We start from the raw sequence: 57671 nt of genomic DNA, 5'->3' as shown, positions 1-57671 counted from the left end.
AGCCAAACCGAAACCGACCTGTCGGCGACAGACGAGTACAGACTGACCCCGACCGAGTTGGCGCGATCACGTGCCTGGGACCTGTCGCCGCAGGAGTGGCATCGTTACAAGCAGTTGATGCAGGGCATCCGCGCCAGCATCAGTCCAGCGACCATCTCACCCATCGAAGTCCTGGGGATCCATGCCCGGGATGAGACCGAGCGTCGTCGCTATGCCGAGCGCTGGGTCCATGCCATGCGCGAGGACGTGGGTCGGATACTGGCCTTCCAGCACGCCTATGATGAGGCCGGTAAACGCCTCTATCCGGATGAGCCCCTGATCGATCCCGCCCGCCTGCCCGGGCCTGGCGACAGCAAGGGTGCCCTGCAGTCGTCCGATCGGGTGTTGTTCTTCACCCGGCCGGATTGCCCGGCCTGTGACGCCTTGTGGAACAGGTTGCGCAAGCGCGTTGATGACCTGGCCGGTATCGACATCTACATCACCGGCGTGAAACCCGGTGATGACCCGGCGGTGCGCGCATGGGCCGCCGCTCACGGGATCGATCCGGCATGGGTGCGCAGCCGCCGGATCACCCTGAACCACGAGGCGGGTGCATTGCAGCGGCTCACCCAAGGAAAGGAGGAGTCCCCCTACCTGCTGCGTCTACGCGATGAGGCGCTGTCGCCACTGCGCCCCTCGGCGTTATGAGCGTATGCCTACCGTACCGCCTGTTCGTCTGCTGGGTGGCCGTCCACGGGATCCTCTGGCCGACGGCCGGGTGGGGCGGATCGTCTATCCCCAGCGGTTATCGCCTCATCGCAGCGGAATACGGTGTCCCGTATACCGTGCTCTATGCCATCGCCCTGGCGGAAAGCGGTGTGGGAAAAAGCGAGGAGGGGGTGCGCCAACCCTGGCCTTGGACCCTGAATGTCGCCGGCCGCAGCCATCTCTTCCCCTCGCGTGTAGCCGCCTGGGAGGCCCTGAGTCAGTCAATCGCCGGAGGAAAACGCTCCATCGACATCGGTCTGATGCAAGTGAACTGGCGCTTCCACCAGGACAAACTGGGGGATACCTGGCAGGCACTGGATCCCTATCACAACTTGCGGGTGGCGGCCCGGATCCTGCGGGACTGCTTCGAGCGGCGGCGTGACTGGTGGGCTGGCGTCGGCTGCTATCACTCCCCCGGTAACAAGGCTCGTGCGGAACGCTATCGGATACGGGTGGCGGGGCACTGGCAACGGCTGGCGTCAAACAGGTAGCACTGTGCGATGATGAAACGATCGCATAAATCGTTCTATAGGTGGGCGCTGACCGGCCTGGTGCTAATAGCCGTGCCGGTGTGGTCGGGCGTCACGGTGATTTACGACACTGGTGATACCCGGACTCTGGCGCCCTATCTGGAGATACTGGAGCGTACCGAGCCAGCAACCGAAGATCCGCCGATCAACACGCCCCGGCAGGGCGCGGCGGACGTCCAGGCCCTGTTGCCGATTCGCTCCCCCGGCCTGAGTCCGGGGCCGGTACGGGCGAGGTCGCAAGATCGGAGGTTTGCCCGGCCGTTCTTTCTCATCGGTTCCGATCCCGCATCCAGGCAGTGGCTCCTGCAACATCGCGATCGCCTCAAATCTATGGGCGCGGTGGGTATGCTGGTACAGGCGGAAACGCGGGCGGATCTGCAGGCCATCGCCAGCCTGTCCGGTGGCTTGCCCATCATGCCGGCCTCCGCGGTGGATATCGCAACCGCCCTGAACCTCACGCACTACCCGGTATTGATTACCGCCCAGGGCATCGAGCAGTGAGCCGGCATCCCATCGAGGCGCTGCTGCGCCAACCTGTGGAGCTGTGGTCGACGCTGGTGGCGTTCGCCACGGCGCTCATCGCGGTACTCGCCCCCTGGGCCTTGATGATGCCTCCGGGCATCGCCTATGGCGCCGGGGCGACACTGGCCCTGATCGGTATGATTCGGGCCCGCCAAGCCTGGCGGGTGATGCGTTATCAGCGCAATATGCGCCGCCTACCCACCTATCGACTAGCCGCCGCCAAGATCCCGCTCAGTCGCCACAAGCTGTTTCTCGGCAAGGGCTTTCGCTGGTCCCAGCAGCATACGCAGCGCCTGCGGGATACCCTCCGGCCCGAGGTCCAGGGCTACGTTCAACCGGGGCGTCTGTATCGATGGGCGCGTCGCAAGGAGGTGGCGTGGGAGTCGGTCGCCGTGCTGGGTCTACTGGCCCGCTTCCTGCGCACCCGTAGCGGCTGGAATCCCCTGGCGCCGTTGCCGCCGGTCGGCGGCAAGCCGGCCCTGCACGCCGTGGAGCCCGACGAGCAGGATGTCTGGATGGATATCGGTGAGCGGGTCGGTCATACCCTGGTGCTGGGCACCACCCGTGTCGGCAAGACGCGGCTCGCCGAGATACTCATTGCCCAGGATATCCGACGCGGCGATGTGGTGATCGTCTTCGACCCCAAGGGAGATGCCGATCTGTTGCGCCGGGTCTATGCCGAGGCCAGGCGGGCGGGGCGGGCCAAGGCCTTCTATATGTTCCATCTCGGTTTTCCCGAGGTCTCGGCCCGCTACAACGCCATCGGCAACTTCTCCCGCATCACCGAGGTCGCCACTCGAGTTGCCAACCAGCTCCCGAGCGAGGGCAACTCGGCGGCGTTCAAGGAGTTCGCCTGGCGCTTCGTCAACATCATCGCCCGCGCCCTGGTGGCGTTGAACCGGCGACCGGACTATCAACAGGTGCGTCGCTACATCAACGACATCGAGCCACTGTTCATGGAGTATGCACGGGCGCACCTGCGCCGCCACGGGGAGGAGGATTGGCGAGAGAAGGTGGCCGATATCGCCGCCAATACCAAGGAGCGTAACCTGCCCAACTCGCTGCGCGGCCGCAACCTGGAGGCCATCGCACTGATGCGCCATCTGCAGGAGCGGGACCTCTACGATCCGGTACTCGACGGTCTGGTGTCGGCGTTCAAGTACGACAAGACCTACTTCGACAAGATCGTCAGCTCCGTGGGGCCGCTGATGGAGAAGCTGACCACCGGCAAGATTGCCGAGCTGATCTCGCCGGATTATCTGAATGAAGCCGATCCCCGGCCCATCTTCGAGTGGATGGATGTCATCCGTCGCAAGGGTATTGTCTATGTTGGTCTCGATGCCCTGACCGATACCACCGTCGCCAGTGCGGTCGGTAACTCCATGTTCGCCGACCTGGTCTCAGTGGCCGGACATATCTACAAACACGGCGTGGAGGCCGATCCGATCAAGGCCGCCGGAGCCAGTCCGCCCCCCTTGCCGACCATCTCCATGCACGCCGATGAGTTCAACGAGCTGATCGGTGATGAGTTCATCCCGCTGTTGAACAAGGCCGGCGGCGCCGGTTTCCAGGTCACGGCCTATACCCAGACCTGGTCCGATGTCGAGGCGCGCATCGGCAGTCGAGCCAAGGCCGGGCAGGTGGCGGGCAACTTCAACACCCTGATCATGCTGCGGGTCAAGGAGCTCGCCACCGCAGAGATGCTGACCGACCAGCTGCCCAAGGTCGAGGTGTTCACCCTGATGAGTGTCTCCGGGGTGGATGACTCCTCAGAACCCGGATCAGGCGTCGATTTCAAGTCCCGCAACGAGGATCGTATCAGCGTCTCCGAAGTGCCGATGCTCACGCCGGCTGAATTGATCGCCCTGCCCAAGGGGCAGGCCTTTGCGCTTCTGGAGGGTGGGCAGCTCTGGAAGATCCGTATGCCCCTGCCGACAATCGATGCCGGCATGCCGGCCACACTCAGCGAGATCGCCAACGAAATGGAGCGGACCTACATCACCAACGATCACTGGTATCGGATCGAGGAGCCCTGGTGGGTGGCCGTGTCGGAGGTAACGAAACCCGCAACCACCACAGGGCAGGAGGTCCCGAATGGCTGAAACCGTGACCGACCCACGCCGCCGGGTGGTTCAGGAAGGGCTGATCGCGAAAAGCCTCGGCGCCCTGGCCAGGATCATCCAGTGGCTGCTGCTCTCGCTCCTGTTCTCGATCATCATCGAATGGGCCGGCATGCTGCTCTGGTGGCCGGATGAGGGCCTCGAACATAGCCGGGCCATGCTCTCCCGGGAGATCGGCTATCTGGACACCGATTTCAGGAGAAGCGTCATCACCTCCGACCCGGCACGCTTCGCCAAACGGGTTGCCGATAACACCTATCACTACCTGTTCGAGGTGACCCGGTTCGTGGACCTCATCCACTGGGTTACTCCCGCGCCACTGCAGGGCGAGACGGGACTCAGGCCCACGCTGCACAAGTACTACCGTCCCACCGCGGAGTTCGTGATCGCGATGATGCAAATCACCCAGCTGTTCTCGGTGCGTCTGGCGATCCTTATCCTGGCGATGCCGGTCTTCCTGCTGTTCAGCCTGCTGGCCCTCGTCGATGGGTTGGTGCAACGGGATCTGCGACGATGGGGCGGGGGCCGGGAGAGCTCGTTTGTCTACCACTATGCCAAGAAGGCGGCACTTCCCCTGGTGGTGTTGGCCTGGGTCACCTATCTCGCCCTGCCATTCAGCCTGCATCCTACATTTGTCGTACTGCCATTTGCCACGCTGTTTGCACTGAGCGTGGCGGTGACTGCGAGTACTTTTAAGAAATACTTATGAAATACATCTCTCCGTCCCTGTATTATTGTTCAGTGTTGGCAGCTGAGGTGCCTGCAAGTCGAGATTGATCACATGTCCTTCGATTTTAGATGAGTCGCTTTTCCTTTGTTTTAGAAATATATCAACAGTCCCTCTGAACTACTCATCATTTCCGCAGATCCTGAATTCTATACACATGATCGGTGGGTAACGAATTGGCGGCGCAGTTATTCTGGTGCAAGGGGCGGGCAGGGGAGGTTGGCCAATTCCATCGCTTGTGGCTCTTCGAGACCAGCCATGCACAGTAAGCGAATTACGGCCTGGTCGATACTGTCCTGTGTCAATTCGCCGCTGGTGATGGCGATGGCAACCCCCACTATGGCATAGGAGGTCAGTCGCCAGTTCAGATCGGTATCGGCGATCTGGAACCGGCCTGCCTTGCTGGCGTTATCCAGATCGCGAATTGCGAACGGACCAAAGCAGCTATAAATGGCTTTAGAAATGACTTCAGATCGATACAAGAGTTGCTTCCAGCGCTCATCCTGGCAAGCCGTGTTAAGCACTGTGCGGATGCCATATGCATATACTCGGGCTGGATCGTTAAAGGTATTGGTCACTTGGTCAATGCGGACAGCAAGGTTGGACATCAACGATTCGATAACGGCAATTGCTAGGTCTTCTTTGGAGCGAAAATAGCTGTAGATAGTGCCGGCACCAAGATCTGCAGCGTCTGCGATCTCTTGCATGGTGGCGGCGTCTATTCCTTTTTTTGACATTACTTCGCGGCCAGCTTCGATCAACGCAAGGCGGTTTCGTTTCTGGCGTCGTGTAACACGGTTCTCTTTTTTTGGTGTTCCCAATCGGATTATCCCCAGTCCAATTTCGTACAAAATTGGCTCACAAAATACAAGGCATTTTCGGCCTCAGATGTTTTGACTATATAAGCCAATCGAATAGTACGCAAAAAAGAATAGCAGTCAAACTTGAATTACATTCGATACTGATGTATGTTTGTGTCTGCAAGATACACCTGTGTCAGCCTGAGAATGCCGCGAGGATATAACAACCCGAACAAGGAAGAGTTGGACAGGCTGAAATGCTTCTCAATATGTATGCAAACAGCGGGTCGTGTGGAGGATGCCATGTTAGCCAAATCCAACTTGAATGCTCACTTTGAATCGGTGGATCAGGTACTCGATTTTCATGAGAAACAGCGCCAGGCATGGCTTAAATTCTTTTCTACCGGGGAGATAGATGGGAAAGTTATTCGTCATGAGGTTATCGAATCATGGAAACGCTCCGTTAGGCATGGGCTTCGTCCTGATGCCCCCAAGACGAACGTCAAGATTAGCCATCAAAGCATTAAGATAATAAAGGAAAAAAACAGCGAGTTAATCGAAGCATCTGAACCAGTGATGGAGTCGCTGCGACTGGCGGCGAAAGATACGGGTTTCATCCTGACACTTGCGGATCATAACGGGATTGTGCTGGCCGTTTTCGGAGATGAGAAAGCACTGTCCTTCGCCAAAAAGAACAATTACGTGGAAGGGTGCTGTCGGACTGAAAGAGAAGTCGGTACCAACGCGATTGGACTCTGTCTGTACAGTAAAAAACCGGTCCAGCTCAGTGGTCCCGAACACTTTAATGCAAGCCATCACGCGTGGACTTGTTCATCGGCTCCGGTAACCTCGCCCGAGGGCGAGCTAATCGGTGCTATCACCCTATCGGGGGAGTCCAATCGCGTTCATAAACATACACTCGGAATGGTAATATCGGCGGCTAATTCGATATCGGATAGCCTCAAAAGAAAGCACTCCATTAAAGAGAAACGCAAAGCGGATCAGCTGATTCAGTCAATTTTTCGGTGCATTTCCGAGGCGATTATTATGGTCGACTCCAAGGGCTTGATTCTACATGCGAACCATAAGGCGCTGCACCTGATCGGCATGGACATTAAGACCCTCCTTGGGCAGAGTGTCTCTAAGATATTTCCACGCAACCAAAGCCTTCTTAATGCCATCACTGCCGGCGAGTCGTTGAACTCCGTTGAAGTACCCATTGAGAAAAACCGCAAGCGTGCGTTCCTGATGGTTAAATCCTACGTTGTTCAGGATTTGTCAGGCCATACCGGTTCACTGCTTTTTCTAACAGAAAAGAAGGCGTATTTAAACCGCGTTCGTGAGGCCTCTGGCCTGAGGGCCGGCTATTGCTTTGAGGACATTGTGGGCGGGGCTGATTCTTTGCGTCGTCAGGTGGAGTTAGCTAAAACTGCGGCAGCTTCAGATTCACGCGTACTAATTACCGGTGAAACGGGGACTGGCAAAGAATTGTTTGCCCATTCTATCCATAACGCCAGTGACCGCAAGAACGGGCCTTTTGTTGCGATAAACTGCGCCGCTATCCCTCGTGATCTGATCGAATCGGAAATTATGGGCTACGCAAACGGAGCTTTTACCGGGGCACGACAGGGGGGGCAGACCGGCAAGCTGGAATTGGCAGATGGCGGGACCGTGTTCTTGGACGAGATAAGCCAGATGCCCCTGGATGTGCAGGTAAAGTTTCTTCGCGTATTGCAGGATGGCACCATAACCCGCCTTGGAGACACTAAGCCTATAAAATTGGATATTCGCGTAATCGCAGCCACAAACGAAGATTTGTACGAAAAGGGAGTCAACCAGGGTTTCCGGCAGGATCTATATTTTCGTCTTAGTGTGATTGAGATTCAGGTTCCGTCTCTACGTGATCGACCAGGCGATATTGAACGCCTAAGTACGGAATTCTTGAAGCGGAATTCTCAAAAGTCAGGGCGGGAATGTGTCCAAATTGCTCCAGATGCGATGACCTATTTGCTGGGCTATAACTGGCCGGGCAATATTCGCGAATTGGAGAACGTTATGGAAATGGCAGAGCTCACCAGCCATGATGGGGCTATTCATGCAGAAAATCTTCCAGAAAGAATTTTAAAGCATGGGCAAAAAATGATCAGTGAATCCCCATCGGAATGCGCTCCGGGCTTTCTTGGTGCCATTACTCGTGACCCTTTGCAGATGCCCGCAGAAGCCTCCATTCATATGCCATTTCGCGAAACGGAATCGTCGGTGGAAAACGAAATCGAGTCATTGTCGATCAAGAATGCGGAGTTCAAATGTCTCCAGAAAGCAATGGTCGAAACGAATGGCAATATCGCTGAGGTATCCAAGATTCTTGGTATCTCCCGAAGCACGGTATATCGACGCATCAAAGAGTATAATTTGAACAAAGTTATCAATTACAACTAGTTGATTCACAAAAAGTTAGGGGCGCTTCTTTGCGCAACGATACTTCGCATCATAAAAAGCGCAAAATTCCTCGCGGTGCAATAGATGCTAAAAGTGTTTGAGTTAGATATATCGTACGCGCCCTTAACAGGTCTATGCACCTCATGGTGTAAGAGAGGTATCTTGTTTTTTGGCGGTTCATAGCGATCAACTTGGTGAATTATCCAGGATAGATTAGATAGTCTACGCCCAGCGCAACAAATAACACCATACCAGCCCAGTTATTATTGAGGAAAGCATTAAAACATAGTAGCCGATCCCGCGTAAAAATGAGTTTCTGTTGATAAAGGCAAAATATGGTAAAAGCCCCCAGGCCAGTAAGATACAACGCTCCTCTATCAGCGATGACGCCAACGGCTAAAAAGCAAACCAACGTGAACAGTTGAAACAGCCCAATGAACTGCCGATCATAGTGGCCGAACAAGATCGCTGTTGATTTGATACCTACTTTTAAATCATCATCTCGATCCACCATGGCATACATGGTGTCATAAGCCACGGTCCAGCACCAATTAGCGAAAAATAGCCACCAAACCTCAGAGGGAAGGCCCCCTGTTTGAGCCGCATAGGCCATGGGAATAGACCAGCTCCAAACAATACCTAGGAGCATTTGTGGCATGTGAGTTAAACGTTTAGAAAAAGGATAAATTATAGTCAGCAAGATGCCGACTATTGAGAGCTTGATCGCTAGTGGGTTCAGCATTAAGACCAACCCAAATGCCAATAGTCCGAGTAATACAAATAGTCCCAGCGCTTCCGAAACTGAGATTTCACCACTGGCTAATGGCCGTAGTTTAGTCCGTTCAACATGAGCATCCAGATTGCGATCAGCATAGTCATTAATGATGCAACCGCAAGCCCGCATAATAAACACGCCGACCACAAAGATGATCAGCACATTATAATCCGGTACGCCACCAGCCGACAGCCAAAGTGCCATAAGACAAGGCCACAATAATAAAAAACTACCTATTGGTCGATCAATTCGTGACAAACGTGCATAGGCGCTGAATTTTGCCCTTAGTACCATGATCAAGCGTCCGCTTGTTTAATCAACAATCACCTGTATATCAGGTGATTGTTGATACACTAAAGTTTATTCAAAATTGCGTTATTTATACCAATATCTATCTATAGGTAGAGATAATGCTAATCGGATTCAGTATCCGTATGGCCTGAAGTTTTATAGGCCGCAAGTCCACGCTATATTACAGAATCGATTAATATGTCGCTGGCATTAACACAAACGAACCCTCCAACCAATGCCAGTGCATCCACCGGTATTCTCAAGTGGATTAGTCAAGGTTCAGCAACCTCGAAACATTACCACTTGCGATTTTTATACGGTCTTCTTCGCTTACAGGCATTATTTCCAGACAGTTGACGGCAGGAGCGATTGGGCTGAAAGGATAATCAACTGAAAAGATGATCCGATCGGCTCCAAATATTTCCAATGCCAATTGTAAGGGAGGAATGGTGGTGTATCCGCTGGTCGTGACGTGAATATTGCGGGGGAAGTATTCACGGACCGGGAGTTTTAGCCCCTCAGCCCTAGGCTCGAGCCAAAATTGAATACGTTCCCAGTAGAATGGAATAAGCTCACCAAGGTGTCCAATAACAATTTGGAGTTTCGGATGGCGATCAAAGACCCCGGCGACAATCATCCGTAGCACGTGCAAACCGACTTCCCAATGCCACCCTGCTGCGGTAGATCCGAGCGTGAACCCGACGAGGTCGCTGAATTCACCCTTGTAATAAACGTCGCTAACTGAGGGGACCGGGTACGCCGGATGTAGATAAAGAGGAACTCCAAGCTCTTCGGCTTTTGCGAGGAGTGGTTCAAAGCGAGGGTGATCGAGAAATTGTCCATCAATCGTGCCGTTAATCATCGCTCCCTTGAATCCATACTGAATGACCGTGCGTTCGAGCTCGTTAGCTGCATCGGTTGCACTGGCTAGCGGCAGGGCGGCAAACGCCGCAAGCCGCGTTGGGTATTTGGACGTGGCCTCTGCAGCCTGATCATTGGTAGCCTGAATATCGCCGATCGTGGCGCTGGTTGCAGGGAACATGCCATGGCCGAGAACCTGAAGGTCAATCCCAACTTTGTCCAATACGCTGATACGTTTCTCGCCGATATCGGTCAAAACCTCAATCGGGGCATCACTGCCTGGTCTTCCTGGTGCAGGGTACAAAGATTCGAATTTTTTTGAGATCCAGTGTTCTTCAATGCCAATAATTTTCATCAATTTTCTCCAATCTAAAAAATGAAGTTACAATATTCAAATAACTTAAGGCTAAAGTTATTCCATGATCTGTGGGATCGTAGCGATGTAGGCCGTTATTAATTGAAGTGGTAACAATTGAATACGTAAATAATTAGATAAGATGACCTACTGCATAGCTGGGTTAGCAGTTATGGTCTCCCTCCATGGGGACGACCAGCACCGGTCGGTCACTGCAGAACAACATCTGGTGCGCCGTTGAGCCGACCAGGATCTGGCTAAGCGTCGAATGAGTGCGGGTGCCAATAACAATCAGATCCGCATCGATTTCCTTAGCGACCCGGATAATCTGTTCCGCCGGTCTGCCTTGTTCGATGCGACATTCTGGCTGTGCATGAGAAAATTCATCATCGACTGGTAACTCTTCAGCAGAGAATTTCTGAATGCGTACTGTGATCTCCTCACGAATTATTTCTATCCCTTCAGATTCCTGTGCCTTGAACTGTGCTTCAGTCATGTAGCTGTTGATAAGCCGTTCTTCCCTCTGGCCAAGCGGTTCGATTACATGCATGAAAATCAGCCTAGCCTGATTGGTTCTGGCTAATGTCACTGCCATTCGAAATCCTTTTCGTGAATCGGACCCAAAGTCAGAGGCGTAAAGAATGCATTTGAGTTTATTAAGCATATTACTTTTCCTTCATTGGCTTTTTCATTCTTCTCATCACTATCAAGTTGACCAACCCTCTAATCAAGGCGGTTGACCTTAGAGCAACGCCAAGGCCAGTGACGGAAACAGGATCAACAATGCTAGCCGCACTACGTCGGATAGCACGAAGGGAAATACCCCTTTAAAGATCTGACCGATGGGTATCTGTGGCGCCACACTCTTGATAACAAATACATTCATCCCCACTGGCGGCGTGATTAGACCCAGCTCCACTGTGATAACCGCGACAATGCCAAACCAGATAGGATCAAAGCCAGCCTCAATAATTAGCGGAAATACCACCGGCACTGTTAGCAATAGCATCGCTAGGCTGTCCATCACACACCCCAGCAGAATAAACAGCAGCAGCACTGCTGCCAGCACGGCATAGGGCGGCAGTCCCATGCTGCCAACCATCTCGGCTAGGTAAAATGAGATCCGTGACACGGATAGGAAGTAGCCGAAGATCTCGGCTCCAAGGATCATAAAGAAAATCATCGCCGACAGTTTCAGGGTCTCGTCTACCGCTTCGCGAAAACCGGTCATCCGCATCCCTCGCAAGAACGCAATAACCATCGCTACGAATGCGCCGATCGCCGCTGCTTCGGTGGGCGTGAAAAAGCCCATATAGATGCCACCTATAATGATGGCGAACACCAACATGAAGGGACCGAACCCCGCTATACCGATAATTTTTTCTCGCCAATTCGTCGACGGTCCAGGCGTAGCCAAGTCCGGGTTCAGGTGCACCAGGATGATGATTGTGGCGCAATAAAGCCCCAGCCCTAGTAGGCCGGGAATGACGCCAGCCATAAACATTTTGCCCACTGACTGCTCGGTGATCAGAGCGTAAAGCAGCAACGCGATACTAGGGGGAATCATAATCCCCAGGGTTCCGCCTGCTGCTAGCGTTCCGGTCGCCAAAGAATCAGCATAGCCATGCTTTCTCATCTCGGGAAGCGCCACTCGGGACATGCTAGCTGCGGTAGCTACCGAGGAACCAGAGATTGCCGAAAAGGTCCCGCACGCAATCACCGATGCTAAAGCCATACCTCCGCGCCAAGATCCAAACGAAGACCGAGCCGCATTAAATAGCTCCGTCGACATCCGTGCCTTGGAAGCGAAAACTCCCATCAGAATAAACATAGGAATGGGGCTGAACCCATAGTTACTGAGGGCCTCAAAGGGGCCGGATTCAAGGATCGACATTGCCGGTTCGAAAGCGACAATCCAGGTGAATCCGATCAGCCCTGTTAACGCCATAGCTAAAGCAATAGGGCAACGCAGGGCGATAAACACCAGCATTCCGGCCATGCAGGCCAGGCCGATTAGAGGAACACTCATCTTACATTACCTTTTAGAGCTAAGGATTTATCCGCTGAAAGCGGTAAAGCATTATTTGTCGTAACCACTTCACCGATTTGTTATTAGCAACAGATCTCGAATACCCACGAGCAAACTGCGCATGCCGAGGAATAAAGTTGCGACGATAACTACTAGATAGATTCTCGACATCGGTAGTATCAGATCCTGAGAAACTTCCTGGGTCACTAGCGCGTCTTCATAAGCAATCAGGAAACGCCAGCTCATCGCCAAACCTAAGGCCGCAAACCCCAATGTGTAAATGCCACCGATTCTCTGTTGTAGAGTTGCCGAGAAGCCTTGGGTAAACAGGTCGACCACAACCTGTCCCTTATCCACACAGTGGGGCATCGATAACAATATGCAATACAATAAGCCCAAGCTCACCAGCTCGATACCACCACGAAAAGTGAGATCGAAGCCTCCCTCGCTGAGAGAAAAAATCGTACGAGTGGATACATCAACTACCACCACGGCCATCATCAGGATGAGCAATAAACCACTCACCCTGTGCATCCAGTGCGCTATGGAATCGATAGTGTTAAACAGCACTCGCATAAAACCCACCACGTCAGATCTTGCAGGTTTTAGATAACTTCTGCATCTGGAGATACACGTTACGTGCAGGACCTCCTACTTGATCCAAGTAGTTGTTGGTAGCCCGGTCTACGAATTCTTTCCACTGAGGGTTATTAATCCCATTTTCAATAGTAATAATGGTCTGATTTTGTGCCACGGCCTGTTCCCGGCCTACTGTGTCCTCGGCATCCATCACTTCGCCACTTTTGATGGCCCAAGTCAGCCCGGCATGATTATCGATCACCTGACGCAGATCGTCTGGCAGGCCGTTATAGGTTTGCTTATTCATAGTCATGACTAGGGACAACGTATTAAAATTAAACTCGGTATGATGATCTGCTAGATCGTTCAGCCGGAAAGCTTTAGCACCCTCCCAAGACAGGATGCCACCATCGATGACTCCACGAGACATGGATTGATAGGTTTGTGGAGCAGGCATGCCCACAGGCTGACTGCCTGCATCAGCCAATAGCTCAGACACCACCGCGGTGGGGCGGCGGATACGCAGTCCTCTGAGGTCGTCCGGGGTGCGCACAGCTTTACCCTTGCTATGGAGATAGTTGGGTCCAGTGGTAAACACAAATAGAGGGTGGCTTTCGTCATACTCCTGGTTGATAGCACCGTCTGCCAGCAAGGTCTGAACTAAACAGGAGCCATGGGTACTACTCTTCGTCTGGCCAGGCAACTCGACTATCTGGGTCAGGGGAAAGCGATTAGCGGTATAACCTTGAGCGGTGACACCAATATCGGCGATGCCACTGATTACGGCATCATAGATTTTTGGCGCCTTAGCTAGAGTTTGAGAAGGATAAACTTCGACTTTGATGCGATTATTGGAGACTGCTTCAACGGACTTTGCCCAAGCCTGCCAGTGCTTCCCGATAGCGGACTGAGCCGGCCAAAAGTGTACAAAGCGAAGATTGACTTCAGCGGCCTGAGCACCTTGGGCCAAGGTCAGCAAACAAGCTGTTAATAGCGTATTCTTAAGTTTATTCATTGGTTTACCTTTAAAATCAGTAAAATAGTTAAAGGTCGCGGGTGACCAATAGGCAGACATGCTTACCTGATAGACCCGCTACTTGTTTTCTACCCAATGTTGCTTACTTCCAGAGGTAGCTATGAGATTTCACATCCCAAGTAAGATTGACTATTTAGTCAGTCTTACTGACTATATAGTCAGCTAGACTGACTAAATAGTCAAGTTTCTTTGTGATATCGTAAAATTGGTCTATGGTGAGCTGTGACTCAGCAACGATAACGGCGTGTAGTGATCTTGTTGAGTACCTCAACCCCAACAATATTTTACAGTTCAACACAAGCGCATAAAATGACAAATAAACTTGAAATCACACCACCCGTACTTGGAACTCAATGGCGACGGGAAAACATCGGTAGGTTGCTAAATAATACGGTCAGTAGGTTCGAATCCCGTGTAATAAATATATTGGCGGAGTCAGGGCATACTGAAACGCGAATTACACATGTCAACCTGACCCGCAACCTAGATCTTGAAGGTACGCGTCTTACTGAACTGGCACGCCGAGCTAACATCACAAAACAGTCTATGGCGCAATTAGTCAGCCAACTGGAGACGATGGGGATGGTTGAAAAGCTTCCAGACCCGAGTGACGGGCGTGCCCGCATTATTGTATTTACGCCTAAGGGTTTAACCTGGTTAGAATCGTTTCGGGACGCAGTTTATCAAGCGGAGCAGGAGATGCGGAACCAAATTGGCATGAAGGATTACCAAGTCCTTAAGCGTTGTTTGTCCATGTATAGCAAAGATTTCGTTGTTTAGGTAAATGGCGTGTACTTGTCCTCTGACGTCATCTGTCTCACTTACTGAGTAAATCCAGACTTATGAGTGTCCCAAGGTTGAGCGAAAAGTGGTCAGTGACGTCGCTTGGAGCATTGCCATATTGCTCAAATCTATAGCCTACCGCATTTATATGCAGATCGCAGATAACTGCAAGGTGACTAAAAAATCACAAGACGATTGTGAAGTTCCCGATGCAGGAATTATTTCTTTCAGCGCAAACAAAAGACAATAGGAGTAATAGGATTATTCTGCGGATGTCCATGTTCGTCTGGAATAGCAACTCAATTTAAAACTTTACCAAACTACGCAATAGCAATCTCAATCATTGGTCGAGATACTGGAATCCGCCAGTTACCACATGGTTCCCTACGGGTTCTTTCGCATTTTTTCAACATAGATTAATGGATAATACCCGTGGCGCCTTTGTAGAGGAGGTTAAGCCCTACAACAAAAAGAAAAAAATAAAGTATTTGATAAGTTTGTCGTACGTTGACGCGATTAAGAAGGTAGAAGCCAAGTCGAACACCGATAGGAGCTAGTGGAACGAGCACTAATGATGTCATCATATTGGTACTGTCAAATTGACCAAGCGAGAAATAGGGGATCAATTTGATAAAATTAACGACGGCAAAAAACCACGCAAAGGTTCCCATTAAAATGGTTTTGTCTAGTTGTTGAGGCAGCATATAAACGCTGAGAGGCGGAAATCCAGAATGAACGCTAAAACTCGTGAAGCCGGACAGCGCGCCCCAAAATGTTCCTCGAATCCTACTAATTCCTCTTGTTTTCCTGCTTTTTTTGTTCAGCCAATAGTTCAGACTAAAGGAAACTGCAATAACGCCAATTAGTAGCCTTATCAAATCATCTGAAAGATATTGAAATGAAAGTGTAGCAACTAGAATACCCAAGACTGCACCGGGCAGTATGATCTTCAAATTGTCTTTTGAGCACTCACCACGAAAGCTCCACATTGCGACAATATCCATGACTACAAGTAGTGGAAGTAGTACCGCAGCGGCTTGGAATGGTGGAACTACCAGCGCCATCAGGGGTACCGATACGACAGACATTCCTCCGCCAAAACCTCCTTTAGACATACCAAATATAAGTACGGCTGGAATTGCACACAGATAGAAAAGTGGATCTTCGATCACTAGAATGGCCCCTTACTAAAAAATCGCCCGAGCATTTATGGCTGCTCGGGCGCTATTTCCTGGGTTAGTGTAACATGCGCGGTGTGAATTCGACTGGAAGGAAGTGTTCTAAAAGGTCACTGTGCTTTTAGGAAAACCACTAAATAGAACTTCACTACTCCTTAACCGCGCATACCATTTAAAACGGCTTGATGAAGGTCAGCCTAATAGTATCGCCAGTGGGTGCCGGGCCACTGCCAGCTTCTACATCATACTCATTATAATATGCGGCTTTGAGTATTCCACCAATCGCGGGTGAAAAGTAAGACCCCTCTACACCGATTGCATGCTTGCTGAATTTGTTAGCCGTGGAGCCAGTCCCCTTATCCTTACTTACTTGCCACTGATCGTAACCAACCAACCCGATTTCCACATTGCTATTTATTTTTTTACCTATTCCCCACTCAAAAGTAATTTGATCACCCGGCTCAAACCCTGCATCATTTTCGGAGTTCGTCTCGTATCGCATCAGGCCAGATGCTGACAGGCTTTTGTCCTCACTCAAATAAGCAGTGACGCCCCCGGTCAGCATGACAGATTTAAATCCATCACCTGCCGAAGCAAGCTCACCACTGTTTGCTGTGTCCAGCCAAATACCTGCTGCACCTACTGCATCCCAGCGATCACCATGCCAACCAAGCACGACGGGACCAACATAAATATCGCCTATAGCGGTCTTTTCATTGGCGTAGCCAGCGGCAGTGAAATTAAAGTCTTTGTTAATTATTGGAACGATTGCTTCAACTCCGTAGTCGGCCCCCAATATTTTTGTATTTGAAATATGCACAAAGCGATTTGATATCGCAGTGACTGTCCCTTTATTACTGACCGGAATGTCGGCGTCCGTTCCCGGCGCCTTTAATGCATCAATGTCATACCTTACCAGGTAGCCAAGATAATAGTTGCCTGGTGGTGGCACCGACGGCCCTTTTACGCCTTCAACTCCGGGAACATAGTGACCTCCAGCATTTGCGCTTAACGACAGACCGAAAAGCACCGTTCCAATCATTAATTTATTCATTATCCACTCCACGTAACTTAAAAACAAAACTCTCTGGTTTTGCTTGAGGCTGATAAAAATAAATATTTCCTATATTTACCTAATCACACAAACCAAAAAAACGGATATTGGTTCTCTTTTAATTTTCACCGGATTAATCCGCGAAAAATACGACACTTCCTTTTGCCGCTTAATACATCATTATGTTCTGGTACAAAAAAGCCCAAACGCGTGCATCATCTATGGAGGTGGAGCGCTCTCTCATATGCGTCCAATACCGCTTCATGCATCATTTCTGAGAGTGTCGGATGTGCAAATACGGTATTCATCAGTTCCGCCTCTGTTGTTTCCAGTGACTTCGCAATGCCAAACCCCTGAATCATTTCAGTAACTTCGGCGCCCACCATGTGTGCTCCAAGAAGTTCACCTGACCTGGCATCAAAAATGGTTTTGATTAGACCTTCACTTTCTTCCATGGCCATAGCTTTTCCATTAGCAGAGTATGGAAAACGGCCTATTTTGGTCTCTAGCCCCAGTTCCTTTGCTTTTTGTTCTGTCAGTCCGATGCTAGCTACTTGTGGATGGCAGTAGGTACAGCCAGGGATACTGTCCCTGGTGGGTTTGGTGTGATTGGTTTTTCCACTGATAACTTCGGCCGCGACAATACCTTCATGGCTGGCTTTGTGTGCTAGACAGGGTGCACCCGCAACATCACCGATGGCATATATCCCGGGTGAACTTGTGAGCCCTTGAGAATCTGTTTTAATAAATCCATTTTCATCGAGTTGGACTCCACAACGCTCGAGCCCCAGTTCTTCTGTATTTGGAACGACTCCCACAGCGCTTATGATGCGATCAAAAATATGAGTGGATTTTTCATTACCTCTTTCAATGTGTACTTCCACACCGTTGTGCAATCTTTTGACTTTGCCTAAGTTGCTATCGGTGAAGATTATCATTCCTTGCTTAACGAGTGACTTTTCCATATAAGCTGAAATTTCGTCATCCTCGTTTGGAAGGATCTTTGGTAACATTTCAACCACAGTTACCTTAGCGCCTAGTTTCAAAAAGAAACTTGCGAACTCCATGCCAATTGCACCAGATCCAACGACCAATAAGTTTTGAGGAATTTCATCAGGAACCAGCGCCTCTTTGTAGCTCCAGATGTAGTCTCGATCTATTTCAAGACCAGATACGTTTCTTGCTCTTGCACCAGTCGCGATAATGATATTATCGGCATGCAGTATCATTTCACCTTTATCCGCCCTAGTCACACTGAGCCGTTTCTCTGGTAACAATGTCGCGTGTCCATCAAATGTTGCTACCCTGTTTTTCTTTAATAGATGCCGTACCCCATCGCCCAGCTTTTGTGAAATCGCACGCGAACGGGCGACGATGGCTTTAATATCAATACTGACGTTAGTGACATTAATACCGAAGCTAGATGCGTTCTTGATTTGGGTATATCTTTCCGCAGACTGAAGCAGAGACTTTGTTGGTATGCAGCCCCAGTTCAAGCAGATACCGCCATAGTGCTCCCTTTCAATTAGGGCGACTTTGTTACCTAATTGCGCTGCCCGGATCGCTGCGACATATCCACCTGGCCCTCCACCAACAACGGCAATATCATATTTCTGATTAGTCATTTATCTTTTACCTACTACGAAATTAGAGGACTGTCATACAATCCATAAAGTGACTTAAAGCATCATTGCCATGGGGTCTTCGATATAGTCTTTGAATGCCTTTAGGAAATGTGCGCCGATAGCGCCATCCACCGAGCGATGGTCAACGGAGAGGGTACACGTCATCGCAGTAGCTACCACCAACTCACCATCCCTCACTACCGCTCGCTGCTCACCTGCACCTACTGCCAAAATGCAGGACTGTGGTGGATTTACAATGGCAGAGAAGCTTTTGATTCCAAACATCCCCAAATTGGAGATGGTAAACCCCCCTCCTTGATATTCATGGGGCTGAAGTTTTCCGTTGCGCGCTTTCTCTGCAAGGGCCTTCATCTCTTTGGAGATGGTGCCGAGCCCTTTCTGATCCGCATTACGAATAATCGGTGTGATAAGACCTGACTCCGTCGCCACTGCAATTGCGATATCTACATCGTGGTAGCGGAGGATTGCATCTTCAGACCAACTGGAATTGGCATCAGGAACGTCTCTTAATGCCAAAGCGGACGCTTTTATAATCAGATCATTTACAGAGAGTTTAATGGGATTAGTGACGCGTGAAGTTCGATCATTCAGTTCTTGCCTTAACGCAAGTAGCGCGTCCAACTCTAGATCAACGGTTAAGTAAAAGTGTGGTATATCACGCTTAGAATCACCAAGGCGCTTTGCGATTACTTTTCGCATACCACTATTGGGTATTACGTCGTAATTGGGAATATCATCCGTTTGCGCTGACGCAGTAGTAACGACTTCTCCCTTTGATAATATTGTTTGAGATTGATGAGTAATGGCGCTAACTATGTCATTCTTTACGATTCGGTTGTGTGGGCCAGTGCCGCTGATAGATAAGAGGTCGATGCCATGCTCTTGGGCGATACGCCGCGCCAGTGGGCTTGCAAAAATACGTTTGTTTCTGTTACTACTGGAGTTAGTAGCAAGCGCAGATTTCTGAGCGACAGTAGTTGGTATTGCATGAGAAACCTTTTCTATTTCTACGCTAGCCTCACATTTATTACCAACTAGAATTTGGTCTATATCCGCATTGCTCTCTCCATCTTCTAACAACACTGCAATGCATTGATCTACCTTTGCGATCTCTCCATTACCAATTAATATTTTACCCAACTTGCCAGAATACTCGGATTCTACTTCGACTACTGCCTTGTCGGTTTCGACTTCGAGCAGCACATCACCCTTGTTCACTTTGCTTCCCTCTGAAACCAGCCAATTGTCAATTCTGGTCTCTGTCATATCCGCCGTTAACGCAGGCAGCATTATCTCGATTGGCATTTCTATCTCCTAAAGTGTTCTACTCATGCCGCTATTCAAAGTGGATAAAATTAATGTTGTTATCTAGATGGATACTTTGGGTGCCATAATCTTGTGGTGGTCTCTTTTTCGTACTGTTTTCCACCGGGAAAACTCACGAGTTCAAGCTGTAATCCCCACGGTGCAAGAAAATAGACCCAGGTCTGCCCTCCGCTTGGCCCAGAATCACGCACGGTAGGCTCCCCTAGGATTTTTACATCCCGCTTTCGCAGAAAGGTCAATGCAGCATCCATGTCATCGACGTAAAATGCTAAATGGTGTCCTCCAATATCGCTGTTGGAAGGCGGTTGAGGGTTCTGGTCTGGAGTTTCGTATTCAAATAACTCCAAATTGGACCCGTTGGCACAGCGAAGAAATCTAAGCTTTTTCATGACTGTTCTTGGATGAACATTTAGGTGCACGGCCATCCAATCGTCATCAGAGGAAAATGGGCCAAGCTCGTAGAATGGCTCACAGCCGATAACATCGACGAAAAAATCAATCGCCTGATTCAGATCCGGAACTGTCAATCCAATATGATCTATGCCACAAAGCCCCGGCAATCCATGTGAACTGTTCACTCTATCTCTCCGCAGTAAGCCCGCTATTAACGGGTATCTAAATCAAAGTTGTCCTCTGGCGATAGCGCAAAGGCAAACCAGTACATGGGAAATCATAAATGAGCTGTAAAATGCGCGTTCGGTCGATGACTATTGCGCTTTAACGATTAACTCACCAGTTGCAAGGGTTGCCCCTGTTCTAGGACCATTTCACTAAAACGCTCGATAATCTCATCTCTGCCTGCAGTGGTTGCGTTTTCAAGCACCTTAGAGACACTTGGAGACCCTTCTCCACCAACCACTCTTTTCACCGGCTGATCAAGATAATCAAAGAACCGTTTTTGGATCTCGTCACTAAGATTGCCGCCGTAGGATGCAGTAACTGACCCCTGCTCGACAATCACGACGTTGTTTGTCTTTCTTATACTTTCACCAACGGTATCCCAATCGATACCAGCTCGATCCAATGAGCGGAGATCGATTACTTCTGCATCAAATCCATGTTGTTCCGAGACATTAATGCATTGATGAACCATATCGAGATACGTCAAAACAGTGAATTTAGACCCTGACCGAATGACCTTGGCCTTGCCTAAGGGAATAAAAAAATCAAGGTCATCAGCCGGTGCATCCATGATTTGGTTGTACAGGTCGACGTGCTCAATCACTAATACTGGATCCTCACAAAGCAATGCACTGTTCATTAATCCTACATAGTCGTAAGGAGTAGAAGGGGCAACTATGCGCCAACCGGGCCAATTAAAATATAGACCGGCCGGATCCATGGAGTGCTGCGAACCGTAGCCAGTCCCCATCGCAACTTTTGTTCGGAGGACAACCGGCATAGGAGTCTGGCCGCCATACATATGACGCGCACGAGAGATCTGATTAAATACCTGATCTGCAGCGACTAGCACAAAATCTGGATACATCAACTCAATAACTGGCCTGAAGTGACCGTCCATTGCGGCCCCACCACCGGCTCCGACAAATGAATTTTCAGTAATAGGGGTTGGAAGAACACGGTTTGTGAATCTCTCCGACAATCCGCGAGTAGCTCCATTTGTGCCACCCTTAAGGCGGTGTATGTCTTCTCCTAGGCAGAATATGCGAGGATCTTCCTCCATTCGCTTGTGCATCACGTCGGCAATGATGTCGACAAATTTACGAGGTTCTAGCTTGCCGGTAAATGCAGACTGTTCTACAAACCTGGCTCCCTCAAACTCTGATAGATCACCTCGAATGCCGACATCACAAAACTCAGGCTTGGGCCACAGCGACTCGATAATGGAACGCTTGCCGTACTGGCCATCAGTCAATCGGCCAGCGACCTCAATCATTGCGGCTTTCACATCATTCTGAATTTGCTCTTCTTCGGCATCGGTAAGCCATTTACGCTCCTTCATCTCCATTGCGACCCGCAGTAAGGGATCCCTGGCTTTCCATTGTTCTTCCTCTTCCTTACTTCGATACCGAAAAGCACTTCCTGCAAAGCCACCGCTGTGATGTAAATAGCGATATACTTCTGCCTCTATCATTACCGGTCCTTTACCCGCCCGCATATGTTTAAGCGCCTCTTTGGTGGCTAACATAACTGCCACCGGATCCATGCCATCAACTAGAAATGCGGGTATTGATGATCCTGCCGCCCTCAGAGACAAGCGCGGGTCTGGGGCTGATTCGGCTACGGTGGTAGCAACCGCATAACCATTATTTTCAACGAAGAAGCAGAGTGGAAGTTTCCATATCGCTGCAAGATTAAGGCTCTCCTGCACAGAACCAATATGCGCGCTACCATCGCCATAGCAAGTGAACACGGCATCATTAGAATTTTGATGTTTACGTGACCATGCGACGCCCGCTGCTAATGGTACGCCACCACCGACAATGGCATTGGTGCCCAGGCACCCGGCATCTTTCCACCGCAAATGCATCGATCCACCGCGCCCACAGCAATACCCTTGGGCGAGTCCCATAATCTCGGCCAATGTTTTTTGAAGCACTTCTTTGATGTGTTCGGGAGCTGCATTCTGGCAAGGGTCAAGCTCGAATACCCCTACATAGGCAAGCGCTTTGGCAAGAAACTGGTGATGCCCACGATGTGAGCCATTCATTTGATCCGTTGCTTGCATTGCTAGCACAGAACCAACGGCTCCACCCTCTTGCCCTATACTGGAATGCACTGGGCCATGAGTCAGTCCTTCTTTTTCCAACTGGAGCAATTCTTGCTCAAAAGCGCGGATCAGATGCAGTAGATGAAATATCTTCATTAATCCACTGCGGCCAAGATTTGTCCAATCCTCTGCACTAGATTGAATCTTGATCCATGGGGCTTCGTGCTTGAGTTTAACCTTTTTTGCCATTATGCCACTCCCGTAACACTTGCTTCTTAAATACCCGGAAGATTATTTTGCGGAGATATTATCTACACGCTTATGGAAAGGCTTAATATGAATGCTTTCCCAGATACCTGCTGCATAAAATGGATCGTTTTTGTTAAAAGCCTCCACTTCTGCAATATTGTCAGCTTCAACAAGAAAAAAGCTGCCCAGCATAGTTTCACGATCTTCCTCGTCGACGATTGGCCCGGACATAAGAAACTTGATTGGGTTACCCATCAGATACGCTTTATGTGCATCATAATTGGCCAGACGTTTTTCAACGTGGTTTGGCTTGTCTTGGCAATAAACGATGTAGTGCATTTTATTTCTCCTGGTCGACTAAGTAGTACCTATTGAACATTGCAATTACGCAACACGGATATTCCGTTACGCACGTGTTGCAACCATCATGCCATCGATGCATTCGCGTTCAGTGTCATTGGAAAAAATTCTGAAATGGCCGGTTTATTGCCATCATTTAGTGTTTGTCTGGCGGTAACATCTAACTACTATTTGTGCATTGCCAATAGACATTGCGACGGCAATGTCGGACAAATGATTAGATTTGATATGGGTGTGTCAGAATGAAAATGATGAAATACAGATTCAAATATCACATCTTATTAGCGAACATATATGATTACTGTAAATAACTGAGGCGTTAGCGATTTACATATGTTTCACAATAGTCACAGATAAACGAAGACAAATGGGGAGAAAAATCGGAAGTGAGCATAGGTAATACGAAATGGCCGGGAGGCAGCATTATGCCTCCCTTTTCACCCTTAGTTAAACTAGACAGGGTATAGTTTAACCAGTTTATTCAGTACTTATACCGCCCATGCATAGGTACTTGATCTCCATGTAATCATCCAGGCCATACTTAGAACCTTCGCGGCCATTACCCGACTCCTTGATGCCACCAAATGGCGCCACTTCAGTAGAAATAATGCCCTCGTTGATGCCAACGATTCCATACTCTAAAGCCTCTGCGACACGCCAGACTCTGCTAATATCGCGACTGTAAAAGTATGAAGCCAAGCCAAACTCTGTGGCATTGGCCATTTGAATTGCATCGTCTTCGTTAGCAAACTTAAAAATCGGGGCCAATGGACCGAAGGTCTCTTCTCGGGCGCAATCCATGTCTGCAGTCACACCGGTCAATACTGTGGGCTGAAAAAAGGTACCACCTAATGCGTGTCGCTCACCACCAAAAGCAATACTGGCCCCCTTTTTCTTGGCATCGGCAATATGTTCTTCAACTTTTTCTACTGCACTTATATCAATCAGAGGACCCTGTTGGGAGCCTTCCTCAAAACCATCTGCAACCTTCAATAGACTGACCGCTTTTACCAGTTTTGTAACAAATTCATCATGTATCCCTTCCTGTACTAATATGCGATTGACACACACACAAGTCTGGCCGGTGTTGCGATATTTCGAGGCAATTGCGCCCTGAACGGCCTGATCAATATCAGCGTCGTTAAATACGATAAAGGGCGCATTACCACCCAGTTCCATCGAAACCTTTTTTACTGTATCGGCACATTGCCGAATTAAAACCTTGCCGATGTCAGTTGACCCGGTAAAGGTTAGCTTTCTTATGATAGGGTTTGACGTTAGTTCTTCGCCGATGGCCGACGCCGAGCCAGTTACAACATTGAGCACTCCGTTAGGGATTCCTGCGCGTTTTCCCAGTTCCGCAAGAGCCAGAGCGGAGTAAGGCGTCATGCTTGCAGGTTTGACGACAATGGAACATCCGGCTGCCAGAGCAGGACCGCACTTGCGGGCTATCATTGCATTGGGGAAATTCCACGGGGTAATTGCTGCGACCACACCTACAGGTTGCTTTACAACGACTATACGCTTGTCCGAGGCCGGTGCGGGAATAGTGTCCCCATAAACCCGTTTGGCCTCTTCAGCAAACCACTCTATGTAGGATGCACCATAAGCGATTTCACCCCGGGATTCGCTTAGTGGCTTTCCCTGCTCAGAGGTCATCAAAACGGCTAGGTCCTCCTGGTTCTCGAGGATTAGCTCATACCATCGACGTAAAATAACGGCACGCTGCTTTGCAGTTATAGACCGCCAGGCAACCTGTGCTCGCTCGGCTGCATATATGGCGTTACGGGTTTCGTCCCTGCCCATTTTTGGAACCGTTCCGATTGCTGTTCCGCTGGCGGGATTAGTAACGGTAATGGTTTCTCCCCGATCGGCGTCGCACCATTGACCATCGATAAAGCACTGCTGACGAAATAGACTGGAATCCTGTAATTTCATAATCTTGCTCTACTTGATTTAAGTTTGAAAAAAAAAGAGAACCTCCGATGAGATTCTCCTTTTTTTAGGTAAAAGCGGGTTATGCCTACTGCTCTATGCCTGCAAGTTTCTCAAGCAGGTTAACGTAGGCAAAGAAGTCCTGTTCTCCCATGCCCTGAGCCTTCATAGCGCTCCAGTTTTGACGAATTTGGGAAGTTAATGGCATAGGAGTATCGTTCTGGCGCGCGGTATCCAGCGCCAAATCGAAGTCCTTTCCCATTTGAGAAGCTGTAAATGCGGGAGCAAAATCACGTTGTTTCAGCGCTTCCGTCTTATAATTAACCAGCGGGGATGCGACTACACTGGCATCAATGATCTCGATCATCTGGTTCCAGTCCATGCCGCCCTTCTCACCGAACACAAGTGCCTCCCCAACCATTGCCGCTGTTGTTCCAACCATCATATTCAGCGTCAACTTGAGGTAGCGTGCTTCTTCACCCTCTCCCACGTGAAACAATGCCTTTCCCATTGCTTCGAAAAGGGGGGTACTTGTCTCGTAGGCGTTCCGTGGTCCCGAGGCAAAAATAGTCAGAAGTGCAGCCGCAGCAACTACGGTACTACCGGATACAGGGGCACGAAGATAGGGGATATTACATTCATCTGCTTTTTCCGCCACTTCGGCAGAAGCCTTGGGCGAAACGGTACTCATATCAATAAAGATAGTTCCAGGTTTGGCATTTTGCAGCACCCCTGCATTGCCAAGGGCGGTGCTCTTGAGAGCATCATCGTCAGAAATCATCGATATGACAATATTGACTTCGGCTGAAAGTTCGGCAACAGAGCCGGCTAACTTGGCGCCCAGTTCAACGAGTTCCGTTGCTTTCTCCTTCGTCCGGTTGTAGACAACCAGAGAGAACCCTTTGTCAATCAGATTTTTGGCCATTGGAATTCCCATTTTACCAAGACCAATCCAGCCAATCCTTAAATTGCTCATTGTTCGCATCTCCTTAAGATGAATTTATACACACAATCGAATGAACCTGATTCCGTAATCAGGTCTAGCAATACCTGCGCCATGTTTAGTTGTGCAAAAAAATCACGATGAGAAAGGGAGAGCTGAATAAATAAATAACAAATACATAAATACTAGATATTCAATGCCTTATGATAACGCCTGCTATCGTTTTTTTCATTTTCCTACGGAGAAAGTCCTGGCCGTACTCATGCTGATGGAGCGTAATTCGTGACTCCACTAAATGTTATCTACCCTTGCTGCGATAAATTTGTATCAATTTGGTATACCTGTCGAATTGGGACGAATTATTGATGTTTTAACTTCATGGAAGCTATGACTGGCGAGGGTAGAGCTACAAGTGCTGAACGTGAAAGATTTATACAACGAGCGATATTGAATAGGTAAATATTCTATATGGTATAAATATTGCTGAGACGAAGCATTCCAGCTCAATCTACGATCTATAACAGTGTTGATTAGACAAGGTAGGACGGGTATGCCATGACTGCCATTGCTGAGTCTCATAATGAGACATATATTGCAAGTAGCGACATTCACGCCAAACAAATACAGGCGTGGAAGCTTTTTTTCTCTTCTGGACGCGTGGAAAACGATTCGATTCGTCAGGAAATAGTCAAATCGTGGAAGCGTTCTATCGCTTTTGGGTTGAGGCCAGACTCACACAAGGCAAATGTCAAAATTACACGACAAAGTATTGCCATTATTAAAGAGAAGAATAGTGCTCTCATTGAAGCAGCTGTTCCCATCATGGAGTCGCTTAGATTATCGCTAAAAAATACCGGGTTTATTTTTACGCTGGCAGATAATAACGGTATCGTACTGGGTGTTATTGGAGACCAGGATGCAGTCGAATTCGCAAAGAAAAATAACTATGTAGAAGGTTGCTGCCGAACTGAAATGGAGGTAGGAACCAACTCAATAGGACTTTGCCTGGCGACCAAAATGCCTGCTCAGGTTAGTGGGGCAGAACACTTCAATGCCCGGCATCATTCATGGACATGCTCCTCCGCACCGGTCACTTCACCAGGCGGACAGCTTATTGGTGTAATTACGTTATCAGGAGAGTCGCACAGTACGCATAAACATACATTGGGCATGGTGATATCAACGGCGTGCGCCATAACCGACGCTCTGAAGCGCAAGCATTCGACGAATGAAAAAAAGAAGTCAGAGCAGCTTATGTATTCAATTTTGCGGTGTATATCGGAAGCCATCATTATGGTGGATCGCAATGGAAACATCACGCATGCGAACGCCAAGGCTTTACACTTGATCGGGATGGACATAAATACATTGCGAGATCAAAGCGTCGTAAAGCTTTTTCCTAAAATTAGGGAAATATTGGAGACAGCGAAAACTGGTGAGTCCCTGCCTTTAGTAGAAGTACCAATTGAAAAAAATAGAAAACGTAATTTCTTAATGCTCAAATCTTATGCGGTCAAAGGTGAATCAGGGCATTGCGGATCACTGCTGTTTCTGAGTGAAAAAAAGACGTTTCTAAATGGTGTGCGGAAAGCATCCGGGCTTAAAGCGGGGTACACCTTTGACGATATTGTGGGCATATCAGATTCGTTAAGTACTCAAGTAGATCTAGCGAAAGTCGCCGCAACTTCTGATGCGCGTGTTCTTATTACTGGAGAAACTGGAACAGGAAAAGAGCTTTTTGCACATGCAATTCATAATGCTAGTGACAGAAAAAATGGTCCTTTTGTAGCAATTAACTGCGCCGCAATCCCGCGGGATCTAATAGAATCAGAGATTATGGGGTATGCAAGTGGAGCTTACACTGGCGCACGTCAAGGTGGTCAAACAGGGAAACTGGAACTTGCCGATGGTGGTACGGTGTTTTTAGATGAAATCAGCCAAATGCCGCTGGATGTGCAGGCCAAGTTTCTTCGAGTGTTACAGGATGGCACCATCACCCGCTTGGGTGATACTAAACCCATTAAACTGGATATACGCGTAATTGCTGCTACAAACGAAAATCTTTACGAGAAAGGAAACGATCTTAGTTTTCGCCATGACCTCTATTTTCGTTTGAGTGTAGTGGAAATAAATGTACCAGCGCTACGAAATCGGCACGGCGATATCGAGAAGTTGAGTTCAGTTTTATTAGAACGCATTTCAAAGAAGTCAGGCAGGGAAATAGTCCATATTTCACCAGAAGTTATGTCGCATTTTAAAAATTATCCATGGCCCGGAAATATCCGGGAGCTGGAAAATGTACTTGAGATGGCAGAACTGACAAGTCCTGCAGGCGTTATTCAAGTCACTAATCTACCAGAACGAATTCGTCAATACGCCACAGTTGGTGAGAATTCCGCGGCATTCGTGGGAACTGCAACGCAAGAACAGAAGAAGAGCGAGTTACTTCCTCCAGAACTATCGGCTGAATCCGGTGCGGAAATCCATAAGAGGCATTCCTTATCGATAAAAGATGCTGAGCTTAATTGCTTGCGACGGGCAATGGTTGAAACCAATTGCAATATTGCTGAGATCTCTAGGATTTTAGGATTATCACGAAGCACAATCTATCGCCGGATCAAGGAGTTTAATTTGAATAAAGTGATTAAATACAATTAAGGGCGCGACCCATTATGGGGCGAAGAGATCTAATGGGCTAGGGAATTGTATACTTAGGTGGGATTGTTTTTGGAACAGACGGATGCAGTTGTGATAGGAGCGGGTGTTGTCGGCTTAGCTATAGCCAGGACACTTTGCTTGTCTGGGCTAGAGGTTATCGTTGTTGAAAATAGGCGAACCTTTGGTACCGAGACATCGTCCCGTAACAGTGGGGTTATTCACGCTGGAATATATTATCCTGAGTGGAGCCTAAAAGGGATCTTGTGCAGAAAGGGGCAAGAGAATCTTTACACCTATTGCGACACTCATCAAATCCCATATTCTCGCATTGGGAAATTGATCGTAGCAACCACTCTAGATCAGCTGCAGGTGCTCGAACGAATAGAACAGATGGCCTTAGACAATGGAGTAGATGATCTTGAACGGATGTCAGCAAAGAGGATTACCCAGCTTGAGCCAGAGGTCAACGCTGTCGAAGGCATTTTCTCTCCATCCACAGGCGTACTTGATGTGCATGACTATTTGTCCAGCCTGGCTTACGAGGTTGAATCAAATGGGGGCATATTGGCTTTCAGAACATATGCCGACAAGTTCGAGGTTTCCAGAACAGGATTGGAGGTATTTTTTGATGGTGACCAACGAATGCGCCTGAAAACCCGGTTTCTGGTCAATAGCGCAGGCCTAACGAGTACACAGGTGTTGCGGAATTCCGAATCTTTCCCGGCTGAACATATACCGGTAACCTATTTAGCCAAGGGAAACTACTTTTCCCTTCAAGGCAAGGCACCCTTCTCTCATCTAATCTATCCTGTCCCTGCAGCGGGTGGGTTAGGAATTCATGCGACGTTGGATTTGGCTGGTCAGGTGCGGTTTGGACCTGACGTGGAATGGGTAAATGATATCAACTACCAGGTTGATGAAAACAGGAAAAACAACTTTTACAATGCGATAAAAAACTACTACCCAAGTATTGATAGGTCGCGATTGACGGCGGATTACGCGGGGATACGATCCAAGCTTCAAGGTCCCAACGATGACTTCAGAGACTTCTTAATACAAGATGTGCATACTCATGGGATTGATGGGCTTATTAACTTGTTTGGTATTGAGTCACCTGGATTGACCGCTTCGCTGGCTCTTGCAGAAATGGTGAGTGGTCTGTGCGAAGCCTAGATGGCTTATTAGGTCAATAACCTAAAAAGCGTAGGTTATTATCACGCTGGAACGCAACAGTTCATAGCGGACCATTAAGCAGTGTAATTACTACATATTATAAGTATGGACGAGCACCCGTAAGAGTCAGTCCATCGCTCCCATTCTGATTCATGTTTCTCATAATGCGACGCATGAATCAATGTTGCTGATATATAAAGCCGCGCTCAAATGCCTGCGTGATGCCTGAATTTCCCTCTGTTGTTAGCCATTTTAAAATTATTTCTCTAGCTTCAGAAGCTACTTTTGTTGCTCCACGGAGCATTGGGCAATTGCGGGTATTAGAGGACCGGCGTAGCCAGACTCTACACTATGATCAAACAGGGTTCGTAGCACTCCGTTGGCACATGGATTGCTATGCAGATATAGAATAGAACATAAAAGACCCATTGGCAGAACATAGAATATGTATATGCACTGATATTAGATAGGTGCCGGCATGTAAAGATCAATATTTTGCTTGATCCATGATTCACTTTTATACCGGAAACCGACGAGGGTACCGGTCAAACTATAAATATCTTAAGGTTGTAAACGAGGAAGAACCAATGAAGAAAGCTATTTTTAAAACGGTCATGTTCGGGTTGTCCCATGCACTTAGGCATACTGCAAAAAAAAATAAGGATTTCTTCAAGGAGCTTTCCAAGCACAACTGCGTTGCTCAGATAAAGCTCAAAGATGATTCTATTGGTCGCTACTACACTATCAACAATGGAAAGGTCAGATCATCAAAGGGAATTCATAGCAATCCAGATGTCAGCATTGTTTTTAAGGATATCGATGTTGCGCTGACCTTTATGAAACCCAATCCGGATTTTGGAGAGGTTGTACATGCGGCGAAAAACTTTCAAGCGCTAACTTTGGGTGACGATAAGCTGGTTGTGTGGTTTATGCAGCTACTGAATCGCATCGGCACCGCAGGACTGAAGTACGGGACAAAAATGCCGGATGGAACAACACGATACACCACCGGTACCAACAGTGGGCCCCTGTTTGTTTATGTGAAAGGTGACAAGATCATTCGGATCACACCGATTGATCTCGACGATTCAGACGCCGAAAGTTGGACCATCAAAGCCAGGGGGCAGTCTTTTACCCCTAACCGTAAAACAACCGTTAATCCCTACTCCATGGCCCTGAAATCCATGGTTTATTCAAAGAATCGCAATCTCTATCCAATGAAGCGAGTTGATTTTGATCCAAATGGTGAACGGAATCCTCAAAATCGTGGCATTTCCGGCTATGAACGGATCAGTTGGGAAGAGGCGCTTGATATTGTTTCTAACGAGATTAAGCGTCAGAAGAAAACGTACGGACCGGGATCTATTGCCATGCCGATTCCATCTCATCATCAGTGGGGTAATGTGGGGTACTATCTGAGTTCCTTGCTGCGTTTTGGTAATCTGATCGGATTTACTCGTGTGCATCCGAACCCGGACAGTTGGGAGGGATGGTACTGGGGAGCGATGCACCATTACGGAAACGCCATGCGTCTGGGAGTGCCAGGATTTTATGGCACTGTAGAGGACTGTCTGAAGGAGGCGGATCAAATCGTTTTCTGGTCAAGTGACCCGGAGTCAACCAATGGGTTGTATGGTGCCTACGAAGGTACACAGCGCCGGTTGTGGGCCAAGTCATTGGGCATCGACTTTGTGCATATTGACCCCCATCTCAACCCCACTGCTCAACTACTTGGTGGGCGTTGGATACCGATCAGGCCGGCAACAGATGCAGCGTTAGCGACTGCAATTATGTACGTATGGGTTAAAGAAGGTCTCTACGATAAAGATTACATTGTCAAAAACACAACCGACTTTGATCAGTGGAAAGCGTATCTCTTGGGTGAGTCTGATGGTGTTGCCAAAACCCCAGATTGGCAAGAAAAGGAAACAGGTGTACCAGCGCATGTAGCAACAGCGCTGGCCCGTTCTTGGGGTAACAAGAAAACTTATCTTTCCTGCGGTGGCCTTGGTTCAGGATGGGGTGGTGCGGGGCGCAACGCGACAGGGTCACAGTGGACGCGCTGCATGATATTGATGATGGCGATGCAGGGATGGGGTAAGCCGGGTATTAACTTTGGTAATCTGCAGTTTGGCGCACCTCTGGATTATACCCATTACTTTCCTGGCTATGCAGATGGGGGTATTTCTGGTGAGTTACAGTTTACTGCGTGTGCAGTTAACAACTACCAGCGTATGCCGCATGTGCTGACAATGAACCCAGTCAAGCAAATGATTCCACGGCAGCGGTTTTGTGATGCTATCGTGAATGGACATTCAGTAGGGTTCATGTGGGATGGCTCTTCTATCGAGGCACAACTGTCGCCCTTTGAGTATCCGATGCCTGGTTACTCCAAGATCCACATGATATGGCGCTATGGCAACTCCACGTTCGGTACAATCGCAAATTCAACTCGGTTTATGGAGTCATACCGGCACGAGTCTGTAGATTGCGTTGTCAATCAATCGATATGGTTTGAGGGCGATGCTAAGTTTGCCGACATTATCCTGCCGGCCTGTACTTCATTCGAACGTAATGATATTGGTGAGTGGGCGGGCTGTTCCGGTTACATTCACCACAACAACTCGCAGTTGAACCACCGCATGATCGTGATGCAGCATAAGTGTATCGAGCCACTTGGAGAGTCCAAGTCAGATTACCAGATATTCCTTGATATACTCACCAAATTGGGCTTAGGTGCGTTATTTTCTGAAGGGTGTAGTGAGCTTGATTGGGTTAAACGCGTTTTCAGGTCTGGCGATCTTTCCAAGAAAATCAGCTGGGAGAAGTTTGTAGAGAAGGGCTACTATGTTGTTCCAGCAGAGCCAGAAAAAACAAGAGATCCTGTTTCAATGCGGCATTTTGCTGAAGGGCGTAAAAAAGACACGCCAGAGCCGATGCCGCTCCCTTCCCAGTTCTCCGAAGAATTTGGTAAAGGATTGGAAACCCAGTCTGGAAAGATTGAATTCGTTGCCAACTCTTTGAAACGAGAGGGGTATGATAACGACGAGCGTCCACCTCTTAATAAATATATCCCTGCTTGGGAAGGGCCACACTCCAAAGAGCTATACGATAAATATCCACTGCAGATGGTATCCACTCATCCACGCTATAGCTTCCATACCTATGGCGATGCCAAAGACAGCACAATCAATGATGTGGCAGACCACCGAGTACTGGTGAATGGGTATTATTACTGGGTGCTTAGGATCAATCCGGCCGATGCCAAGGCGCGTGGTATTAAGCATCACGACCTGGTTCGCGCCTACAACGATCGAGGTGCGGTGATCTTCGTGGCTGATATTTCAGCTCTAGTGGCGCCAGGCCTTGCTAAAACGTTTGAGTCTTGTGCTGATTTTGATCCCATCGAAAATACTCCTGACGGTCCCAAGGGTATCGTCGATAGGGCTGGTTGTGCCAATGTGCTTACCTCTTCCCGTCCACAGCAAAAGGGAACTGAAGGGATGGCTGCCAACTCGTGCTTGATTGAGATAGAGGCATGGTCCCCTGGTCAGCAGAGTAAGAAGGCAAGCTAACTTTCTTAGGTTATTGACTTCTTCTAGAGATAAATCTATCCGGGACAAAATGTCCGAATTGGCCCAGATAAACAATAGATTGCAGGAATTTAATATGAAAAAGTGGAATCTGATTATCGATGTTGAAAAATGTGAAAACTGCAACAACTGTTTTCTCTCCACAAAAGACGAGCATGTGGGTAACGACTTCCCGGGCTATGCAGCACCCCAGCCTTTGCATGGCCATGAATGGATTCGCATAGAGCGTAAGGTTAGGGGGAGCGGCCATATGGTTGATGCCGCATACTGTGTCCAGACTTGCAATCATTGCGATAATGCACCTTGTGTAAAGGCTGGCCGAGGAGCAGTCACGAAACGCAATGACGGTATCGTCATTATTGATCCGGAGAAGGCAAGGGGGCGCAGAGATATAGTAAGTAGCTGCCCATACGGGGCTATCTGGTGGAACGACCAACTGCAACTTCCTCAGAAGTGGATCTTTGATGCTCACTTACTAGATGCTGGCTGGAAAGAGCCTCGTTGTGTCCAATCCTGCCCAACCGGTGTTTTCAGATCACTGAAAATCAGTGATGACGAGATGGCGGACATTGCAAAGCGGGAGCAATTGGAAGTCCTGAGATCTGAGCTGGGTACCAAGCCCAGGGTGTACTATCGAAATTTGTGGCGATTCAGCAAATGGTTTATCGGAGGAAGCGTGATTGGTGATTCTCCAGATGAAACCCGCTGCTTGGAAGGGGCTACCGTTACATTGCGTAAGAATGGTAAGAATATAGCGACCGCTAGCACTGACGTTTATGGGGATTTCAAATTTGATCATTTGGATCCAGTTCCTACAAAGTATCAGATCAAAGTGATGCACAAGGACTACAAAAGTTTGGAGTTGGACGCTCAAGTCGAGTCTGACGAGAGCTGCTACGTCGGGGATCTACGGTTATCTATGTAAATAGACTCGAATCTAAGGTGTTTAGTCAGGGAGGGGTTCTGGTAGGTATCCGAGCTTCTCCCTGTTCTCCTGAGAACAGGAAGTAGTTTGTTTGCGGACATAATCTATAGGTCGCAATTTATTAAACTGCGGCAGGTCGGAACTTATTGTTACTCACGAATCTATTTGACAACCTGGTGGTGATGATGGCTGGGTGTTATTTCATCACAAAATTATTACCCAGAGATCATTTGATCTCCCGTGGATTGCAGTGTGAAGACACCTACTGATGCCATGCCAAATAAGTTTCCTGTCAAACAGTCAATTGAGGTAGTTTTCCATGTCAAGAATATTAGTCACAATTATCACTGGCTTTTTGGGTAGTGGTAAGACAACGCTGTTGAACTCATTGCTAAATCACCCAGAGATGGCGCAGTCCGCAGTAATTGTGAATGAATTTGGTGAGATCGGCCTTGATTATGACTTAGTAGAACGTAGCGACGAATCCGTTATTCAGTTAGAGAACGGATGTTTGTGCTGCTCGGTGAAAGGGGATCTAATCGATACATTTCGTGATCTTTATATTCAGCGACAAGGCGGTCAGCTCCCCAAATTCGAACGGGTCGTCATTGAGACTACCGGTATCGCGAATCCGGGTCCTATTCTACAAATTATACTGACAGACCCCATGGTTAGTTCCTGCTACGAATTAGATGGTGTTGTCACCACCGTTGACGCTATCAATGGCCATTTTTCACTGAGCAGTTTCCCTGAGTGTGTGCGCCAGGTAGCGGTAGCGGACCGTGTAGTTTTAACTAAGACTGACATGATTACACCGGATGATCAGCAGAATTACGACAAGACCAGACTATGGATCAGCAAAATTAATCCTACAGCAAGTGTTGTTGAGTCGGTATCCGGATCGTCAGATCCAGGTATGCTATTCGGCTTTGGTCTCAAGCATCCAGAGTCAAAGCTAGAGGAATTGGAAAGCTGGCTTAAGATTATCGAAAGTAAGCAGGGAAATGGAGAGGACGAACTTGCTCTAGAAAAGGCCTCCAGGGAGGAGGCGGCGGCATATTATGCGAAGATAGGCCATGCACCAACAGCTGAGGACGAGGCGGCTCATGACCCAAATATTAATACTTTTTGTGTGGTCAGAGATGAGCCAATCGACATGGAGACGCTACGGCTGTTTCTAGAGGCCTTGACTAAGGAGGCAGGACCCAATTTATTGCGCGTCAAAGGTTTGTTAAATATAAAGCAACGACCCGGACACCCTGCCGTGATCCAAGGTGCACAAAAAATATTTCATTCTTTGGATTGGCTGGAGAAATGGCCTAGTGGCGATCGCCGCTCACGGATCGTATTCATCACGCGCGGGTTGGATAAGGCTTATATAGAAGAGACTTTTGAATTGCTTGAGCGCATTGTGATGAGAACTCAGGAAGCGGGCCGTATTGGTGATTGAGTGAATAAGTTATTTGAAATGCCTTTCAAGTGCTATCGTGACAAGCAGTATTTAAAGGGCTTATGCTATGCGTAACATAATTAGCTTCTTATAGCTGATTCATTGTTTATCTGACTAGAATATAAATAGAATGAGCTAAAATCCTCCTCTTTACCCGGTTTCTATAGCCGGGTTTTTTTTGCATGGGTATTCTTATTCATTGGTTAACGGTTTCATCAATAATTCATATATTCATTTCTCTCGACAAACCTATTTAATTTACACGAAAAATACTTAGGCGAGCAGCATACTCGAAAACCGCAGGTTAATACTCCGGAATGGCTTCGGTCAAAATGTTACTGGTGTTTCAAATTGAATTGGATGTGTCTGGTTTTACAGGCACTTACTCGGTTAGTCAGGTGCAAATGTTACGCAATATTAGATTACAGAAGGCCTTAACAATTCTTGGCCCAGAGTTTGCACTGTAAGTCACAAATTGAATATGACTCTTCACAATACTACCCGTTATTACCGGGATCAAACCAAGGAGAATTACATGCACTACAACCGACCTCATGCCACAGCGACCTGGGGAACCATGGGTAAAGACTGGGAAGCAGGCGTTGACTTCGCGAAGCTCAATAGGGAACGTAAAGAACGTGCTCAAGTTGCCATAAAGAATGCGGGTCTCGGCGCCGTTCTCTGCTTCACCTTCGATAATATCCGTTACGTGACAGGGACTCACATTGGTGAGTGGGCCCGTGACAAGTCTGACCGGTATGTTCTCTGTCCGGCTGAGGGCTGTGGCGAGCCATTCTTGTGGGACCCCGCGCCACCCGCCAAGCGCAAATCCTCTCCTTGGCTGACCGACCGGATCGGTGCTCCGATCAGTACTCTGCAAGGTGCGGTGCAGGCCGGTTATGGTGTGGAAAAAGTATTTGCTCGCCAAATCAAGGAAAGCTTGGTCGAAATGGGGCTCGAAGACAAACCGGTTGGTATTGATCTGATGGAACTGTCCATGCTGCGCGCGCTAGAGGCGGAAGGGATTATCGTGGTAGATGGTCAGCAGGCGATGCTGGATGCCCGGGAGATCAAAACGACCGAGGAAATCGAGCTGCTCAAGCAGGCGGCAGCCATGGTCGATGCGACCTACATGGATATTGCGCAAGCCATCCGACCTGGTACCAAAGAAAGCGATCTGGTTGCCATTGCACACGAAAAGTTATTCAAACTCGGCTCGGAGCGCGTAGAATGCGTAAACTCTGTTGCAGGCCCGCGGGGTGCACCGCACTCCCATACCTTCTCTGATCGAATTATCCAGCCTGGGGATATGATATTTCTAGATATCATGCACTCCTACAATGGGTATCGGACCTGCTACTACCGCACTTTTATTTGCGGCCAACCTAATCAGGCCCAGAAAGACGCCTATGAGAAATGCTCGGAGTGGGTTAATGCGGCGCTGGATGCGATCAAACCCGGCGTAACCATAGATGAAGTGGCATCCGTCTGGCCGAAAGCGGAAGAGTTTGGCTACAAAAATGAAGATGAGGCATTCCTGCTACAGTTTGGGCATGGTATCGGGCTAAGTCTATGGGAACGCCCAATAATCTCACGCCGCTATATGGGGCAGGAAACCGTGCTTAAGGAAGGCATGGTGTTTGCTGTCGAGTGTTGGAAGGGAGCTGATGATGGGTCTGGAGCCGCGCGCATAGAAGAGGAAGTTGTCGTGACGAAAGATGGGTGTCAGATCATTACCAACTTCCCCAGTGATCATTTGATCTCCTGCGGGCTGCCGGGCTGTGAAATCTACTGACGTGAAAAACTATTGATATCGAGCGCATACACGCACTGTGTAGGAGTTGTTAATATCAAAGTACAACTGGCTAACTCCACATTATGGCCGGTGATAGCTTCTATCACCGGCCTTTGTTTATAAACGCACTAAGGGGATCATGCTAGACAAAAAATTAACATACCGTTAAACAAAATAATTAATGGATCAAGTGCAAGATTATACTTTTAACGTTTCTTGTCAGAAAGTACGAGAAATATTAATAAGAACTTTCATCGCCAAATAGTGCATTCCATTATCAAGGCAACTAAATGTTTCTGTGGAACGTCGCATATTGAGGTGCTTGATTAAACAATTCCAATTTATTACTGAGCACTGACCTGCTTGAAAATAGGTCAATCACTTTGTCTCGCATTGAAACAGATTTCTCACTATGAATATTTCAACGCACCTGTAATGCATTAAATGCCCTGACTAACGGAAAATCGCACCATTAACGCACGACAGATAGCTATATCCAACTGGCACACCGATTGCACTAATGCTTATTAAGCGACGACGGTGTCGCTTAAAGCAAAAAATAATTTTGTCGCCACGTCATGTAATCAGATAGAGATAAAATCCCTATTAGGAGGAACCGGTGAAAAACAGAAACAAGATAGATAAGCAGTCCTGTGCTGACATGAGTCGCCGCAACGCTATTAAAACTATTGCGGGTTTTGGACTAACTGCAGGTTTAGCAGGCGTGTCCGCTATGAGTAATGTGGCAGTAGCCGACACAGGGAGAACGATCAAGATTGGCTACGTCACTCCTTTGACCGGGCCTCTAGCGCCGTTTGGCGAGGCAGATAGTTATGTGATTGAGCAGATGCGTGAGCATTTTAAAACGGGGATTGAAATTGCCGGGAAATTGCACCCCGTTGAAATTATAGTAAAGAACAGTGAATCGAATATCACAAAGGCAGGTGCTGTAGCTGCAGACCTTATTTTGAGAGATGAAATAGATTTGATGTTGGTTGCTGCGGCACCAGAAACAATCAACCCAGTTGCCGATCAATGTGAATTCAATGAAATTCCCTGTATTTCCACGGTATCGCCATGGCAACCATGGCTTTTTGGAAGAGGCGGCTCTACTGAAAAAGGTTTCGATTGGACCTACCATTTTTTCTGGGGATTGGAGGATGTGATTGGTGTCTTTCTGGATATGTGGCAATCGGTAGACACTAACATGTCGGTGGGCGGACTGTTCGCCAATGATACAGATGGAAATGCCTGGGGTGATCGTGAATTCGGACTTCCTCCTGCATTGGCTATAGACGGTTTTAACTTGACCGATCCGGGACGCTATCAAGTGATGAATTCGGATTTCAGCGCCTATATATCGGCATTTAAAGAGGCAAACTGCCAGATTGTTACCGGCAATATGATTCCGCCTGATGTTAAGACATTCTGGACTCAAGCAAAGCAGCAGGGTTTTACACCCAAGGTGATGTCGATAGGAAAGGGGCTTTTGTTTCCTACTGCAGTAGAGGCGATGGGAGACTTAGCAGAGGGACTCTCATGTGAAGTCTGGTGGAGCCCGAATCACCCATTCAACTCCTCTCTTACTGGTAAGAGCGCATCTGAGATTGCCATGGCATATGAGAGCGCCACTGGAAGGCAATGGACACAACCCTTGGGCTACTCGCACGCATTGTTCGAAGTGGCGGCTGACGTACTCAAGCGCACGGCAAACATCGATAAGCGCGCATCTATTCGAGATGCCATTACCACCACCAGCGTACAAACAGTCGTAGGACCCGTGTCATGGGGGAATGGTCCGGCAAAAAATATTGCCAAGACACCGCTGGTTGGCGGGCAGTGGGTAAAAGGTGACAAGTTCAAATATGATCTCGTCATTGTCAACAATAAGGCTGCTCCCCATATTCCCCGAGGCAGCGAGCTAAAACTTATAAGTTGATTGTCTATGTGAGGCGCCTTCTACGGCGCCTCATCCGCTGATATTTGTTTCCCAGCTAGAGGAGTATGTCTGTGGGGACTGTCCTTTCACTAAAGAAAGTGAGTAAGTCGTATGGCGCACTCAAGGTTACAGATGATATTGATTTCATCTTAAAAGATGGCGAGACGCTGGGTATTCTCGGGCCTAATGGTGCCGGTAAAACAACACTATTCAATTTGATCAGTGGTGATGTGCGTGCTGACAATGGAAGTATCTTTTACTGCGGTGAGGATATTACCCGTGTATCTCCTCAGAATCGCTGTCGGCAAGGTATAGGGCGTACGTATCAGATACCCCATCCTTTCTCAGGGATGACGGTATTTGAGAATCTTCTGGTAGGGGCCACTTACGGCGGAAATATGTCAGAAGATCAAGCAGACCCGATCTGCATTGACGTACTGAAAAAAACCGGCTTGATAAAAAAGGCTAATTTACTATCAGGCAGCTTGACACTGCTAGATCGTAAGCGGCTTGAGCTCGCTAGAGCGCTGGCTACACAACCGAAAGTGTTGTTGCTTGATGAGATAGCAGGAGGCCTGACAGAACATGAAGCAAAAGAACTGGTAGATTTGATAGGCGATATTAAAGCAGAGGGCGTGTCTATGATTTGGATCGAGCATGTTGTACACGCTCTACTGTCGGTGGCTGATCGATTGTTAGTCATCAATTTCGGATCAAAGTTAGCTGATGGTGATCCGGATAAAGTCATGAATGACCCGGAAGTTAAACGGGTATATATGGGGATAGAAGTGTGAGTGTGCTGCTATCGACACATAAACTAAAGGCCTTTTATGGTGATTTTCAGGCACTGTTTGGTATAGATTTCGAGATTCATACTCATGAAATAGTAGCGATCATCGGAGCTAATGGAGCAGGAAAATCGACCTTCCTTAAAGCCTTAACAGGTTTGCTGCAGGTTGATAAAGAATCGGTCTTTTATAAAGGCGAGAATTTAGGTGGCTGCAGGCCTCATGAGATTGTAAGTAACGGTATCGCTATGGTACCAGAAGGACGCCGTCTATTTCCTAGCCTCTCTGTTGCGGAAAATCTGAAAATGGGGCAGTTCACAGGTAGAGAAGGAAGGTGGACTCTCAAGCAAATATATGCACTGTTTCCCATTCTAGAGGAAAAGCAAGATATGCCCGCTACCTCGCTATCAGGTGGTCAGCAGCAAATGGTGTCAATCGGCCGGGCATTGATGAGTAATCCAGAACTATTGATCTGTGATGAAATATCTTTGGGATTGGCTCCCATAGTTATCAAAGAGATCTACGCGGCCTTGGGAAAAATAACCCAGGAAGGTTTAACGGCGATCATAGTTGAACAGGATGTAGGCACAGCAAAACGTGTATCACAGAGGCTTTATTGTCTACAGGAAGGGCGGGTGTCACTTCAAGGGAATTCTGATGAAGTTACCCACGATGAAATAGCTCACGCCTATTTCGGCGATTAGGCGCGTGATAACCGATGAGGAGATTTAGCTGATGACCTATTGGATTGATGCCGTTTTACAAGGCGTTCTTGTTGGTGGTCTATATGCCCTATTTGCCCTGGGCCTGTCACTGATGTTCGGTGTTATGCGCCTAGTAAATGTTGCTCATGGCGACATGGTTATACTCATGGCTTTTATAGGCTACATTACCACCCAAACCTTAGGGCTTGATCCATTCAGTGCAATGGTTGTTGTTGTTCCTATTGCGTTTGTTATTGGCTACGCTCTTCAACGTGGTGTATTGAACAAAACAATAAGCAAAGATCCTTTGCGCTCCCTGGTCGTAACATTCGGTATATCGATTTTTATTCAGAACTTGTTGCTGGAATATTTCTCCGCCGACTCAAGAGCAATTTATTCTGGTGGTATTGAAGCTCAGAGTATTCAGCTGACTGATGGCCTAGCGGCAGGTCTTCTGCCAGTAATCATTCTAGCTACCGCAGTGATTTTGACATTTTTGCTGCAATGGCTATTCGGAGCTACCAGGATTGGCAGAGCATTTCGAGCCACATCCGATGATCATGATGCAGCTGCACTGATGGGGGTCAACAATGCTCATGTTTATGCGATCGCTACCGCAATAGCAATTGGTATTCTTGGTGTCGCCGGAATATATCATGGAATGCGCACGACCTTCACACCAACAGATGGGCCGGTGCAGCTGATTTATGCTTTTGAAGCGGTAATTATTGGTGGGATGGGTTCTTTCTGGGGAACTCTCGCTGGTGGCATGCTATTGGGAATTGCTCAATCGATTGGGGCACGATGGGACCCGGGCTGGGGGGTATTGGTCGGACATGTCATGTTTGTAGCCGTGTTGATGTTTAAGCCCAATGGCTTTTTTCCAAAAACCCGATAAGCAAAATCTATATGAGGTTGTGATGAATAGTTATTCTGCAAACTCCACTGCGAGTATGCTCTCTTCTAGCACGGACACATTTGAAGTCCAACGCTCCACCAAGGCAGGAATGATTACACTGATCATTTCCATAGTGCTATTGGGCTTATCTATCTCTATGCCGTTTTGGGCAGGATCTAGCTACTTGCGCCTATTTACCGAACTTGCTTGTTACATGGCGATGGCGCAGATGTGGAATTTGCTTGGAGGATACGGTGGATTGGTGTCAATTGGACAACAAGCTTTTATTGGAATCGGTGGATATTCACTCTTTGTCTGGGCAAACTTTGTCGGTGTAGATCCTTTCACTTCAGTTGCTTTAGGGGGAATTATTGCCGCACTATTTGCTGTCCCAATTTCACAGTTAGTATTTCGGCTGCCAGGTGGGGCATTTGCCATCGGAACTTGGGCGATAGCAGAAGTATTAAGACTAGTTGTTGCCAACACCTACGTACTAGGTGGAGGTTCCGGAGCAAGTCTCACAGCGTTACGCGGAATTGATAGAGCAACACGTGAATCTGTTACCTTCTGGATCGCAGTAGCTGCTGCATTCGGTTCAGTGTTACTGGTATATATGCTGCTACGCTCTCGATTTGGCCTTGCTTTAACAGCGATTAGAGATAGTGAAGTGGCCTCACGCAGTCAGGGCATAGATGTCAAAAAAATAAAGTTTCTTGTATATGTCATATCTTCCTTCGGCTTTGGTATTGCAGGCGCACTCTATTTCCTCGCCAACATCCGCATCTCTCCCGATGCCGCATTTGGAATTTCTTGGTCTCCACTGATCATATTTATGGTGATCATAGGTGGTGCCGGCACCATTGAAGGTCCTTTGATTGGAGCAATCTTGTTCTTTGTCCTTTCAAAAATATTTGAAGACTATGGTACTTGGTATTTGGCCTCCCTTGGCTTGCTCGCGGTGATCGTTACCATCTGGTTCCCGAAGGGGTTATGGGGTTTAGTTGTGGATCACTTTGACCTACGGCTTTTCCCTGTGCAGCGCCGGCTCCGTATGCCTGAAAATAAATAACTAATTCTACCTCATGGCCTGGGTTCATTATCAGGAAAGATCATGATTTACGCGGCCGCGAAATGAATAATTGTTTCCTTCGAGATGGTCGCCTGATAGAGGCGGCCAAGGTCGAGTTCTGGAGCTACACTTGTTTACAACATCTGCTTCGGAACGTCGACTTCTGCTGATGCCAAGAAAATCCTCAAATCCCTGTTTACCTGGAACGTGAAGTAGCCTTGTCGGTATATGTCAGAGGCTGATTTGCTAGTGCGTACTATAAATCTAATGCCAAAAACCACGCACCAATCGGAATTGATTTTCCGTATCCCCTAGTTACCCGGTACCCCACCATTGCACCTCATGAACACCATGAGGAATCCATCAATGCAAATCGCTCACCTGCTGATAGTCGGACTGTTCGGCACGGTTGTTCCACTTCAACCCCTCTTTGCCGATGCTGACGCCGAGCGCGAAGCACTGGCACGGATCGCCCACGAACTCGAAGCGTTCGAACCACTGATTCAGACGGCGGAGTCCCAAGCTGAGCCGGATAGACGGATTCGCTTTCGCTATGACTGGTTGCGGAAAGACCTGTCACGAGTCCGGCAGGGTATTCTGGAGCACATCGATGCGCCCCGCGCTGAACCCAGAACCTTTCCTCCATTACGTGCTGACTACCGGCGCTGATGAACCGCTATGACACTCGCACAAAATGCGGCATTTCAGGCAGGTTCCGGGGTGACGCCGTCCACGCTGCTGATGGCCATCGCGGCCATCGTGATCGTCCTCGCCTTCATGTGGGTGATCTGGGTGACCCTGGGCTCCTTCAGGGCCTGGCAGAACGGCCAGGTGGTTTTGTTCGATGTGGTCTGGAGTGCCCTGCGGGCGAGCATCGTGCTCATGGTGTTGGGTTTTTATCTACGGTGATGGCATGGAATCACGCTATCGCCAGCTGCGTTCGGGGAGTACCCCGGTATTCATCAGTAGGGGGCATCCCCGTTATCTTGGAGAACACAATCATGGTGAAAACAATCAGAAAAGGCATCGCTGCAACCGGGTTACTGGTGATGGCTGCCACCCAGTCGGCGTGGGCCGCCTTGCCGACCCCGGTGGCACCCAGTACAGCACCGGCGGCGGGTGACTGGATCGCACTGATCAAGGGTTACATCAAGGATGGTGGCCTGGTGCTCGGCCTAGCCATTGCGGTGCTCGGCTTCCTGTGGATCGCCTATCTGGGATTCGCCAAGTTCAACGAGGCACGCCAAGGCAAGGCCGAGTGGGCGGAGGTCGGTGTGCTGGGCATCGTCGGTGCCATCGTGCTGATCTTCGCCAGCTACCTGTTGACCGAAGCCGCCGGCATCATCTAACCGTCCATGCCTGATCGTGACGACATACTGGCCAATCGGCTCAACGCGGAACCGGCCATTTTCAAGGGCTGTTCGTCATCCGAGTTGGGCATGATCGTTGGCGTGGCCGCGCTCATCTGGCTGCCTGTCAGCCTCCTCCTGGCAGGGTTGATGGGCGCGGTCACCATGGGTTTCGGCATTGCCGGGGTCGGCGTGGTCGCCACGGTTGTCGTGACGGCGGGTCTGTTTCAGCGTCTCAAGCGCGGCCGACCGGAGGGGTATTACCAGCAGCGGATCGCCATTCGACTGGATGACATCGGCTTGCGCCGATCTCCATTCATCCGTCGCAGTGGCGCCTGGGATATCGGGAGGAGCCGGCGTGCGCCGTTACCGCTACGAGATCGATAACGTGCGTGCGCATCTGCGGTCGCTGTGGACCATTATCGGTCTGCAGATCATCGTCATCCTGGCGCTGTGGTTCGGTTGGAGTCAGTCCTCCCGTTACCTGACGGTGCACGTGCCACCGGATCTGCGCTCCGGGGCGACCCTGGCCGTTGACGAAGTGCCTGCGGCCAACGTCTACGCCTTTGCCTTCTATATCTTCCAACAGGTCAATCGTTGGCCCGACGACGGAGCGAGGGATTATGGTAAGGCGATATTTCGCATTGCGCCCTATGTGACGCCCCGTTACCGGGCCGACCTCATCGCCGATATGGAGCTGAAAGGCCGGCAGGGCGAGCTGGCCTACCGGGTGCGCGGTGTTCAGGAGGTGCCCGACCATGGCTATGAGGAGCGGCGGGTGGATGTGCTGGCGCCCGGTGTCTGGGTGGTGTGGCTGGATCTGGATCTTTTCGAGTCGGTAAAGGGAATGACGGTGAAGAAGACGACCATCCGTTACCCCTTGCGTGTGGTGCGCCTCTCGGTCGATCCGGAGACCAATCCCTGGGGACTGGCGCTGGATGGCTATGGCGCGACCGGTCCACGGCGGCTGAGCGGGGCCGAGCTCGCTGATGAGCCCGGGAAAGGCCACTGACAGAACAGGGATCAATCTATGCGTTCAACCAATGCCCGCAAATCCATTTTTCTCACACAGCGCCTTGTTCTCTGGATTGGTATTGGTCTGCTGCTGATAGAGTCGATCGCCCATGCCGAGATGGGTGCCATTGAGCGCATCGAGTGGGACAAGACTCCCATCCGGCTCGACCTCAAGGTGGGCGAGGAGCGATGGGTGCATTTTCCGGGATCAGTCAAGGTCGGCCTGCCGGCGTCCCTGCAGCCACTGTTGCGCACTCAGAGCGTCAATGGCACGGTCTATTTCCTGGCCAGCGCACCCTTCGACACCACCCGGATCATGCTGCGCACCCTCGATGGAGGGCCGCTCTATCTGTTCGATGTGTCGGCGTCGGAGACGGGTGGCCAGTCCCATCCCCTGCGGCTGTTCGTGAAAGAGGCTGGTAAGAGTAGGGAAGACCCGGCAGCACCACCTGTCGCGCGTGACGTCTCAACCGTGAACTACAGCTATGTGGCCTTGACCCGCTTCGCCGCCCAACAGCTCTATGCACCCGCGCGCCTCCTTCGGGATCTGCCGGGTATCGTGCGGGTGCCGGTAACCCGTGACCCGGTCAGCCTGTTGCGCGGTGGTATGGTTGACGCCACCCCCTTGGTGGCTTGGCGCGCCGGGGGTCTGTTTGTCACGGCGCTTAAACTGACCAACCGTACCGATCGACCGCAGATACTGGATCCACGCGACCTGCGCGGCACCTGGCTGACCGCGACCTTTCAGCACAACCGCCTGTTGGCCGCCGGCAGTGAGGCGGACACCACGGCCGTCTACCTGATTTCGGCCCGGCCGTTCGCGGCCTCGCGCTAGGGGGGACTCATGGCCCTAGCAACCAGCAATCGACTGTTACCCCTCCTTGCCGGTGTCGTGGTGCTGATGTTGCTGTTCGTCACCCTCAAGTCCTGCACCAGCGGGCCGCACGATCCGGCAGTGCTGGATGCGGTACCGCAGGCACCGGTGCCGGATGCGGATACGCCGGCCGACACCATCAAGACCCTGACTGCGAACGTGGCGGCGATGACCGCTGAGGTCGAGGCCCTACGCCAGGACAACACCTCACTGCGCAATGAGAACCGCGAGTTGCTGAGCAGTCGCGCCCAGATCGAGGAGAACGTGGCCACCCGCGTGAAACGGGATCTGTTGTCGCGCGAGCATGATCAGGCGGCCCGCCAGCGGCTGGATTCCGGTGTGTTGTCCTCGCTGACCGCGCGCATGGATGCCTTGTCACAATCCCTATCCCAGGTGAAGCCAACCGCGGGCGCCAACGATATTCCGGTCGGCCTGGGCTTCGATGGGGGTGGGGTAGCGCCATCTGCTAGCGTGGTCTGGATAGATCCGCTGGATGCCATCGATGACGATGTGTCTGGCACCAACGGCAACGGCCTGCTGCAACCGGTCCACCAGTCCACCCGCAAAGCGCTGAATGATGTCAGTGAGCAGACCGGCCAGATCGCCCGGGAGCTGGACCGGCTGCATCCCGTCTACACCGTGCCACGCAATGCCACCCTGATCGGCTCAACGGCCATGACCGCCCTGGTGGGCCGGGTGCCGGTACAGGGCCAGGTACGTGACCCGATGCCGTTCAAGGTGATCACCGGTGCCGACAACCTGGCCGCCAACGGTCTCACCGTGCCCGGGGTGCAGGGCATGGTGTGGAGTGGCACGGCCATTGGGGATTGGACCCTCTCCTGTGTGACCGGGCGGCTCGACTCGGTCACTTTCGTCTTCGATGACGGCACCATCCGCACCGTCTCCAGTGATGAGCAGGGTGCTCGGGCCGGGGGCAATGACCGATCCCTGGGCTGGATCTCGGACCCGCAGGGTATCCCCTGTATCAGCGGCGAACGCAAAACCAACGCCCCCGCTTTTCTCACCCAGCGTATCGGCGTGATGGCCATTCAGGCGGCGGCCGATGCGGCGGCCGCGGCCGAGACCACATCGGTCGTCAGCGAGAGCGGCGCGGTGACCAACAGCGTTACCGGCAACAGCGGCACCTTCGTGCTCGGCAAGACCCTCGCCGGCGGCAGTGACGAGGTAGCCAAGTGGCTCGCGGAGCGGCAGTCCCAGAGCTTCGATGCCGTGTTCGTGCCGGCCGGTACCCGCATTGCCATCCACGTAGACGTCGAGCTCCCGATCGATCTCGATCTCAAAGGTAGGAGACTCCATCATGCACAAACCATCGATCCTTATCAGCGTGCTCGGCTGGATTAGCCTGGTGCTGGGCGGCTGTGCCAGCACCAAGGACGCCGTGTTGCCCCAGGACGGCCCGTCGATGCAGACGATCTACCAGCAACACATCCAGGAGATGGGCGCGCGCGACCCCCTGACCCTGCGTGAGGCGCTGGGGGAGCGTCCCGTCGTCGATAGGGACGGCTCGCTGCACGGCTACACCCGGGAGGCGTACGACGAGATCGATGTCATCTTCCCCCGGCTGCCGAATCCGACCCTGGTGATGTATCTGTTTCCGCACCTGGCGGGGGAGGAGTCGGCACCGGTACCCGGCTATGTGACCACCTTCCCCCTGTATGAGCGGATCGAGTACGTGCTGCCGGGTGAGGTGCCCGCCAGGCGACAGCAGCAATGAGCGGGCAGAAATCCGTGTCAGGCAAGCCATCGGACAGGCATCAGGATAGGGCGGAAGCACCGGTGACCCTGGCGGCGGTCAAGCGGCTTTATGCCCGGCCACCTTCCTTTACCGATCTTTTGCCCTGGGTCGATTACGACCCCAACAGCCGCACCTTCCTGCTGGAGGATGGCGTCAGCGTGGGTGCCTTGTTCGAAATCCAGCCCGCGGGCACCGAGGCCCGCACCCCCCAGTTCATGACGCAATTGCGCGACGCAATCCAGACGGCACTCAGCGATGCCATACCCGAGGAGGACGAGGCGCCCTGGATCCTGCAGGTCTATGTGCAGGATGAGCCGAGCCTGCAGGCGTTTCAGAAGGAGGTGGCGGGCTATGCGCAACCGAGTGTCCAGGAGACCCCCTTCACCCGGCACTTTCAGGCGACCTTTGCCCAGCATCTGGCGCGGATCACCCGTCCCGGTGGGTTGTTCGAGGATACCGCGGTAACCGGCACCCACTGGCGCGGGCAGGTGCGCCGGGTCCGCGCCACGCTCTATCGCCGGTTGAAGGTGAAGGGCAAGATGCCGCCGGCGGTTGAGGTGGAAGAGGCGATGAACGATGTGGCGATCAAGTGGACTGCGGCGCTGGCCTCGGCCGGTATCCGTGTGCGGCGAGCCACCGGTAAGGATCTCTACGAGTGGCTGCTCAAGTGGTTCAACCCGAAACCCGAGATCGCGGATGGCGATCCCGACAAGCTGCTGGAGATCGCTCCCTATCCCGGTGACGAGGAGCTTCCGTTCGGTTATGACCTGGCCGAACGGTTCACCCTCAGCATGCCACGCTCGGACAATGCAACCGCCACCTGGTGGTTTGATGGACTGCCGCACACCCTGGTCACGATTCAAGGACTACGGCGGGCGCCGGCGGTGGGTCACATGACCGCCGAGCGTGAGGCCGGTGACCATGTCTTCTCCTTGTTCGATCGACTGCCCGAACACACCGTGATGGTGCTGACCCTGACGCTCAGGCCACAGGACTTTACCCGCAATCACATCGCCCAGGTCAAACGGGCCGCCGTGGGGGGCTCGGCCGAGGCGGCGCTGACGCGCGAGGATGCGGAACTCGTGGAGCGGGAGATGGCGCAGGGCAACAAGCTCTACCCGGTGAGCATCGCCTTCTACCTGCGCGGCGAGCATGCCAGAGCACTGCGTGCCAACGTCAACCAACTGAACGCCTTGCTGCTTCCCAACGGTCTGCAACCGATCCTGCAGGAGGCCGATCTGCTGACGCTCGACAGCTACATCCGCAACCTGCCCATGGCCTATGATGTCGCCCTGGACAGGAGCAGTCGCCGCTCGCGGTTGGTCTTCTCCAGCCATGCCGCGAACCTGCTGCCCCTGTATGGCCGATCGAAGGGCACCGGCCACCCGGGGCTGGTGTTCTTCAACCGTGGCGCGGAACCCCTGACCTTTGACCCGCTGCACCGGGAAGATCGTAAGAAAAACGCCCACATGCTGATCCTCGGTCCCACCGGGGCAGGCAAATCGGCGCTTTTGGTCTACCTGCTGCAACAGATGACCGCGATCTATCGCCCGCGCATCTTCATCATCGAGGCGGGCGGTTCGTTCACGCTGTTGGGACAACACTTCCAGGCCCACGGCGTCACCGTCAACCAGGTGACCCTGAACCCCAATGAGGATGTCAGTCTGCCACCGTTCGCCGATGCCATCCGGGTGCTGGACAAGGAGCACCGGGTGCGTCTCGCCAAGGCGCCGGATGAGCTGATCGATGACGACGAAGAGGCTGAGGAGGAGGGGGGTAGCCGTGACGTCCTGGGCGAGATGGAGATCGCCGCCCGCATCATGATCACCGGCGGCGATGAGCGCGAAGATGCCCGCATAAGCCGGGCCGACCGGTTGCTGATCCGTAACGCCATCTTCCTGGCCGCCAAGACGGTCAAGGAGAGCGGGCGAGCCCAGGTCATCACCCAAGACGTGGTCCACGCCCTGCACACCATCGGTCAGGATCAGAGCCTGCCCGAGCACCGGCGCAACCGGGCGATTGAGATGGGCGACGGCATGGCGCTGTTCTGTTCCGGGCTCGCCGGCCACTTCTTCAACCGGCCCGGCACCCCCTGGCCAGAGGCCGATGTCACCCTCCTGGAGATGGGCATCCTGGCACGCGAAGGCTATGAGGATCAACTCACCGTGGCCTATATCTCCATGATGAGCCACATCAACGACCTGGTGGAACGTCACCAGCACGACGCCCGGCCCACCTTGGTGGTGACCGACGAGGGCCACATCATCACCACCAACCCCTTGCTGGCCCGTTACGTGGTCAAAATCACCAAGATGTGGCGCAAGCTCGGCGCCTGGTTCTGGATCGCCACCCAGAACCTGGAGGACTTCCCCAACGCCAGCCGCAAGATGCTCAACATGATGGAGTGGTGGCTCTGCCTGGTCATGCCCAAGGAAGAGGTCGAGCAGATCTCCCGCTTCAAGGACCTGAGCGAGGTGCAGCGCAGCCTGCTGCTCTCGGCCCGCAAGGAACCCGGCAAGTACGTCGAGGGCGTGGTGCTCTCCGACAACCTGGAAGCCCTGTTCCGCAATGTGCCACCGCCGTTATCCCTGGCACTTGCCATGACCGAGAAGCACGAGAAGGCGGAGCGGGCTGCCATCATGCGCGAGCGGGGATGTAGTGAGCTGGAGGCGGTGTATATCGTTGCGGAGCGGATTGCGCAGGATCGTGAAGGTTAAGGTGGATATCGGAGTACCCCCATTCTCACTCTGAAAATGTTTACTCTTCAATGCGGGCAGCCATTCAGACTATTGGCTATGTCAAACGGCCAATAAGAAACATTCGTTTAACCAGCATCACTGGCTGAAACCATCCAAGAGCAGACGTTCATTTCGACACCCGTCTTGTCTGTAGAAAATAAATCCGTCCCTTTTACTATAGTTTTACAGCCACCATTACAGCGCGGCCTTCTTGAATTGTATGCTTTACTAGGACTTCAAGAATTTCTGATTCGCAGGGTGTCGTGCCGATCCATGCGTTAGACACCAGGTCAATGAACTGTGAGTTCGTGATATGCCGTTTGATATTTCTAAACGTTACCCCTCGTCCACCTCGCTCACCTACAAGGCCCTTGTCGGATTCAAGTAACTTCCAGTGAGTCAAGGGTATGTACATTCCTGACACCAATGATGTGCTATCAGGATTAAAAACTATTCGCGAGCACAGTTTTAGGTAGAATGGCGCCGAATCTAAACGGTATTCATCAGGCGTATTTGGTTCTTGGGTACCAGCAAGCTGTTTAGCGATTTTGTCCATGCGGAGTATCTCATCTTCAAGCTGCTGATCTGGCAACCGGTATATTGGTTCTGAACCAGCAGAACCTGGTTCCATTGCCTTGTACTGCACAAAAACAAAGGATTTAAATGTTTCATTGAAATAAATTAAGTCTGCACCTGTCAGCTGCTCTAATGGTAGTCGGTTTGCCAGTATAACAGTGAGCCTAGTCCTATCTACCCCCTCAAAAATCGCAGCTCCCTGGACCATATCTCTCACCCGAGAGAATCCAGGTACGTTGTTCATATCGTTGACTACCATTTGATCTTCACGAAGACGTGATTGTGGAAGACCATCGAGGAAACTTGATGGCTGGTCACCCCCCTCTTCCGGCGGTTCCCACTCCTGCAAACTGCTCCTATCAATTTTGGCACAAGCTAGTGCTGTTGAAAGTGTCTCTTTCTGGAAGGCAAGTTGCCGTTTGCTTCTATCCGGTAAGCTTCTTATCCTATTCTCGCGTTCTGACGAATACTTCTTAAACAACTGTCCAAGGGCATGATCTGTGGCAAGGATTGCATCAATTAACGCTGCAAATTGTTTCTGAGTTACATAGCCCCCATTTTTAATCGTGCTTCTTAGCCGCCACTTAAGCTGCGGTGAGACTTGTTCAATAAATGGAAACAAGTCGATGCTGGGTTCAAACTCTTGAAGGTCATAAACGTTCAACCTGCGAAGATCTGTGCCTGCTCGAACACCTCTTCGTCCTACTCCGATGTATTTTGTCTTCCCTTCCGAATCACCTATAAAACAGATAAGTGGCAGGCTACGACAATGCGAAAATTCATCGACCGGCTCAGCAAAACTGTTATTCCAGTATCTATTATCCTCTAACGCCTCCAACCTCTCCGATGTAAGCAGAAGTACGTAACCAGCTGCGCCACTCATTTACCTCTCCACCCCTACCGCTTGAACTTCTTGAAATAGCGCTCTGGCACAAGAAACAACTCAGACCGGGCGCGAGTGCATGCAACGTATAGTTTATTTCTTGTCATCGGGGGCAATTTCTCCAGCTGTCCATTCCGCAACAGCTTCTCCGTTTTCATATTTAGGACTACACACACAGAATCATAGTCATCCACCCCTTTGGAAGCACCCCAGTTATCTGAAAGACAGTCATAACTCCTATGCAGCCGATAAAACAACTTTACGGTATGCGGTTGGTGAAAAATCGCCTCTGCCCAGCCTTCATTATCCACGAATTCCAACAGACTTTTGTTTTCGTGATGACTATCAATGTCTATATCCAGTTCGTCCGACACAAACTCACACGTCGTCTGGCTACACCGATAACTCTTTCTTAATGTTGTTTCGTCTATCTCGAAGCCACGATCTTCGAAGGATTTCTTGTATTTGTCGTAGTCGTCGTGAAGACCTTTATTCACGTTACCATCACGACTCGTGTCGTACGTGTGCTGGAAGAAATCCCCTACAAAAACAGCGTCTGTGTTGCCTGCGCATAAGTCTAGTAACAAGCTAAAATCGTATCCTGCGAAGTCCTGAACTTCATCTACAAACACGACATCACAATATTTAGCGATCCTATTCCGCACATCCTCGACCATTCCGGTCTTGATGATGAAACTTGCCATTCGCGATGCATATATACGCCCATTCGAGTCAATATAATGGCGCAGGTCATCGCGCTTGAGACGACGAGTAAAATCAGGGGGCGTATCAAAGTTGATTCCTCTCAGGCCATATTTGTCGCCCACTAGTGGTCTCAGACAGAATGAGTACAGAAAAGAGAAGTACGTGTAAATCCTTGTACCTACGGGAATGCCGCCATACTGACGAATGATCCGATTTGTCAAATTCCGGTAGTTGTTATCCGTGTAGGTAACCACTAGGTGGGACCTATTCGGGTCGATGGAATCAACAATGAGAGAGGTTTTCCCTGATCCAGCAACCGCCTGGATTACTCGTTGATCCACGTTATCGCTTCCCCAATGTACCCAGGAACAACCAGATTCTCTGCTTTCTCTTCCAACAAGCGGAGAGCTACTGTGGTCTTGTTGCTTAGCATGTATTCCTGTGGAGGAAGCCGAATCCGTCCACCGGAGAACATCTCATCACAGAGAGCGGCGTTGTTTTGATAGATGGAAATTTCGAACGTCCTGATATCATTATCGGTCTCTGAAAACACTCGGACACTATCTGACAAATAGCTTTCAAATGCTTTTTGGCAGTTCTTTTCGAAGTCACCGTCGTTGTCACGCAGCACTGCTGTGCGAACACCGAGCAACCTCGCAACCTCAAGATACCGTTTAAAGCTTGTTCCCCCAACAGAGATGACATGGATATCTGTTGTGTCAATCTCAGTTCCAACCAGTTGCTTAAACAATGCTTGCATGAGGATGTATTCAGCATCACCTTCAACAAGTATTACCCGGCCAGACAACACAAACTCCAGTACATTGTTGTCTGGTGCCTTCATAAAGAAATCAGCTGTCTCAGGTGACAAATCGGACAAAGCAGCGGAAACCGTACTAGTGCTATTCAGCAATACCGCGTTCCGTAGGTCTAACCTGGTGCTAATCAGACTATTGTGTGTCGTCACAACCATCTGTTGCTCTTCAGCATGAGCGATCGTCGTGACAAGGCGCTTCATGCTCGTGTGACTGAGGTGATTCTCAGGCTCTTCGAGCAGCAATACGTCGAGGGGATGGGTTGACTTCTTTTTTTGTAAGGCGAACTCAGTCTTTATGAAGCACTGCTTTCCCCTGCCTTTGTTATCAATAGATATGTCGTCCTCAGTAATAGTCAGATCTGATTCCAGATTAGACTTTTTGCTCGTGGCAATCGAAAACTGATATGTATCCAGTTTTGCATTCACATCACTTAAGACTGCGTCCCTAAATTTGGCCTTGTGCTTTCTGTACTCATTCTGATGTTTATGTCGCTCGCCATCTTCAGAATTGGTGCGGTAAACACTCTTCACGTATTCCCGCGTCGCGTATTCGTTGTTGATTTGTGTGCTATCAAGTAGAAGGTGTCGTAAATACTTCCTGGGACCGCCGTATGGTTCACCAGCAAATGTACGAAACTTGATTGAGTAATATTCGAAAGGAAAAGATACGTCTTCGTCTTTCAAAATAGCTGCAATCTCTTCTGAATACTCTTCCATAGGAGAGCAAATTAAGGCAAGTCCATCGCACATCGTTCCATCTAAATTATTATTACCATTCAGATCTGGATTGTGCTGTTCGTTGAGGTATAGCTCGACCTTCAGCTCTGGTAAGTTGCCATACTCCCTAGCGCCAGCCAGGAATTCCAACACCGCATCGACGTTGAAAAGGCTTTCTATACCTAATGTTTCAACCTTACTACGGCTGCCAGCCAACACAAGATCGATAGCTTGAAGAATCGAGGACTTTCCAGATTCATTATCTCCAAGAAGCAGGTTTCGCTCAGGTTGAAGATGTAGTTCAAATTCTTGAAATCGCTTAAAATTCCTGAGCTTAACCTTGGTTATTACCTTGGCCAATACACAACCTCCCTAGCATTTTTTCGTATATTTGCTCTATTATTACTTGAGTTCGAGGTCAGACAACAATTCTAAGAACCACAACTCGCAGCCTTACTATTGAGTTGCTACTCTGATATGCCCCGGGCGAGTTCCCGGGACAGTATAGCTATTTCATGCTTGGCAGAGCGACTGCTTTAATCCATATAGTGGCCGTTATCCACGGCTCATCTCAATACCCGACTCTGGCCGGTAGTGCTCCTTCGTTAATGGACGATGAACGGCTGGTTTATGTCGGCACCAGCCATATCATTATATGGAGACAACTGACCGTTTTTAGTCAAACAGTTGTTCCCCGGCGTTCAGTGACCGACTCCTGCTGCCGTTCCCAATAATTCCCACCACACAATGATTTAGCTGAAGCAAAACTACGCAGCACCTTGAATTGATTTTCGGTTCCGTGAACTCCTCCCGGGGAGCCACGATAGCCCATCGTATTGTCAGTGGGCCAATCGTGCAAATGACAAGAAATAAACATTTAATTCTCATTTATTTGGCGGCGTTACTTGTTTTCATGCTCTTCGCCGGTAGCGTTGCACAAGCGGCGAGTCAGTTAGCAGCAGGGCATCCCCGCCTCATTGAGCTGTTTATCTCGTCCGATATGCCCATCACTGGAATGGCTGTCATAAGCTCGGCTCCAGGTCGCCCGACACCCTATCTACAAACCTACAATCTGGACAGCATCCAGCGCATCGAGACCCAACTATCCGAAGGACTCACGGCCGATCCCAAACAATCCAAGCAAGTCGTACTGCACCGTTTCCAGCAACTGAATGAGGACGATCGCGCACGGATGCAACAGGCCGCGATCGGCTTGGCGAAGGCGGTGCAATACGGTGTCGACCGCTATCCCGCCATGGTGTTCGATGGTGGGGCCGTGATCTATGGCGTGACCGATATTCACGAAGCCCTGCTTCGGTATCAACAGTGGCGGGAGGGCCGGCAACCATGAGCCGGCAGAAGATCCTCTCTCTTGGCCTGGCAATGCTGCTTGTGATGCCGCTTGCCGGAACCGCGGGTTCCATCACGACCCCGGAGATCGTGGCCAAGACCACGGCGGCGGCCTTTTCCTGCGTGCGGTGGATGCCGATCGGCATGTGTTTCTGGTTGCGATGTTCCTGGCGCGGCTGCCGTGTCCGGTCCTCACTCAAGGTCGGGCACTACAATCCGGATCTGGTGGTCAGCAGCTATAACGAGCTGGGTGGTAACCCCTGGGTGGAAATCCGCGCCACATTGGGTCTGGCTCAGAAGACGGCGGCCACAGGGTTGCTCGGTTCACTGTTGCCGGTGCCCATCGACAGTGCGGGTAACCGCACGGAAGGCACCTCCGGAAATCGAGATCACAAGAACTTGGTTTTCCGCGAGGCCGATGCCATCGGCCATCCGCTCAACTCACTCTCCGCCATTCCCGCCGCCGTGGGGTTGTTGTGTTCGTCACAGACGACACCCTTGGTTCCCTATTTCCAGTCCGGGCTCGATGCACTCGCCTGGCGCCAGGAGGTGCCGGAGATCTTCTATCCCGCGAGTCTCATCCCCGGGCTGCGCGAGATCGGCAGCTGGCCGCTGCAGACCTGGGGCGGGGTATATCCACGTACCGGCTGGACCACACAAGCCGAAGAGCCCAAGGCCGCGGCCATCAACGCCCAGCGGGCCGGCGATATCGTCACCCGCACGGCGCAGCCCCATATCTACCTACCCGTCACCGGGCCATCTGGTTCCGGCCAGCGGGTCTGGCCGCCGGGGCCCCTGCTGGAGAAGGACCGTCGTACCGGTACCTGGCAGATGCTGGTGCCGCGTAGCGAGTCGAGCTGCGGTGTCTTTGGCACCAATGACCTGGCAACCCTGACCGGCTGGAGTGGCGGCCGGGTCGACCGCGCGGGCGATTATGCCTGGAACCTCTGGCGACCCTACAAGTGTTGTCAACGGCGCGGTCAGTGGTTCCTGTTTGACATCGACTGGACCTCCTACCCCCCATGAGAAGCAAACAAGGATACCCAATGACTACGAGACACCGGTGCAGACGGATCATCTCAATAAACGCAGCCGCATCGCTATTGATCGCCCTGTCTGCATGGAACAGCGCCCATGCCGCCAAGGCGCCGACGGAGGATAGCCTGTGGTATTACGAGATCGGTGGTGCAGAGCCAGTCTCGGTACCGGCCAATCCCTCGGTGGTCTCGGTTACCCTGGGCGGTTCGGCGCAGTTGGGTCTCGGTTACAGTTGCGGCAAGTTCGACCCGGTGGCGGCGGTCACCAACACGCTGAACAACATCGGTAGCGGTGTCGACAACATGATGAACGCCATGACCGCCGCGGCGAGTGCCGCCATCGCCTCCCTACCGGCGCTCATCCTGCAACGGGCCAACCCCGGTCTCTACGACATGTTCCAGAACGCGCTGTTGAAGGCCGAGGAGACCATGCAGCTCGCCACCAAGTCCTGTGAACAGATGGAGGCCGAGATCGCCCAGGGCAAGAACCCCTATGCCGACCTCATCACCCTGTCCAAGGGCAACGACTGGAAGCTCCAGATGGGGGTCGGGGGCAACGATGCTGTGACCGCCAAGGATGCGGTCGAAACCGCCAATGGCGACAATGGCGTGCCCTGGATCGGTGGCCCGGCCGGCGGCTCGGGTCAGCCGCTATTGGAGTTCACCGGCGATCTCGTCAAGGCCGGTTACAACATCAATATGAACCGGTCCGTCACGGCGACGGGGCCACCGGCCACGATGACCCGGCTGTCCGAGGTGTGGGCCACGCCCGCCGTGGCCAGGGACTGGGTGGTGGACGTGGTGGGGGAGAACATCGTGACCACCTGCGATACCTGCCGCAAGGACAGCATTCCCGGCACTGGCCTGTTGCCGAAACTCTACCAGGAGGCGAGCACGGTGACAGGGC

Annotated in this window: 49 protein-coding genes (2 of these 49 cut by a window edge); 30 read left to right on the top strand and 19 right to left on the bottom strand. The window is 50.6% G+C overall.

The annotated features are described in order from the left end of the window. The 5 genes in view from A3GO_RS0115230 to A3GO_RS0115210 are tightly spaced (at most 9 nt apart) and all read left to right on the top strand, a layout consistent with a single transcriptional unit that may run on beyond the window. Positions 1 to 687: the 3' portion of a TIGR03759 family integrating conjugative element protein gene (locus A3GO_RS0115230; protein ID WP_029134138.1), read on the top strand. The gene continues 90 nt to the left of window position 1, outside the view; only the last 687 of its 777 coding nucleotides appear in the window; the start codon falls outside the window, past its left edge; its stop codon occupies positions 685 to 687. Further along, entirely contained in the window at positions 684 to 1238 is a 555-nt protein-coding gene (locus A3GO_RS0115225) for a lytic transglycosylase domain-containing protein (RefSeq protein ID WP_245621754.1), read from the top strand. The genes A3GO_RS0115230 and A3GO_RS0115225 overlap by 4 nt, the downstream gene beginning before the upstream one ends. Positions 1239 to 1247: 9 nt before the next feature. Next, positions 1248 to 1778: an integrating conjugative element protein gene (locus tag A3GO_RS0115220; protein WP_051302423.1), complete on the top strand. Its 531-nt coding sequence runs from the start codon at positions 1248 to 1250 to the stop codon at positions 1776 to 1778. Next, entirely contained in the window at positions 1775 to 3901 is a 2127-nt protein-coding gene (gene traD / locus A3GO_RS0115215; RefSeq protein WP_029134135.1) for a type IV conjugative transfer system coupling protein TraD, read from the top strand. The genes A3GO_RS0115220 and traD overlap by 4 nt, the downstream gene beginning before the upstream one ends. Beyond that, positions 3894 to 4628 carry a TIGR03747 family integrating conjugative element membrane protein gene (locus A3GO_RS0115210; RefSeq protein WP_051302421.1) on the top strand — a complete coding sequence of 245 codons (735 nt, stop codon included), beginning with the start codon at positions 3894 to 3896 and terminating at the stop codon, positions 4626 to 4628. The genes traD and A3GO_RS0115210 overlap by 8 nt, the downstream gene beginning before the upstream one ends. A 206-nt stretch (positions 4629 to 4834) precedes the next feature. Here A3GO_RS0115210 and A3GO_RS0115205 read toward each other — a convergent pair whose 3' ends face one another. Next, positions 4835 to 5467, bottom strand: coding sequence for a TetR/AcrR family transcriptional regulator (locus A3GO_RS0115205; protein WP_245621753.1), 633 nt, complete (start codon positions 5465 to 5467; stop codon positions 4835 to 4837). Positions 5468 to 5749: 282 nt separating this feature from the next. Between A3GO_RS0115205 and A3GO_RS0115200 the strand changes: the two genes are divergently transcribed. Continuing rightward, positions 5750 to 7885 carry a sigma-54-dependent Fis family transcriptional regulator gene (locus A3GO_RS0115200; protein WP_169720414.1) on the top strand — a complete coding sequence of 712 codons (2136 nt, stop codon included), beginning with the start codon at positions 5750 to 5752 and terminating at the stop codon, positions 7883 to 7885. Positions 7886 to 8084: 199 nt separating this feature from the next. Here the strand turns inward: A3GO_RS0115200 and ubiA are convergent, their stop codons facing one another. From ubiA to A3GO_RS0115170, 6 genes are all read right to left on the bottom strand, one after another. Beyond that, the gene (gene ubiA, locus A3GO_RS0115195) at positions 8085 to 8954 is read right to left on the bottom strand and encodes a 4-hydroxybenzoate octaprenyltransferase (protein WP_029134131.1); all 870 of its coding nucleotides are present in this window, start codon (positions 8952 to 8954) and stop codon (positions 8085 to 8087) included. Positions 8955 to 9219: 265 nt separating this feature from the next. Continuing rightward, positions 9220 to 10167, bottom strand: coding sequence for an amidohydrolase family protein (locus tag A3GO_RS0115190; protein ID WP_029134130.1), 948 nt, complete (start codon positions 10165 to 10167; stop codon positions 9220 to 9222). A gap of 163 nt (positions 10168 to 10330) precedes the next feature. Then, entirely contained in the window at positions 10331 to 10831 is a 501-nt protein-coding gene (locus A3GO_RS0115185; RefSeq protein WP_029134129.1) for a universal stress protein, read from the bottom strand. A gap of 78 nt (positions 10832 to 10909) precedes the next feature. Next, complete coding sequence (locus A3GO_RS0115180; RefSeq protein WP_029134128.1) at positions 10910 to 12196, bottom strand: TRAP transporter large permease; 1287 nt, start codon at positions 12194 to 12196, stop codon at positions 10910 to 10912. Between the two features lie 69 nt (positions 12197 to 12265). After that, on the bottom strand, positions 12266 to 12772 hold the full coding sequence (locus A3GO_RS0115175; protein ID WP_029134127.1) for a TRAP transporter small permease: 507 nt from the start codon (positions 12770 to 12772) through the stop codon (positions 12266 to 12268). A gap of 13 nt (positions 12773 to 12785) precedes the next feature. Continuing rightward, positions 12786 to 13790 carry a TRAP transporter substrate-binding protein gene (locus A3GO_RS0115170; protein ID WP_029134126.1) on the bottom strand — a complete coding sequence of 335 codons (1005 nt, stop codon included), beginning with the start codon at positions 13788 to 13790 and terminating at the stop codon, positions 12786 to 12788. A 330-nt stretch (positions 13791 to 14120) separates the two neighbouring features. Here A3GO_RS0115170 and A3GO_RS0115165 point away from each other — a divergent pair, with 330 nt between their 5' ends. After that, positions 14121 to 14591, top strand: coding sequence for a MarR family winged helix-turn-helix transcriptional regulator (locus A3GO_RS0115165; RefSeq protein WP_051302418.1), 471 nt, complete (start codon positions 14121 to 14123; stop codon positions 14589 to 14591). Between the two features lie 419 nt (positions 14592 to 15010). Here the strand turns inward: A3GO_RS0115165 and A3GO_RS0115160 are convergent, their stop codons facing one another. The 9 genes from A3GO_RS0115160 to A3GO_RS0115125 all read right to left on the bottom strand — a co-directional run bounded on the left by A3GO_RS0115160 (position 15011) and on the right by A3GO_RS0115125 (position 25989). Beyond that, on the bottom strand, positions 15011 to 15766 hold the full coding sequence (locus tag A3GO_RS0115160; protein WP_037375569.1) for a sulfite exporter TauE/SafE family protein: 756 nt from the start codon (positions 15764 to 15766) through the stop codon (positions 15011 to 15013). Positions 15767 to 15944: 178 nt separating this feature from the next. Continuing rightward, entirely contained in the window at positions 15945 to 16826 is an 882-nt protein-coding gene (locus A3GO_RS0115155; RefSeq protein WP_051302416.1) for a SphA family protein, read from the bottom strand. 215 nt (positions 16827 to 17041) lie between these two features. Further along, positions 17042 to 18451, bottom strand: coding sequence for a dihydrolipoyl dehydrogenase (gene lpdA / locus A3GO_RS0115150; protein ID WP_029134122.1), 1410 nt, complete (start codon positions 18449 to 18451; stop codon positions 17042 to 17044). Positions 18452 to 18505: 54 nt separating this feature from the next. Next, positions 18506 to 19777, bottom strand: a complete 1272-nt coding sequence (locus tag A3GO_RS0115145) for a pyruvate dehydrogenase complex dihydrolipoamide acetyltransferase (RefSeq protein WP_029134121.1) — start codon at positions 19775 to 19777, stop codon at positions 18506 to 18508. Positions 19778 to 19836: 59 nt separating this feature from the next. Further along, positions 19837 to 20376, bottom strand: coding sequence for a VOC family protein (locus A3GO_RS25815; protein WP_157606836.1), 540 nt, complete (start codon positions 20374 to 20376; stop codon positions 19837 to 19839). Between the two features lie 146 nt (positions 20377 to 20522). Next, entirely contained in the window at positions 20523 to 22718 is a 2196-nt protein-coding gene (locus A3GO_RS0115140) for an alpha-ketoacid dehydrogenase subunit alpha/beta (RefSeq protein ID WP_029134120.1), read from the bottom strand. A gap of 42 nt (positions 22719 to 22760) precedes the next feature. Then, a complete protein-coding gene (locus A3GO_RS0115135; protein WP_029134119.1) occupies positions 22761 to 23057 on the bottom strand; it encodes a YciI family protein in 297 nt (98 codons plus the stop codon). Positions 23058 to 23555: 498 nt separating this feature from the next. After that, positions 23556 to 25016 carry an NADP-dependent succinate-semialdehyde dehydrogenase gene (gene gabD, locus A3GO_RS0115130; protein ID WP_084610126.1) on the bottom strand — a complete coding sequence of 487 codons (1461 nt, stop codon included), beginning with the start codon at positions 25014 to 25016 and terminating at the stop codon, positions 23556 to 23558. Positions 25017 to 25101: 85 nt separating this feature from the next. Further along, positions 25102 to 25989, bottom strand: coding sequence for an NAD(P)-dependent oxidoreductase (locus A3GO_RS0115125; RefSeq protein WP_051302414.1), 888 nt, complete (start codon positions 25987 to 25989; stop codon positions 25102 to 25104). A gap of 522 nt (positions 25990 to 26511) precedes the next feature. Between A3GO_RS0115125 and A3GO_RS0115120 the strand changes: the two genes are divergently transcribed. The 20 genes from A3GO_RS0115120 (at position 26512) to A3GO_RS0115020 (ending at position 50658) form a co-directional block, all read left to right on the top strand. After that, positions 26512 to 28614, top strand: a complete 2103-nt coding sequence (locus A3GO_RS0115120) for a sigma-54-dependent Fis family transcriptional regulator (protein ID WP_029134116.1) — start codon at positions 26512 to 26514, stop codon at positions 28612 to 28614. Positions 28615 to 28683: 69 nt separating this feature from the next. Beyond that, the gene (locus A3GO_RS0115115) at positions 28684 to 29787 is read left to right on the top strand and encodes an NAD(P)/FAD-dependent oxidoreductase (protein ID WP_029134115.1); all 1104 of its coding nucleotides are present in this window, start codon (positions 28684 to 28686) and stop codon (positions 29785 to 29787) included. A gap of 587 nt (positions 29788 to 30374) precedes the next feature. After that, the gene (locus A3GO_RS0115110; RefSeq protein ID WP_029134114.1) at positions 30375 to 33362 is read left to right on the top strand and encodes a molybdopterin-dependent oxidoreductase; all 2988 of its coding nucleotides are present in this window, start codon (positions 30375 to 30377) and stop codon (positions 33360 to 33362) included. Positions 33363 to 33456: 94 nt separating this feature from the next. Continuing rightward, entirely contained in the window at positions 33457 to 34305 is an 849-nt protein-coding gene (locus tag A3GO_RS0115105) for a 4Fe-4S dicluster domain-containing protein (protein WP_029134113.1), read from the top strand. A 319-nt stretch (positions 34306 to 34624) separates the two neighbouring features. After that, positions 34625 to 35755, top strand: a complete 1131-nt coding sequence (locus A3GO_RS0115100) for a CobW family GTP-binding protein (RefSeq protein WP_029134112.1) — start codon at positions 34625 to 34627, stop codon at positions 35753 to 35755. 535 nt (positions 35756 to 36290) lie between these two features. Beyond that, entirely contained in the window at positions 36291 to 37550 is a 1260-nt protein-coding gene (locus A3GO_RS0115090; RefSeq protein WP_029134111.1) for a M24 family metallopeptidase, read from the top strand. A gap of 619 nt (positions 37551 to 38169) precedes the next feature. Next, positions 38170 to 39489 (top strand): ABC transporter substrate-binding protein, encoded by a 1320-nt coding sequence (locus tag A3GO_RS0115085; protein ID WP_029134110.1) that lies wholly within the window; start codon positions 38170 to 38172, stop codon positions 39487 to 39489. 71 nt (positions 39490 to 39560) lie between these two features. Continuing rightward, complete coding sequence (locus tag A3GO_RS0115080) at positions 39561 to 40283, top strand: ABC transporter ATP-binding protein (RefSeq protein ID WP_245621752.1); 723 nt, start codon at positions 39561 to 39563, stop codon at positions 40281 to 40283. Beyond that, positions 40280 to 40981, top strand: a complete 702-nt coding sequence (locus A3GO_RS0115075) for an ABC transporter ATP-binding protein (protein WP_029134108.1) — start codon at positions 40280 to 40282, stop codon at positions 40979 to 40981. Before A3GO_RS0115080 ends, A3GO_RS0115075 begins: the two co-directional genes overlap by 4 nt. A 31-nt stretch (positions 40982 to 41012) precedes the next feature. After that, positions 41013 to 41879: a branched-chain amino acid ABC transporter permease gene (locus A3GO_RS0115070; RefSeq protein ID WP_029134107.1), complete on the top strand. Its 867-nt coding sequence runs from the start codon at positions 41013 to 41015 to the stop codon at positions 41877 to 41879. 22 nt (positions 41880 to 41901) lie between these two features. Continuing rightward, positions 41902 to 42948, top strand: coding sequence for a branched-chain amino acid ABC transporter permease (locus A3GO_RS0115065; protein WP_245621751.1), 1047 nt, complete (start codon positions 41902 to 41904; stop codon positions 42946 to 42948). A 366-nt stretch (positions 42949 to 43314) separates the two neighbouring features. Next, a complete protein-coding gene (locus A3GO_RS0115060) occupies positions 43315 to 43617 on the top strand; it encodes an integrative conjugative element protein, RAQPRD family (protein ID WP_037375564.1) in 303 nt (100 codons plus the stop codon). 9 nt (positions 43618 to 43626) lie between these two features. Beyond that, the gene (locus A3GO_RS0115055) at positions 43627 to 43857 is read left to right on the top strand and encodes a TIGR03758 family integrating conjugative element protein (protein WP_029134104.1); all 231 of its coding nucleotides are present in this window, start codon (positions 43627 to 43629) and stop codon (positions 43855 to 43857) included. Between the two features lie 92 nt (positions 43858 to 43949). Next, a complete protein-coding gene (locus A3GO_RS0115050; RefSeq protein WP_029134103.1) occupies positions 43950 to 44297 on the top strand; it encodes a TIGR03745 family integrating conjugative element membrane protein in 348 nt (115 codons plus the stop codon). Positions 44298 to 44303: 6 nt separating this feature from the next. After that, positions 44304 to 44684 (top strand): TIGR03750 family conjugal transfer protein, encoded by a 381-nt coding sequence (locus A3GO_RS0115045; protein WP_029134102.1) that lies wholly within the window; start codon positions 44304 to 44306, stop codon positions 44682 to 44684. Beyond that, complete coding sequence (locus tag A3GO_RS0115040; protein WP_029134101.1) at positions 44656 to 45309, top strand: PFL_4703 family integrating conjugative element protein; 654 nt, start codon at positions 44656 to 44658, stop codon at positions 45307 to 45309. Before A3GO_RS0115045 ends, A3GO_RS0115040 begins: the two co-directional genes overlap by 29 nt. 18 nt (positions 45310 to 45327) lie before the next feature. Further along, on the top strand, positions 45328 to 46146 hold the full coding sequence (locus A3GO_RS24070; RefSeq protein WP_051302412.1) for a TIGR03749 family integrating conjugative element protein: 819 nt from the start codon (positions 45328 to 45330) through the stop codon (positions 46144 to 46146). A gap of 9 nt (positions 46147 to 46155) precedes the next feature. Continuing rightward, entirely contained in the window at positions 46156 to 47547 is a 1392-nt protein-coding gene (locus tag A3GO_RS0115030; protein ID WP_029134100.1) for a TIGR03752 family integrating conjugative element protein, read from the top strand. Next, a complete protein-coding gene (locus A3GO_RS0115025) occupies positions 47504 to 47920 on the top strand; it encodes a TIGR03751 family conjugal transfer lipoprotein (RefSeq protein WP_051302409.1) in 417 nt (138 codons plus the stop codon). Before A3GO_RS0115030 ends, A3GO_RS0115025 begins: the two co-directional genes overlap by 44 nt. Beyond that, on the top strand, positions 47917 to 50658 hold the full coding sequence (locus A3GO_RS0115020; protein WP_037375562.1) for a conjugative transfer ATPase: 2742 nt from the start codon (positions 47917 to 47919) through the stop codon (positions 50656 to 50658). Before A3GO_RS0115025 ends, A3GO_RS0115020 begins: the two co-directional genes overlap by 4 nt. Positions 50659 to 50854: 196 nt before the next feature. On the opposite strand, the gene A3GO_RS24065 is transcribed toward A3GO_RS0115020, so the two are convergent. The 3 genes from A3GO_RS24065 to A3GO_RS0115005 all read right to left on the bottom strand — a co-directional run bounded on the left by A3GO_RS24065 (position 50855) and on the right by A3GO_RS0115005 (position 54737). After that, a complete protein-coding gene (locus A3GO_RS24065) occupies positions 50855 to 52138 on the bottom strand; it encodes a hypothetical protein (protein WP_051302407.1) in 1284 nt (427 codons plus the stop codon). 14 nt (positions 52139 to 52152) lie between these two features. Then, the gene (locus tag A3GO_RS0115010; RefSeq protein ID WP_335340054.1) at positions 52153 to 52965 is read right to left on the bottom strand and encodes a hypothetical protein; all 813 of its coding nucleotides are present in this window, start codon (positions 52963 to 52965) and stop codon (positions 52153 to 52155) included. Between the two features lie 203 nt (positions 52966 to 53168). Continuing rightward, positions 53169 to 54737, bottom strand: a complete 1569-nt coding sequence (locus tag A3GO_RS0115005; RefSeq protein WP_029134096.1) for an ATP-dependent nuclease — start codon at positions 54735 to 54737, stop codon at positions 53169 to 53171. Positions 54738 to 55236: 499 nt separating this feature from the next. Between A3GO_RS0115005 and A3GO_RS25430 the strand changes: the two genes are divergently transcribed. The 3 genes in view from A3GO_RS25430 to A3GO_RS0114990 are tightly spaced (at most 20 nt apart) and all read left to right on the top strand, a layout consistent with a single transcriptional unit that may run on beyond the window. Further along, on the top strand, positions 55237 to 55728 hold the full coding sequence (locus A3GO_RS25430; RefSeq protein ID WP_157606835.1) for a TIGR03757 family integrating conjugative element protein: 492 nt from the start codon (positions 55237 to 55239) through the stop codon (positions 55726 to 55728). After that, on the top strand, positions 55725 to 56753 hold the full coding sequence (locus A3GO_RS0114995; protein ID WP_029134095.1) for a TIGR03756 family integrating conjugative element protein: 1029 nt from the start codon (positions 55725 to 55727) through the stop codon (positions 56751 to 56753). The genes A3GO_RS25430 and A3GO_RS0114995 overlap by 4 nt, the downstream gene beginning before the upstream one ends. A 20-nt stretch (positions 56754 to 56773) precedes the next feature. Then, on the top strand, positions 56774 to 57671 hold the 5' portion of the coding sequence (locus A3GO_RS0114990) for an integrating conjugative element protein (RefSeq protein ID WP_051302403.1). Its footprint extends 458 nt past the window's final position; the window shows 898 of its 1356 coding nt (coding positions 1-898); it begins with the start codon at positions 56774 to 56776; its stop codon lies off the right edge, out of view.

This window comes from Sedimenticola selenatireducens DSM 17993 (assembly GCF_000428045.1).
GTDB lineage: Bacteria > Pseudomonadota > Gammaproteobacteria > Chromatiales > Chromatiaceae > Sedimenticola > Sedimenticola selenatireducens.
The sequence above is the reverse complement of the archived record's forward strand: the minus strand, read 5'-3'. Positions and strand labels throughout refer to the sequence as shown.

What these genes read in the sequence shown, in the direction of transcription:
- A3GO_RS0115065 (WP_245621751.1), top strand. Translation starts at nt 41,902, where the DNA reads ATGAATAGTTATTCTGCAAACTCCACTGCGAGTATGCTCTCTTCTAGC.
- A3GO_RS0115110 (WP_029134114.1), top strand. Translation starts at nt 30,375, where the DNA reads ATGAAGAAAGCTATTTTTAAAACGGTCATGTTCGGGTTGTCCCATGCA.
- A3GO_RS0115135 (WP_029134119.1), bottom strand. Translation starts at nt 23,057, where the DNA reads ATGCACTACATCGTTTATTGCCAAGACAAGCCAAACCACGTTGAAAAA.
- A3GO_RS25430 (WP_157606835.1), top strand. Translation starts at nt 55,237, where the DNA reads ATGACAAGAAATAAACATTTAATTCTCATTTATTTGGCGGCGTTACTT.
- A3GO_RS0115175 (WP_029134127.1), bottom strand. Translation starts at nt 12,772, where the DNA reads ATGCGAGTGCTGTTTAACACTATCGATTCCATAGCGCACTGGATGCAC.
- A3GO_RS0115030 (WP_029134100.1), top strand. Translation starts at nt 46,156, where the DNA reads ATGGCCCTAGCAACCAGCAATCGACTGTTACCCCTCCTTGCCGGTGTC.
- A3GO_RS0115210 (WP_051302421.1), top strand. Translation starts at nt 3,894, where the DNA reads ATGGCTGAAACCGTGACCGACCCACGCCGCCGGGTGGTTCAGGAAGGG.
- A3GO_RS0115125 (WP_051302414.1), bottom strand. Translation starts at nt 25,989, where the DNA reads ATGAGCAATTTAAGGATTGGCTGGATTGGTCTTGGTAAAATGGGAATT.
- A3GO_RS0114995 (WP_029134095.1), top strand. Translation starts at nt 55,725, where the DNA reads ATGAGCCGGCAGAAGATCCTCTCTCTTGGCCTGGCAATGCTGCTTGTG.
- A3GO_RS0115045 (WP_029134102.1), top strand. Translation starts at nt 44,304, where the DNA reads ATGCCTGATCGTGACGACATACTGGCCAATCGGCTCAACGCGGAACCG.
- A3GO_RS0115060 (WP_037375564.1), top strand. Translation starts at nt 43,315, where the DNA reads ATGCAAATCGCTCACCTGCTGATAGTCGGACTGTTCGGCACGGTTGTT.
- A3GO_RS24070 (WP_051302412.1), top strand. Translation starts at nt 45,328, where the DNA reads ATGCGTTCAACCAATGCCCGCAAATCCATTTTTCTCACACAGCGCCTT.
- A3GO_RS0115145 (WP_029134121.1), bottom strand. Translation starts at nt 19,777, where the DNA reads ATGCCAATCGAGATAATGCTGCCTGCGTTAACGGCGGATATGACAGAG.
- A3GO_RS0115025 (WP_051302409.1), top strand. Translation starts at nt 47,504, where the DNA reads ATGCACAAACCATCGATCCTTATCAGCGTGCTCGGCTGGATTAGCCTG.
- A3GO_RS0115180 (WP_029134128.1), bottom strand. Translation starts at nt 12,196, where the DNA reads ATGAGTGTTCCTCTAATCGGCCTGGCCTGCATGGCCGGAATGCTGGTG.
- A3GO_RS0115190 (WP_029134130.1), bottom strand. Translation starts at nt 10,167, where the DNA reads ATGAAAATTATTGGCATTGAAGAACACTGGATCTCAAAAAAATTCGAA.
- A3GO_RS0115050 (WP_029134103.1), top strand. Translation starts at nt 43,950, where the DNA reads ATGGTGAAAACAATCAGAAAAGGCATCGCTGCAACCGGGTTACTGGTG.
- A3GO_RS0115140 (WP_029134120.1), bottom strand. Translation starts at nt 22,718, where the DNA reads ATGGCAAAAAAGGTTAAACTCAAGCACGAAGCCCCATGGATCAAGATT.
- A3GO_RS0115100 (WP_029134112.1), top strand. Translation starts at nt 34,625, where the DNA reads ATGTCAAGAATATTAGTCACAATTATCACTGGCTTTTTGGGTAGTGGT.
- A3GO_RS24065 (WP_051302407.1), bottom strand. Translation starts at nt 52,138, where the DNA reads ATGAGTGGCGCAGCTGGTTACGTACTTCTGCTTACATCGGAGAGGTTG.
- ubiA (WP_029134131.1), bottom strand. Translation starts at nt 8,954, where the DNA reads ATGGTACTAAGGGCAAAATTCAGCGCCTATGCACGTTTGTCACGAATT.
- A3GO_RS0115200 (WP_169720414.1), top strand. Translation starts at nt 5,750, where the DNA reads ATGTTAGCCAAATCCAACTTGAATGCTCACTTTGAATCGGTGGATCAG.
- A3GO_RS0115070 (WP_029134107.1), top strand. Translation starts at nt 41,013, where the DNA reads ATGACCTATTGGATTGATGCCGTTTTACAAGGCGTTCTTGTTGGTGGT.
- A3GO_RS0115165 (WP_051302418.1), top strand. Translation starts at nt 14,121, where the DNA reads ATGACAAATAAACTTGAAATCACACCACCCGTACTTGGAACTCAATGG.
- A3GO_RS0115170 (WP_029134126.1), bottom strand. Translation starts at nt 13,790, where the DNA reads ATGAATAAACTTAAGAATACGCTATTAACAGCTTGTTTGCTGACCTTG.
- A3GO_RS0115155 (WP_051302416.1), bottom strand. Translation starts at nt 16,826, where the DNA reads ATGAATAAATTAATGATTGGAACGGTGCTTTTCGGTCTGTCGTTAAGC.
- A3GO_RS0115090 (WP_029134111.1), top strand. Translation starts at nt 36,291, where the DNA reads ATGCACTACAACCGACCTCATGCCACAGCGACCTGGGGAACCATGGGT.
- A3GO_RS0115055 (WP_029134104.1), top strand. Translation starts at nt 43,627, where the DNA reads ATGACACTCGCACAAAATGCGGCATTTCAGGCAGGTTCCGGGGTGACG.
- gabD (WP_084610126.1), bottom strand. Translation starts at nt 25,016, where the DNA reads ATGAAATTACAGGATTCCAGTCTATTTCGTCAGCAGTGCTTTATCGAT.
- lpdA (WP_029134122.1), bottom strand. Translation starts at nt 18,451, where the DNA reads ATGACTAATCAGAAATATGATATTGCCGTTGTTGGTGGAGGGCCAGGT.
- A3GO_RS0115225 (WP_245621754.1), top strand. Translation starts at nt 684, where the DNA reads ATGAGCGTATGCCTACCGTACCGCCTGTTCGTCTGCTGGGTGGCCGTC.
- A3GO_RS0115220 (WP_051302423.1), top strand. Translation starts at nt 1,248, where the DNA reads ATGATGAAACGATCGCATAAATCGTTCTATAGGTGGGCGCTGACCGGC.
- A3GO_RS0115120 (WP_029134116.1), top strand. Translation starts at nt 26,512, where the DNA reads ATGACTGCCATTGCTGAGTCTCATAATGAGACATATATTGCAAGTAGC.
- A3GO_RS0115185 (WP_029134129.1), bottom strand. Translation starts at nt 10,831, where the DNA reads ATGCTTAATAAACTCAAATGCATTCTTTACGCCTCTGACTTTGGGTCC.
- A3GO_RS0115020 (WP_037375562.1), top strand. Translation starts at nt 47,917, where the DNA reads ATGAGCGGGCAGAAATCCGTGTCAGGCAAGCCATCGGACAGGCATCAG.
- A3GO_RS0115105 (WP_029134113.1), top strand. Translation starts at nt 33,457, where the DNA reads ATGAAAAAGTGGAATCTGATTATCGATGTTGAAAAATGTGAAAACTGC.